This window comes from bacterium, from assembly GCA_013360195.1.
Lineage (GTDB): Bacteria > Electryoneota > RPQS01 > RPQS01 > RPQS01 > JABWCQ01.
In genome coordinates, this window is sequence record JABWCQ010000002.1 from 1 (window position 1) to 57,671 (window position 57,671).

At 50.8% G+C, this 57,671-nt stretch carries 55 protein-coding genes, 1 tRNA gene, 1 pseudogene and 1 riboswitch (1 of these 58 running past the window's edge); of the genes and pseudogenes, 56 read left to right on the forward strand and 1 reads right to left on the reverse strand.

Features of this window, described 5'->3' with window-relative positions; genetic code table 11:
• Nucleotides 1–78 precede the first annotated feature (78 nt).
• Together HUU59_01230 and rdgB are read left to right on the forward strand one after the other, a co-directional pair.
• Entirely contained in the window at nt 79–702 is a 624-nt protein-coding gene (locus HUU59_01230; protein NUO18059.1) for a hypothetical protein, read from the forward strand.
• A 564-nt stretch (nt 703–1,266) separates the two neighbouring features.
• Nucleotides 1,267–2,001 (forward strand): RdgB/HAM1 family non-canonical purine NTP pyrophosphatase, encoded by a 735-nt coding sequence (gene rdgB, locus HUU59_01235; protein ID NUO18060.1) that lies wholly within the window; start codon nt 1,267–1,269, stop codon nt 1,999–2,001.
• Nucleotides 2,002–2,082: 81 nt separating this feature from the next.
• Here the strand turns inward: rdgB and HUU59_01240 are convergent, their stop codons facing one another.
• On the reverse strand, nt 2,083–3,537 hold the full coding sequence (locus HUU59_01240; protein NUO18061.1) for a hypothetical protein: 1,455 nt from the start codon (nt 3,535–3,537) through the stop codon (nt 2,083–2,085).
• Between the two features lie 96 nt (nt 3,538–3,633).
• On the opposite strand from HUU59_01240, the gene HUU59_01245 reads away from it, so the two are divergent.
• The 54 genes and pseudogenes from HUU59_01245 to scpB form a co-directional block, all read left to right on the forward strand.
• Nucleotides 3,634–4,791, forward strand: a complete 1,158-nt coding sequence (locus tag HUU59_01245) for a cysteine desulfurase (GenBank protein NUO18062.1) — start codon at nt 3,634–3,636, stop codon at nt 4,789–4,791.
• The gene (locus HUU59_01250; GenBank protein ID NUO18063.1) at nt 4,788–5,714 is read left to right on the forward strand and encodes a hypothetical protein; all 927 of its coding nucleotides are present in this window, start codon (nt 4,788–4,790) and stop codon (nt 5,712–5,714) included. The genes HUU59_01245 and HUU59_01250 overlap by 4 nt, the downstream gene beginning before the upstream one ends.
• A 1-nt stretch (nt 5,715) precedes the next feature.
• Complete coding sequence (gene mnmA, locus HUU59_01255; protein ID NUO18064.1) at nt 5,716–6,867, forward strand: tRNA 2-thiouridine(34) synthase MnmA; 1,152 nt, start codon at nt 5,716–5,718, stop codon at nt 6,865–6,867.
• Nucleotides 6,864–7,733, forward strand: a complete 870-nt coding sequence (gene panB / locus HUU59_01260) for a 3-methyl-2-oxobutanoate hydroxymethyltransferase (GenBank protein ID NUO18065.1) — start codon at nt 6,864–6,866, stop codon at nt 7,731–7,733. The genes mnmA and panB overlap by 4 nt, the downstream gene beginning before the upstream one ends.
• On the forward strand, nt 7,730–8,578 hold the full coding sequence (locus HUU59_01265; protein NUO18066.1) for a pantoate--beta-alanine ligase: 849 nt from the start codon (nt 7,730–7,732) through the stop codon (nt 8,576–8,578). Before panB ends, HUU59_01265 begins: the two co-directional genes overlap by 4 nt.
• 88 nt (nt 8,579–8,666) lie before the next feature.
• Nucleotides 8,667–9,362, forward strand: coding sequence for an NTP transferase domain-containing protein (locus tag HUU59_01270; protein ID NUO18067.1), 696 nt, complete (start codon nt 8,667–8,669; stop codon nt 9,360–9,362).
• Nucleotides 9,363–9,426: 64 nt separating this feature from the next.
• Nucleotides 9,427–9,924 (forward strand): hypothetical protein, encoded by a 498-nt coding sequence (locus HUU59_01275; protein NUO18068.1) that lies wholly within the window; start codon nt 9,427–9,429, stop codon nt 9,922–9,924.
• A gap of 168 nt (nt 9,925–10,092) precedes the next feature.
• Nucleotides 10,093–10,722, forward strand: a complete 630-nt coding sequence (locus HUU59_01280; GenBank protein ID NUO18069.1) for a LytR C-terminal domain-containing protein — start codon at nt 10,093–10,095, stop codon at nt 10,720–10,722.
• Between the two features lie 21 nt (nt 10,723–10,743).
• Nucleotides 10,744–11,106: pseudogene (gene rsfS, locus HUU59_01285) on the forward strand (ribosome silencing factor).
• A gap of 242 nt (nt 11,107–11,348) precedes the next feature.
• Nucleotides 11,349–12,983 carry an arginine--tRNA ligase gene (locus tag HUU59_01290; protein ID NUO18070.1) on the forward strand — a complete coding sequence of 545 codons (1,635 nt, stop codon included), beginning with the start codon at nt 11,349–11,351 and terminating at the stop codon, nt 12,981–12,983.
• A gap of 2 nt (nt 12,984–12,985) precedes the next feature.
• The gene (locus HUU59_01295) at nt 12,986–13,939 is read left to right on the forward strand and encodes a sugar kinase (protein NUO18071.1); all 954 of its coding nucleotides are present in this window, start codon (nt 12,986–12,988) and stop codon (nt 13,937–13,939) included.
• The gene (mtnA, locus tag HUU59_01300; GenBank protein NUO18072.1) at nt 13,936–14,940 is read left to right on the forward strand and encodes an S-methyl-5-thioribose-1-phosphate isomerase; all 1,005 of its coding nucleotides are present in this window, start codon (nt 13,936–13,938) and stop codon (nt 14,938–14,940) included. The genes HUU59_01295 and mtnA overlap by 4 nt, the downstream gene beginning before the upstream one ends.
• Nucleotides 14,941–14,972: 32 nt before the next feature.
• Nucleotides 14,973–16,199: a tetratricopeptide repeat protein gene (locus tag HUU59_01305; protein ID NUO18073.1), complete on the forward strand. Its 1,227-nt coding sequence runs from the start codon at nt 14,973–14,975 to the stop codon at nt 16,197–16,199.
• 12 nt (nt 16,200–16,211) lie between these two features.
• Entirely contained in the window at nt 16,212–16,916 is a 705-nt protein-coding gene (uppS, locus tag HUU59_01310) for a di-trans,poly-cis-decaprenylcistransferase (protein NUO18074.1), read from the forward strand.
• A complete protein-coding gene (locus HUU59_01315; protein ID NUO18075.1) occupies nt 16,913–17,587 on the forward strand; it encodes an FAD-binding oxidoreductase in 675 nt (224 codons plus the stop codon). Before uppS ends, HUU59_01315 begins: the two co-directional genes overlap by 4 nt.
• Before the next feature lie 6 nt (nt 17,588–17,593).
• A complete protein-coding gene (locus HUU59_01320) occupies nt 17,594–21,748 on the forward strand; it encodes a hypothetical protein (protein NUO18076.1) in 4,155 nt (1,384 codons plus the stop codon).
• Nucleotides 21,749–24,055: an outer membrane protein assembly factor BamA gene (gene bamA, locus HUU59_01325; protein ID NUO18077.1), complete on the forward strand. Its 2,307-nt coding sequence runs from the start codon at nt 21,749–21,751 to the stop codon at nt 24,053–24,055. It abuts the gene before it with no gap.
• A 19-nt stretch (nt 24,056–24,074) separates the two neighbouring features.
• On the forward strand, nt 24,075–24,590 hold the full coding sequence (locus tag HUU59_01330) for an OmpH family outer membrane protein (protein NUO18078.1): 516 nt from the start codon (nt 24,075–24,077) through the stop codon (nt 24,588–24,590).
• 2 nt (nt 24,591–24,592) lie between these two features.
• A complete protein-coding gene (gene lpxD / locus HUU59_01335; protein ID NUO18079.1) occupies nt 24,593–25,639 on the forward strand; it encodes a UDP-3-O-(3-hydroxymyristoyl)glucosamine N-acyltransferase in 1,047 nt (348 codons plus the stop codon).
• Entirely contained in the window at nt 25,629–27,023 is a 1,395-nt protein-coding gene (locus HUU59_01340; GenBank protein NUO18080.1) for a bifunctional UDP-3-O-[3-hydroxymyristoyl] N-acetylglucosamine deacetylase/3-hydroxyacyl-ACP dehydratase, read from the forward strand. Before lpxD ends, HUU59_01340 begins: the two co-directional genes overlap by 11 nt.
• A 5-nt stretch (nt 27,024–27,028) precedes the next feature.
• Entirely contained in the window at nt 27,029–27,838 is an 810-nt protein-coding gene (lpxA, locus tag HUU59_01345) for an acyl-ACP--UDP-N-acetylglucosamine O-acyltransferase (protein NUO18081.1), read from the forward strand.
• The gene (locus tag HUU59_01350; protein ID NUO18082.1) at nt 27,835–28,590 is read left to right on the forward strand and encodes a hypothetical protein; all 756 of its coding nucleotides are present in this window, start codon (nt 27,835–27,837) and stop codon (nt 28,588–28,590) included. The genes lpxA and HUU59_01350 overlap by 4 nt, the downstream gene beginning before the upstream one ends.
• A complete protein-coding gene (locus tag HUU59_01355; protein NUO18083.1) occupies nt 28,587–29,765 on the forward strand; it encodes a 1-deoxy-D-xylulose-5-phosphate reductoisomerase in 1,179 nt (392 codons plus the stop codon). Before HUU59_01350 ends, HUU59_01355 begins: the two co-directional genes overlap by 4 nt.
• 1 nt (nt 29,766) lies before the next feature.
• Nucleotides 29,767–30,819, forward strand: a complete 1,053-nt coding sequence (locus HUU59_01360) for a site-2 protease family protein (GenBank protein NUO18084.1) — start codon at nt 29,767–29,769, stop codon at nt 30,817–30,819.
• A complete protein-coding gene (locus HUU59_01365) occupies nt 30,819–32,192 on the forward strand; it encodes a tetratricopeptide repeat protein (protein ID NUO18085.1) in 1,374 nt (457 codons plus the stop codon). The genes HUU59_01360 and HUU59_01365 overlap by 1 nt, the downstream gene beginning before the upstream one ends.
• Nucleotides 32,193–32,214: 22 nt before the next feature.
• The gene (locus tag HUU59_01370; protein ID NUO18086.1) at nt 32,215–32,796 is read left to right on the forward strand and encodes a hypothetical protein; all 582 of its coding nucleotides are present in this window, start codon (nt 32,215–32,217) and stop codon (nt 32,794–32,796) included.
• A 28-nt stretch (nt 32,797–32,824) separates the two neighbouring features.
• Nucleotides 32,825–33,772: a glycosyltransferase family 2 protein gene (locus HUU59_01375; protein NUO18087.1), complete on the forward strand. Its 948-nt coding sequence runs from the start codon at nt 32,825–32,827 to the stop codon at nt 33,770–33,772.
• 23 nt (nt 33,773–33,795) lie between these two features.
• Nucleotides 33,796–34,983: a HAMP domain-containing histidine kinase gene (locus HUU59_01380; GenBank protein ID NUO18088.1), complete on the forward strand. Its 1,188-nt coding sequence runs from the start codon at nt 33,796–33,798 to the stop codon at nt 34,981–34,983.
• A complete protein-coding gene (mltG, locus tag HUU59_01385; protein ID NUO18089.1) occupies nt 34,980–36,035 on the forward strand; it encodes an endolytic transglycosylase MltG in 1,056 nt (351 codons plus the stop codon). The genes HUU59_01380 and mltG overlap by 4 nt, the downstream gene beginning before the upstream one ends.
• Nucleotides 36,036–36,046: 11 nt before the next feature.
• A complete protein-coding gene (locus HUU59_01390; GenBank protein NUO18090.1) occupies nt 36,047–38,257 on the forward strand; it encodes a UvrD-helicase domain-containing protein in 2,211 nt (736 codons plus the stop codon).
• A complete protein-coding gene (gene nadC / locus HUU59_01395; GenBank protein ID NUO18091.1) occupies nt 38,254–39,105 on the forward strand; it encodes a carboxylating nicotinate-nucleotide diphosphorylase in 852 nt (283 codons plus the stop codon). Before HUU59_01390 ends, nadC begins: the two co-directional genes overlap by 4 nt.
• 4 nt (nt 39,106–39,109) lie before the next feature.
• Nucleotides 39,110–40,066: a DUF4921 family protein gene (locus tag HUU59_01400; GenBank protein NUO18092.1), complete on the forward strand. Its 957-nt coding sequence runs from the start codon at nt 39,110–39,112 to the stop codon at nt 40,064–40,066.
• 124 nt (nt 40,067–40,190) lie between these two features.
• On the forward strand, nt 40,191–40,619 hold the full coding sequence (gene rplM / locus HUU59_01405; protein NUO18093.1) for a 50S ribosomal protein L13: 429 nt from the start codon (nt 40,191–40,193) through the stop codon (nt 40,617–40,619).
• Between the two features lie 13 nt (nt 40,620–40,632).
• Nucleotides 40,633–41,025, forward strand: coding sequence for a 30S ribosomal protein S9 (gene rpsI / locus HUU59_01410; protein ID NUO18094.1), 393 nt, complete (start codon nt 40,633–40,635; stop codon nt 41,023–41,025).
• Between the two features lie 122 nt (nt 41,026–41,147).
• The gene (rpsB, locus tag HUU59_01415; protein ID NUO18095.1) at nt 41,148–42,011 is read left to right on the forward strand and encodes a 30S ribosomal protein S2; all 864 of its coding nucleotides are present in this window, start codon (nt 41,148–41,150) and stop codon (nt 42,009–42,011) included.
• Between the two features lie 29 nt (nt 42,012–42,040).
• Nucleotides 42,041–42,916 carry an elongation factor Ts gene (locus HUU59_01420; GenBank protein NUO18096.1) on the forward strand — a complete coding sequence of 292 codons (876 nt, stop codon included), beginning with the start codon at nt 42,041–42,043 and terminating at the stop codon, nt 42,914–42,916.
• Entirely contained in the window at nt 42,917–43,648 is a 732-nt protein-coding gene (locus HUU59_01425) for a UMP kinase (protein ID NUO18097.1), read from the forward strand. It abuts the gene before it with no gap.
• Nucleotides 43,645–44,202, forward strand: coding sequence for a ribosome recycling factor (gene frr, locus HUU59_01430; protein ID NUO18098.1), 558 nt, complete (start codon nt 43,645–43,647; stop codon nt 44,200–44,202). Before HUU59_01425 ends, frr begins: the two co-directional genes overlap by 4 nt.
• An 18-nt stretch (nt 44,203–44,220) precedes the next feature.
• Entirely contained in the window at nt 44,221–45,219 is a 999-nt protein-coding gene (locus HUU59_01435) for a D-glycero-beta-D-manno-heptose-7-phosphate kinase (GenBank protein ID NUO18099.1), read from the forward strand.
• Nucleotides 45,210–45,283: transfer RNA gene (locus tag HUU59_01440), tRNA-Val, on the forward strand. Before HUU59_01435 ends, HUU59_01440 begins: the two co-directional genes overlap by 10 nt.
• 24 nt (nt 45,284–45,307) lie before the next feature.
• Nucleotides 45,308–45,775, forward strand: a complete 468-nt coding sequence (gene rfaE2 / locus HUU59_01445; protein NUO18100.1) for a D-glycero-beta-D-manno-heptose 1-phosphate adenylyltransferase — start codon at nt 45,308–45,310, stop codon at nt 45,773–45,775.
• Between the two features lie 11 nt (nt 45,776–45,786).
• A complete protein-coding gene (gene ffh / locus HUU59_01450; GenBank protein NUO18101.1) occupies nt 45,787–47,106 on the forward strand; it encodes a signal recognition particle protein in 1,320 nt (439 codons plus the stop codon).
• 38 nt (nt 47,107–47,144) lie between these two features.
• Entirely contained in the window at nt 47,145–47,624 is a 480-nt protein-coding gene (gene rpsP, locus HUU59_01455; GenBank protein NUO18102.1) for a 30S ribosomal protein S16, read from the forward strand.
• Nucleotides 47,625–47,686: 62 nt separating this feature from the next.
• On the forward strand, nt 47,687–47,989 hold the full coding sequence (locus tag HUU59_01460) for a KH domain-containing protein (GenBank protein ID NUO18103.1): 303 nt from the start codon (nt 47,687–47,689) through the stop codon (nt 47,987–47,989).
• Entirely contained in the window at nt 47,982–48,545 is a 564-nt protein-coding gene (gene rimM, locus HUU59_01465) for a 16S rRNA processing protein RimM (GenBank protein NUO18104.1), read from the forward strand. Before HUU59_01460 ends, rimM begins: the two co-directional genes overlap by 8 nt.
• Nucleotides 48,535–49,242, forward strand: coding sequence for a tRNA (guanosine(37)-N1)-methyltransferase TrmD (gene trmD, locus HUU59_01470; protein ID NUO18105.1), 708 nt, complete (start codon nt 48,535–48,537; stop codon nt 49,240–49,242). Before rimM ends, trmD begins: the two co-directional genes overlap by 11 nt.
• A gap of 8 nt (nt 49,243–49,250) precedes the next feature.
• A complete protein-coding gene (gene rplS / locus HUU59_01475) occupies nt 49,251–49,625 on the forward strand; it encodes a 50S ribosomal protein L19 (GenBank protein ID NUO18106.1) in 375 nt (124 codons plus the stop codon).
• Between the two features lie 12 nt (nt 49,626–49,637).
• A riboswitch (cobalamin riboswitch) is annotated at nt 49,638–49,769 on the forward strand.
• 47 nt (nt 49,770–49,816) lie between these two features.
• On the forward strand, nt 49,817–50,374 hold the full coding sequence (locus HUU59_01480; protein ID NUO18107.1) for a hypothetical protein: 558 nt from the start codon (nt 49,817–49,819) through the stop codon (nt 50,372–50,374).
• Between the two features lie 23 nt (nt 50,375–50,397).
• Nucleotides 50,398–52,206, forward strand: coding sequence for a hypothetical protein (locus HUU59_01485; protein ID NUO18108.1), 1,809 nt, complete (start codon nt 50,398–50,400; stop codon nt 52,204–52,206).
• Entirely contained in the window at nt 52,203–54,128 is a 1,926-nt protein-coding gene (locus HUU59_01490) for a TonB-dependent receptor (GenBank protein NUO18109.1), read from the forward strand. Before HUU59_01485 ends, HUU59_01490 begins: the two co-directional genes overlap by 4 nt.
• Nucleotides 54,121–55,383, forward strand: coding sequence for a T9SS type A sorting domain-containing protein (locus tag HUU59_01495; GenBank protein ID NUO18110.1), 1,263 nt, complete (start codon nt 54,121–54,123; stop codon nt 55,381–55,383). Before HUU59_01490 ends, HUU59_01495 begins: the two co-directional genes overlap by 8 nt.
• Before the next feature lie 105 nt (nt 55,384–55,488).
• Nucleotides 55,489–56,490, forward strand: a complete 1,002-nt coding sequence (gene trpS, locus HUU59_01500) for a tryptophan--tRNA ligase (GenBank protein NUO18111.1) — start codon at nt 55,489–55,491, stop codon at nt 56,488–56,490.
• Complete coding sequence (locus HUU59_01505; GenBank protein NUO18112.1) at nt 56,487–57,227, forward strand: segregation/condensation protein A; 741 nt, start codon at nt 56,487–56,489, stop codon at nt 57,225–57,227. The genes trpS and HUU59_01505 overlap by 4 nt, the downstream gene beginning before the upstream one ends.
• Before the next feature lie 2 nt (nt 57,228–57,229).
• Nucleotides 57,230–57,671: the 5' portion of an SMC-Scp complex subunit ScpB gene (gene scpB, locus HUU59_01510; protein NUO18113.1), read on the forward strand. The gene runs 347 nt beyond the window's last position; only the first 442 of its 789 coding nucleotides appear in the window; its start codon is at nt 57,230–57,232; its stop codon lies beyond the right edge, outside the window.

The following is a 57,671-nucleotide window of genomic DNA, read 5'->3' on the forward strand; positions in this document are numbered from 1 at the left end:
AGCTATGAGGACTTTCCACCAAGCGGGGGTAATTATACCTACAGTGCACAAGCTATTGGTGATTGCGGAGCTTCGAATGTGCTTGATAACGTCTCAGGGCAACTTCTTGACTACCCAATGGGTCCTGCAGAAGCATCAGCAATATCGGACAGTTGCGAGACCATTACTGTCAGTTGGGTTCCCGCTTTAGGAGACTTTGGATACTATGAGGTCTTTCGCGACGGTGTTTTGCTGGCGACCCTTCCAAACACTTCTGTAAGCTACGAAGATGCGAACGCCGTTGGTGGGAATACCTACGCCTATACGGTCGTTGCCGTCAATGACACATGCGGAGCCAGCATGGATTCGACAACGGTTGAAATCGAGCTGGTGCCCGGTTCACCTCCGGCGGCACCGGAAGTGGTGATCACGACGGAGGGGCTTGATGCGCACTTGAGTTGGTCGGTTGTGGATACTTCCGTGAGCGGGTGCGCGGTGAGCGGCTTATGGTATGCGGTGTTCTATTCACCGACTTCGGGCGGGCCGTTCTATTATCATGGGTGGACGCCGGACACGACCTACACGCATGAGGGTGTAGTGAATTTCTCCGCGACGCAGTTTTATCAGGTGACGGCGGTGGATGCGCCGAGTGCACTCGCAAGTTCGTTTGTGAAGGGAATGGAGATGGGAGAGGTTTTGGGGAAAATAGGAAAGAGGAAATAGGAAATAGGAAAGAGGAAAGAGGAAAGAGGAAAGGCGGATTCCGGCGGGGAACCGCGACGCTAAATCCACGCTCGGCGAAGCTGGCCTCGCATGGCCCCCCGCTGAAGCGAGGGGAAACAGAGCAGAGGGGTCCTTCACTAAATCCCCGCTCGGCGAAGCTGACCTCGCTTGGCACCCCGCTGAAGCGAGGGAAACAGAGCAGAGGGGTCCTTCGCAAAATCCCAGCACGGCGAAGCTGGCCTCGCTTGGCCCTCCGCTGAAGCGAGGGGAAACAGAGCAGAGGGGTCCTTCACTTCGTTCAGGATGACATAGGGCTTTACAGTTCGGTTCGCAATTCGGGTGTTACGAGTGTCCCATTCAGGAACTAATCGACACGAGTGTAGGTTTAGCAATACGGAACGAAACATACTCCCTTAACTCGCACCTTGACAAGGCGGGGGGAAATGCTTATATTCCCTGTTGTTAGAAACCCAGAAAGGAAGCTATAAATGGCAAAGAAACAGACCTTTACCGACAAGTTGTCGAAGGTAAAGTCGTCCGGTGCGAAGCACTGCCCGGTGTGTAATGAGATCCAGACTTCGGTGCGCGTACGTGAATTTGTTACGGAAGGCGGCCGCCGGAATCAGACCTCGAGGATGGTCAAGGTGTGCAAGTGCAACTCTGCTGAGGTGTACGGTTAAGCCTTTGCAGCGGATCGTCATCGCAACGAACAACCCGAATAAGTTCCGCGAGATTCAGGAGAAGCTGACCGGCCAGCCGGTGGAGCTCTTGAGCCTCGCGGATTTTTCATTGCCAGCGACCGTGGAAGACCAGCCGGATTTACTGGGGAATGCCATCAAGAAGGCGCGGGAAGCTGCCCGCGGGACGGGACTTTGGGCACTGGCTGATGACACGGGACTTGAAGTGGAGGCACTCGGTGGTGCACCGGGAGTCTATTCTGCGAGGTATGCCGGAGAGGGGGCGACGTATGCGGACAACTGCGCAAAGCTCTTACGAGAAATGGCCGATGTGCCGGATGACAAACGGCAGGCGAAATTCCGGGCGGTGATTTGTCTGACGACGGAGGACGGAACCTATTGTACTGAGGGGAGGCTGGAGGGGCGTATTACCCGCGAGGCTCGTGGTGACAAGGGATTTGGATATGACCCGGTGTTTGAACTGGCTGACGGACGGACTTTGGCGGAGCTTGAGATGAGCGAAAAAAACCGCCTGTCACATCGTGGACTGGCGGTTGAGAAGATGATGAAGCTGCTGAAATTTCTGCTCTCAGATTCCGGCAGGGAGCCGCTGCGTGCTTGACAAGCACTTCGCTGAATCCCTGCCCGGCGAATGAAGACTCACCCCCGAACCCCCTCCGCTTAAGCGAGGGGGAATTTTGTATCAGAAGGTGACCATTGTTTCAATGCGGACGGTGCGATAGGTGTCGCCGTTGGCATAGGTGACGCGGTGGTCATAGACGATGTTGACGTTGTGCGCGATGCCAAAGAAGACCTTGCCGCCGTAAATGGTGCCGTCAGAGAGTTCGTTAAAGAACTCAGGTTGATTGGGCTGATAGAAGTAGCCCGCGACCTTGCGAATTTTGGAGGGATTTTCGGGCGGAGTCGCGGCGGCCTCACCGTAGAAAGTTTTGCCGGAGGGATAGTTTTCGCCGTGCATGTCCAAGGCCCAGCCGTAGAGATAGCCGATGTCGGTGAAGGAGAGTGTCAAATCTCCGTAGAAGCCCTCGGCTTTGCCGAGGCCTTTCAGGACGGATTCCTTGGTGGCGTAGGTGCTGTCACCGACGACTTGGGCCCGCTCGAGTTCGTAGGAAAAATCGAAATAATTTCCTATGAACTCTTTTTCGTAACGGCGATACTCAAGACCAATTTCGACGGGATGAAAGACTGCGCGCAAACCGGGAAAGGCCCAGCCCCAGCCGAAGTCGTGAACTTGCGCGGCTTGTGCGTAGCCCCAGAGGGAAAATTTCCTGGGCCGCAAGAGGGGAAGCCCAACATCAATGCCGGTCATCATCATTTCATCGGTGCGGTTTCGATAGTCCTCAGGGAGACGATAGATATCGGGCAGATAGCCCCATTCGATGAGCTGAGCGATCTCTTCAGGTGTGAGCAGGTTCATGATCTCCTGCACACGCACGCGGTCGTCGATGTCGCCGAATAAATCAAGGCGATTGGGAACGCCGTCGTCGTCGGAATCGGCGAGACCGGCGTATTGATTTCCGTCGAGAGCGAGAGTGCCGCCGATGGTGAGATTGGATTTGGGAACGGGTTTCAGAGCTACGCGCGCAGCGACCACACCGGGGCCGTCGAGTTCGCGGATGTTGTTGGTCATAGCTTGGAAGGAGAGAAACCCTTTCTTGCCGGCTTCACCTTCGACATATGTACCGACTCGCTTAATCTCGGGATATTGAACGGTGTTGGCATAGCGGTGCATGACGATGCCATAGCCGAGCGTGACGTTGTCGAGGGCTCCGACCCGCAGGTAAAGCGGATCGCCGGGCGCACCGTAGCGGATGTAGTAGATTTTTTCGACGGCATCAAGGGGCTCGTCCCACTCATCCTCTTTGAGATTTCCTTCCTCGTCCATGCGCACGGTCAGGTCGAGTCCGACTCCCCATTTTCCGAGAGGGACATCCGGTCTGAGGCCGAATTGCTGATAGAGTTTGCCGTTAATGATGACCATGCCGATGGTGCCGTTCCAGCGAATCTTATTGCCTGTGGCGGCGGCTCCGCGGTAGGGAGGATCGAAGGCCGGGTCGAGAGCCTCCTGCGCGGACGCGGAAAGCGCGGCTGCGAACAGGGCGGCAAGCAAGCAGAGGAATCGGAATTGTGGGGCCATAATGATGGTTAAGTTACATAAAATCGCATGGTTTGTCAAGCGTAAGCGTATAAGAAAACTTGCATTTTGGGGGTATAAAGGTTATATTTATTGGCTATGACAGGAATTGTATATCTGGATAATGCGGCCACGACTCAGCCTGATCCTGCGGTGGTCGCGGCAATGTCGGACGCCCTTGCGGAAACGTGGGGTAATCCATCAAGTGTTCATGAGCGAGGCAAGCAGGCAAAGATGGCGGTGGAGACGGCTCGCAATTGGATTGCGAAGCTGGCCGGATGTCACGCGGACGAAGTGTATTTTACTTCCGGTGGGACAGAAGCGGATAATTGGGCACTTGAAGGCGCAATGGATGCGAGCGATAATTCGCACAATCACTTTGTGGTTTCTTCGATCGAGCATCATGCCGTATTGGATTGCGCAAAGGCCTTGGACAAAGCGGGCGCGATGATGTCCATCGTACCCGTTTCGAAGGATGGGTATGTTGATCCCGCGGACGTTGAGAAAGCAATTCGCCCAGAGACTATCCTTGTTTCGGTGATGCATGTGAACAATGAGCTGGGGACGATACAGCCGATTGAGAAAATCGGGGAGATTTGCAGGCGGCGGGGCGTTCTGTTTCACAGCGATTGTGTACAGAGTTTTGGGAAGCTGCCGCTGAATTTCTCGTCCATGGAATTAGACATGATATCGATATCAGCGCACAAGATTCACGGCCCGAAGGGGAGTGGTGCGTTAATCGTGCGACGGGGAACGCAGCTTGGGAGAAGACAGCACGGGGGCAGTCAGGAACGCGGACGGCGGACGGGCACGGAGAATGTTGCGGGGATAGTCGGTTTTGGCAAGGCGGCAGAACTCTGTCTTGAGAACATGCGAAGCGAAGGTGAGGGAATCAGAAAACTGCGTGACGCGTGTGAGCGTGAGTTGAGGTCAAGGATTGCCGACCTTATTGTAAACGGAGGCAGCGAGAGAGCAGCCAACATTCTGAGCGTTCGAGTGCCGGGCTGTGACGGCGAAGAGCTGTTAATCGCGCTGGACATGCAGGGAATATGCGTTTCGACGGGGGCCGCGTGCAGTGCAGGTGCGACCGGAGCCTCGCATGTCATGATGTCGCTTGGCCTGAGCACCGAAGAGGCAAGGTCGAGTCTGCGAATCAGTTTTGGACGGTTCTCCAAAGAATCCGATGTCAGGGCACTGGTCGAAGCATTGCCGAAAATCGTTACACGACAGCGGGAACATCGTCGAGCAACGGCATGAGAAAGTCTTCGCCGCTGAAATGGTTTGTGATTTCCGCCGCACTGTTCACAGTTGTGGGATGGACAGTTTATTTGATTACTCAGAAGAACAACGAGCAGAAGTTTTCTGTAGAGCGATTGTGGCAGGAGCGGGCCACGCTGACCAAGAGTGACATGCGGTTTGTGTCACGCGGCAAGGATTTCGGTCACTATGTCATTCGTGCTGTGGGGGAGAAGGGGGACACGGTGGAGGCGGCATACAGGGTGCCAGCAAACAGCCGGAAGCTGAAGTCATTGTTGTGGGTGTATGACTCCCCAAGTGACGTGAATTTGAGCGCCATTCTTGACGGCAACACCCGTGCGCAGCATGCGGCGGTCGTTGCATACAACGTGCATCGCTGCTTTGAACGAGACGAGAATGGTGAAATCAATTCTTCGCGCGCCAATTTGTTCAACGGTCTCTGGAGAACCCGGCGGGACATAGATTTGATACTTCAATTGTTGAAGAAACATCAGGTGCTGGACAGTACGCTTAATTTCGTTGCGGGTCAAGGGAACGCAGTTACACCGCTGCTGGGTGCGCTGGCGAAACAGCCGCACAGTATCCGCGAAGTCGCGCTGATAGAGGCATCAAGCGGCTTGACGGAATGGGGCAAGATGGATGAATCCGGTTTTGCGACTTCTTACAAATTTGCACTTGAGGGACTTGGTCGAAAGCGAGTGTTGATAGAACCGGAAGGAGCCGAGCCTTTTCAGTGGGAAGAGGGAGGGAACAGGCTTAGCGGCGATATCCTAAGCATGGGGGCCCTGGCAGGAGTATCCAGTACGGACCGCTTGCGAGCCGGAATTGAAACGGCATTAATATGGGCAGTGGGAGGCGATACGACATCAGTACCGGTCCGGCCGGACACGACATTCACAAAAGTAGTCAAAGTGGCATCATAAGATGACGACAGCAGCTCCAGCGATTCATACAAACTCAAAGACCGCAGTGAAGACAACGGTGGCGGTTGCCATGTCCGGCGGCGTGGACAGCTCGGTGGCAGCTGCCCTGCTCGTGGACGAGGGCTATGACGTCATTGGTCTGACGATGCATCTTTGGACGGATGAAAAAGGTCAGGAGATGTCGCTAAACCGTGCGAGCGGATGCTGTAGTATCACAATGGCACAGGATGCGCGTGCGGTTTCAGACAGGCTGGGAATAAAGCACTATGTGCTGAATTTGTCCAAGGAATTTCACGGCTCCGTCGTTGAGAATTTTGCAGGAGAGTATTTGGCCGGAAGGACGCCAAATCCCTGTGTCCGCTGCAATACCTTTGTTAAGTGGCAGACATTGCTTGACAAGGCACAGAAGCTTGGATGTGAGTATCTTGCAACAGGGCACTACGCACGAGTGCAGAAGACCGGGGACAGGGCTATGCTATTGAGGGCTCGGTATCTTGAAAAGGACCAGTCTTATGCCTTGTGGGGTCTCTCGCAGCACAGCTTACATCAAACGTTGTTTCCGTTGGGGGATTTGCCGAAGTCGCGGGTCAGAGAGCTCGCTCGCGGACTTGAATTAGTAACGGCTGATAAGCCAGAGAGTCAGGATATTTGCTTCGTGCCGGACAACAACTACCGCCGCTTTCTGCAGGACAATTTCGCAATGGAATTGAAGGTACTGGGGGGTGGTGAGTTCATCGGTCCGGACGGGCGAGTGCTCGGGCACCATGAGGGTATAACAAACTTCACAGTTGGTCAGCGCAAGGGGCTGGGATTATCCGCAGGTCGGCCGCTTTATGTCAAGCGTATCGAGCCGGAGACTGACCGGGTATATTTGGACTACGATGAGAATTGTCTGGATTCAGTCGCGTTTGGTCATGACACGAATTGGGTGTCGATTCCGCGACCGTCCGATCCCGTCAAATGCGATGTGAAGGTCAGGTATCGGAGCGAAGCGGTGGCTGCAATCGTTACGTCATTGCCGGACGGCAAGGTGAGAATCGAGTTCGACACGCCCGTACGGGCGGTAACGCCGGGTCAGTCAGCGGTATTTTACGACGGGGACATCGTGCTTGGTGGAGCAATACTTACCAGTATTGAAGGAGTCTCTCAATGAGCAAGCAAGGTTCATTTCCTCGAGTGACGGCACCACAAATAGTGGCCTGCAAGTCAGAAGGGAGAAAGATTGTCGGCCTGACCGCGTATGACGCAATCTTTGCGGCCCTTGAAGAAGAGGCCGGAGTGGATTTTCTCCTTGTCGGGGACAGCGCGGGTAACGTGGTTGCCGGTCACGCGACCACGATTCCGATGACGATGGATTCGATGCTATTCCTAACGCGGTGTGTTTCTCGCGGCACATCGAGAGTAATGGTAGTGGCGGATATGCCGTTCGGTTCGTTTCAGGTATCAGCAGAAGAAACTGTGCGCAATGCGATACGATTCTTGAAAGAGGGTGGTGCGCAAGCGGTGAAGATAGAGGGCGGCGGATATCTTGTGCCAACGGTGAAACGGCTTGTGGAGGCAGGGATTCCAGTCATGGGACATTTGGGGCTGACGCCGCAAATGATAAATGTGTTCGGCGGATATGGAGTCAAGGCGACCACTGAGAAGGAAGGCAAACAGCTGCTTCTCGAAGCGCTGGCACTGGAGGAAGCCGGCTGCTTTGCCATTGTACTGGAGAAAATCCCGGCCAGTCTTGCCGAGAAGGTTTCCAAGCACCTTCGCATACCGACCATAGGTATCGGTTCTGGCGTAAATTGCGACGGGCAGATACTGGTGAATTATGACTTGCTTGGAATATTTGACAAGTTCAAGCCAAGATTCGTCCGGCATTACATGAATGGGGCAGACCTAGTCAGGAACGCGGTTTCAAACTGGGTAAATGACGTGCGGGAAGGGGCATTTCCCACAGCAAGTGAGTCTTATGAGGCTCCGGAAACTAATGAAGAGAGTAAGGCTGAGAAACGCAGCCGCAAAGCATAGTGAAATTGCTAAAGACTCGCGCCGAGCTCAACGATGAGCTTGAACCGTTCTGGAAGTGTGCAGCGCGAATAAGCTTGATTCCGACGATGGGCGCCCTGCATGAAGGACATATGAGTCTTGCGCGCTTGTGCGGTCCGTGTGACGTCCGGGTACTGAGCATTTTCGTGAACCCCACACAGTTCGGTCCGAATGAGGATTTGACAAGATACCCCCGGACATTGGAAAACGACATTGAACTTTGCGAGCATGAGGGCATTGACTTTGTGTTCGCACCGTCGGTTGATGACATGTACCATTCAGATTCGGGTATTACTGTTAATCCCGGGGCGATGGGCAAGGTATGGGAAGGTGCAATACGCCCGGGGCACTTCGAAGGAGTATTGACAATTGTTGCAAAACTCTTACATCTTGTCCGGCCGGATGCGGCGAATTTCGGTGAGAAGGACTTTCAGCAGCTTACGCTGATTCGCGCGATGTGCAGGTCACTGGACTGGCCGGTAAGCATAGTTGCAGGACAGACGTTGCGTGAATCGGACGGTCTTGCCATGTCTTCACGAAACCGCTTTTTGAAAGAATCTGAGCGTGCGCAGGCAAGCGTTCTTTACAAGGCCTTGCTCACAGGCCGCGACTTGATTCGGAGTGGCGAGAGGGACGTTGAGAAAGTCAAGCAAATCATGTTGGCGGATGTCAGCAAGTCAGCCGACGCGCAAGTCGAGTATCTAACAGGTGTAAATAGCGAAACACTTGTGGAAGAGGCGATTGTGCCTGAGAACGCAAGACTGATAGGTGCGATTCGGTTGGGCAGTGTTAGATTGATTGATAATATGGCAGTTTACGACGCTTGAGCGGAACATTCAACCAAGTAAAGAAGTTTTTCTAGTGATGGATTCAACGCTGTCCGTGGTTATCCTTGCGGCCGGGAAGGGCACCCGCATGAATAGTGACCTCCCAAAGGTACTGCATGAACTTGCCGGGAGGCCGTTGATCCTGCGGGTGCTTGATACTGCAGCCAAGCTTGGTGCGGGTCAAACGATTGTGGTCGTGGGGCACATGCGCGCACTGGTCGAGCAGACGGTGCGAGATATTGCCACGGGTACGGTTGTACAGGATCCACCTCTGGGCACTGGCCATGCGGTCTTGCAGGCGGAAGAGGCGATTTCACCAAATTGTCAGGAAATTCTGATTTTGTCAGGTGACGTCCCACTTCTCCGTTCCGAGACCTTGACGGAGTTGATCAGGTGTCATCGTGAGGGCGGAGCGGATCTGACCGTTCTTTCCACAACGGCACCCAATCCGTTCGGTTACGGCCGGATAGTCCGTGACCTTGATGGTGAATTTACGGGAATTGTCGAGGAAAAGGACGCCACGACCGAGCAGCGTAACATTAGTGAAATCAATAGCGGAGTTTATCTGGCGAAGCGAGAACCGCTTTTTCAGGCATTGCACAAAGTAACCCCTCACAATGCCAAGGGGGAGTATTATCTTACGGACATCGTGGGGATTCTTGGCAAAGCCGGCAGAGTGACTCAGGCGGTGAACTGTGCGGAGTTTGGGGAGTTACAGGGGATAAATACACCCGCGGAATTGGCCGAGGCGGAAGCCGTTTGGCTCGCCCGCCAATCGGCCTGAAGTGTTGATTATTATGAGGTTTGTGCTTATCTTTAGGAATACTCAAACGAGGTTGGAGAAGTCTATGCGGTCGATTACGGCAGCGTGCTTGTTGATTTGCGTTCTTTCGCTACATGCGTTGGGGCAATACCGAACGCAACCGACGAGTGGTTCGACGTCCGAGTACCTCCGGAGTCATGAACAGGGTCTTGGCTTGAACGGAGTCAAGGGTCTGCTTGATCCGTCTCGAATGCACATGTCGCATTCGGTAAGTTTTGGTTACGCAAACGGCGGTGGGACAAGCGTCTCCCGCGGGTTGTACATGAATAGGCTGGATTATCAGATATCGGCGCCGTTAAGCGTGACAACGCATCTCGGTTATCAATTTCAGCCGAGCGGACCAGCGGAGTGGAATCCAGCAAGAACCGGGAATGACTTTGTCGGAGCGGTTGACCTGAATTGGCAGCCGAGCAAGAATTCTCTTTTTCGATTGTCAGTTGCGAAAGGGATGACTCCATATCGTGGCTGGGAGTACAATAGCTATGACTACTACTCACCATGGCAGTTTCCCGGCCGTCCGTGAGCCGGCATGCTTTTGACTGATGCTCGACTGACCGTTTCGTTAATCACTCGCCCGCCAAATCGGTTGGCCACTATTAGCGACCGAGAGTCCTGAGATCTCGGTCATTTTTTTGAACCGGTGCCCAGGCGTTTTTATCCCCAATATGAAAATAACACCGGACGCCGTCGGGTGCAGACTGGCACTGGATGGCGGCTATTGCTTTTTGTCATTTTACCGTTTGTTCTAATTCTGCTTGGCGTTGGTTTGTTTCGCGGGAATTCCGAGACCAGCAAGAGCCTTGAAAGACGATCGATCGGATCGACCGATGACATAGCTGGAAACCGGTCGGGTGAATTGCTCGATCAAATTGCTCAGATGCCGCCAGCGGAAGTTGATTCACCTTTTGCCGATTTGCTATTGGAAGCAGATGAGGCACATGTTCCCAAGGATTCAGGGGTGGCGGAAGAGATTGGCGATGAAGAAAAGGCAGAGGAAGGCGAAACATCTTCGGAGGAAGCAATGCCGAGGATTACTCTTTTCAATGGCTGCGGTGTCAAAGGGATAGGGGCCAGGGCCAAGTCAGCTCTTGAAGCGATGGGTTTTGAGGTTGTGGAAGTGCGCAATGCGCGTAACTTTGACTACGGTCGAAGCGAAGTATTAGACAGGCGACAGGACTTGAAGAACGGCACAACGGTGGCGGAGCGGCTTGGGATTGTTCCGGCACTTACAGCTTGGGACACCACGAGAAGTGATCGAAATTCAGACGTGTCACTGATTGTGGGATCAGATTACAAGAAGCTAAATTGGAAGATTAGGTAATAAAGTGTACGGAGAACGCGACTGAGCACGGTTCGACCATTGGAGCTTGCCAAGCATGCCGCATTGGCGGCGCTTGAGAAAAAAGCTCTCGATGTCAGGATACTCGACCTGACCAAACTTGACACGGTTACGGATTACTTTGTGGTCTGCACGGGCGAAGTGAATCAGCAGGTGCGTGCTATAGCCACGCATATCGAGAAAAGCGCGCGCGAGCATGTCGGCGAGAAGGTCTTTCACAAGGAAGGAATGGACTCGCTGAATTGGGTACTCTTGGACTTTGTGGACGTGGTCGTTCACGTATTCCGGCCGAGTTTCCGGGATTATTACCGGCTTGAGGACCTATGGAGCGACGCGGATGTCATCGAAGTGAGCGATGAAGAAGGTTTTGTCGAAGTATCGCGCACAGGTCATGTTGCCAAATCGAAGAAAGCGCTGACAACCGGCAACGCGACAAAGAAGAGTGCGAAGAAAGCTGTCAAGAAGGCAGCAAAGAAAGCAGCAAAGAAAGCTGTAAAGAAGCGCGCGAAGAAGTCAGTGGGTACATCTGTAAGCAAGACACCAGCCAAGAAGAAGGCAGTCAAGAAGGCGGCCAAGAAACCTGCCGCCAAAAAGAAGTCCAATTTGGCGTGAAGCGGGTACACGAGCATATACAGTCGGCCATTTCAAATGTTTTGGCGAAGCAGGGTGTGTCTTCGCCGACGGTCACTTTGGAAAAACCGCGCGATCCGGCACACGGGGATATCGCCACCAACGCGGCACTTGTACATGCAAAGCTTCTTGGCAAACCGCCTCGTCAGATTGCGGAGATGATCGTTGCGGGTCTTGATCTGGATGAGGGATTGTGCAAATGCGAAGGCGTCGCCGGCCCGGGTTTCATAAATTTTCGTTTTGCTGACAAGTACTTGCAGTCGATAGCCGCTCTGGCTATCAATCGATCGGATGAGTTTGGAGATTCGCGAGATTTATCGGGCAAGCGAATCTTGATTGAGTTTGTGTCGGCGAATCCGACCGGCCCGCTGAATGTGGTAAGCGCACGCGCAGCGGCAGTCGGGGACAGTCTGAAGCGGATATTCACAGCACTGGGGGCGGAGTGCGATTCAGAGTTCTACGTGAACGACGCAGGGAATCAGGTCGAATTGCTCGGCAAGTCGGTTTATGCACGGTACGCCAATATTTTCGGCCGAGAGTCGGAGATTCCTGAAGGCGGATATCATGGCGAGTATATCACCGAGTTTGCAAGTAGTCTTGCAGAGCAGCAAGGCGACAGATTCCTGAACGATCCGGATGCAGCGGAGAAGCTCGGTGTTTTGGCCATTGAACGTCACGTATCAATGCACGAAAAGTCGCTTGCGATTTTTCGAGTTGAGATGGACAACTGGTTTCGAGAAAGCAGTCTGAGAAAGTCTGGGTCCGAGTGGAAGGCCTTGGAGGCATTGGAAAGGCGAGGAGCCATTTTTGACAAGGATGGGGCAAAGTTTGTCAGAACATCTGAGTTTGGCGACGGACAGGACTGGGTCGTCGTCACGTCGCAAGGCAAACCGACCTACTTTTTGCCTGATATCGCTTATCATTGGGACAAGTTTCGGCGCGGATATCATCATATCATAGATATACTTGGTCCGGATCATCATGCGTACCTGACCAAGATGGCCGCGGCGATGAAGGCACTTGGCGAGGATTCGTCCCGGCTCGAGATCATGCTGCTGCAGCACATAAACCTGCTTCGTGACGGTGAACCGGTAAAGATGTCAAAGCGAGCGGGCAAGCTTATTGAAATGGATGAGTTGCTTGAAGAGGTTGGGGTAGATGCGGCACGCTATTTCTTTCTCTTACGAAGGACATCGACACCGCTGGACTTTGATATCGAGCTTGCCAAGCGGCAGTCAGACGACAATCCTGTATTCTATGTGCAGTATGCACATGCGAGAATAGAGTCCATTTTCAGACGAAGCGAGGTCCCGGTACCGGAGATTCCTGAAAACTTGGAACTCTTGACCCATGAGGAGGAGCTTGTCTTGTTGCGGAGACTCCGTGAATTGAACGACGTCCTGTATGAATGCGCGTTCAGTCGCGATCCCCATGCCTTGACAAATTGGCTTAGAGAAGTATCGGCTCAGTTTCACAGATTTTATCATCATTGCAGGGTATTGACGACACCGCCGGAGCTGCAGGCTGCGCGGTTGTGTCTCTGCCGTGCGACACAAATCGCTTTGCAGCGCGGCTTGACGCTCTGCGGAGTATCAGCACCTACGGAGATGTAGCATTGGGACAGAGAAGTTCTAGCAAGACGCGAAGGTTGAATAGCGGCGGAAAACCGGATGTCGTTGTCGTAGGCAGCGTTGCCATTGACGTTTTACATACACCGATTGTCGAAGGAAAAGTCGTGCTTGGCGGTTCGGCGTTTCACTTTTCAAATGCGGCATCACGATTTGCAAAGGTGGGTATGGTCGGTGCGGTTGGCGAGGACTATCCCTTCGAGCAAGCGGAATTCCTGCGGCGTCGTGGCGTAGATTTTCACGGTGTGGAAGTGAAGCCAGGCCAGACCTTTCTTTGGGAAGGTCGATACCACGAAGGGTTTCGCACCAGGGAAACGATTCGAACAGAGCTAGGGGTGTTTGAGCACTTTTCGCCGAGTCTGCCGGCAGGCTACCGAACGCCTGACATCCTGTTTCTGGCGGCAATTGAGCCAAGGCTGCAGCTAGACGTACTCAGGCAGGTAAAGCGGCCCAAACTCGTCGCAATTGACACTTTCAAACTCTGGATTGACATTGCTCGGCAGGACTTTCTAAAGGTACTTGGAAAGGTTGACCTTTTGTTTGTTGACGAATTTGAAGCACTGTGGTTAACGGAGTCTTCAAACTTAATCGGAGCGGCGCGTGAGCTGTTGAGAATGGGGCCGAAGTGGGTGATTGTCAAAAAGGGCGAGCACGGCAGCTTCTTGATAGGTCCAAATGGTGTGTTCATGTCTCAAACATATCCCGTTGAACAGGTGATTGATCCGACGGGTGCGGGGGATTCGTATGCGGGAACGCTTCTGGGCTACCTTGCGGCATGCGGGACAGTAACTGACACAAACATTCGCCGCGGAATGCAATGGGCAAGTGTTATCGGGTCGTTTTATGTGGAAGGATTCGGCCCGGACGGTTTGAAAGACCGCACGCGCGCGGAGTTGATTGACCGCTACAATGCATTGCAGTCCATGACTCGAGTACCATGAGCAAAGTTACCCCGCTCAAATGGGCAGGCGAGGAGTTGTTAATCTTAGATCAGAGATTGCTGCCCAAGCAGGAGAAATGGATCCGGGCAAAAAGTGCAGAGACGGTCGCAAAGGCGATTGAGAGTCTTGCCGTGCGCGGGGCGCCTGCCATCGGGATTGCTGCGGCCTATGGAGTCGCTCTTGCGGCAGTTTCCTCAGGAGGGAACTGCAAGAAAGTCACGTCGGCGATTGACCGTTTGAGGATTACGAGACCGACCGGGTTCAATCTGTTTTGGGCGCTGCAAAGAATGCACGCTTGTGTATCACCGGATGAAAGAACTCCGGTCGCCCGCATTGTTCGCGAGGCAAAGGCGATTCATCGTGAAGATGCAGACGCATGCCAGCGGATGGGTGAATTAGGTGCGCGACAAATCAGACGCGGCGAGGGGATTCTGACTTACTGTAACACGGGTGCGTTGGCGACAGGTGGGATAGGTACCGCGCTTGGCGTCATAAGGACGGGTTACAGTCAAGGAAAAGTGCGTGAAGTTTATGCGTGCGAGACCCGTCCTGTCGGTCAGGGAGCGCGGCTAACAGTGTGGGAGTGCGCAAAAGACGGGATTCCGGTTACATTGATTTGCGACAACATGGTTGCTGCATTGATGTCGATGGGGAAGGTGCAGCGGGTTTTTGTTGGCGCAGACCGGATTGCTCGAAACGGAGACACGAGCAACAAGATCGGCACGAGGGGTGTTGCCATACTTGCGCACGAATTCGGAATTCCTTTTCACGTGGTAGCGCCGAGTTCGACGTTCGATCTGGACATTGCGAGTGGAAGAGAGATTCGCATTGAAGAACGTTCAGCGGCGGAGGTTCTGAAGGCTACTGCAGGACTTAACAATGTCAAAGGCATGCGCGTGTGGAACCCGGCCTTTGACGTCACACCTTCCAAGTACATTACTTCAATAATCTCAGAGCGGGGAGTCCACCGAGCACCTTTTCGCTTTGGGAAGTTGAGATAACGGTTCCAAACCAAATTTGAGTGAGATTGAGCATGAAGCGCATCATTACATTTATTATCCTGATGAGCGTCGGCGCTGCTGCTGCGTTCGCTGGAATGGAATTGCAGTCAGCGAAGATATACAAGAAACAGGGTGAGATTGCGAAGGCGATTGAGTTTTACGATCAGGCGGTTGGAAAGGAGCCTGACAATGCCGAGGCGTTGTTTGAGCGGGGCGAACTACTGGGTATGATCGCGATGGACAATGTACACACGGGATTGCGTAAGAAGCTTGCCGGTGAATCAACAGATGCGCAAAGAAGTGTTTTGGAGCGTGCTATTGCTGATTTCAAGGGAGTGCGCGAGCTGTCGGCGAGCGGTGACAAGAAGGCGAAAAAGTTTGAGTCAAAGATACAAGACATCATAGAGCGTTACTGGTGGGAATTTTACAGTAAGGCCGTTGCAGCGGATTCGAGTTACCGTGCCATGGAAGGGGCGAATAGCATGGAAAACGCGACGGTTGTCGTCGAGCAAGGGTTGAAGGCGGCCGAGACCGCCATCATGATTGACCCCGAGCATTGGAGCAGCAGATTCGTGTATGCACAGCTGAAGGGTTTTCAGGAGCGGGACGAGAGCTTTGTCAAGGCCTGGGAGGAAGCTGGAACGGCCCTTGAGAATTCTGATTTGAAGACCAAAGAGCCGGAGAATTACAAGAACAACAGGTATTACGTACAACTGCAGTTGATTCAGCATTACTATTCGTCGCAGGATTACTTGAAGACTATCGAGATGGCGGACAGGATGCTCACCGAGGATCCCGGTTCGGTAGAAGCTGTCCAGTACAAGGCGTTTTCGCTCGCGACAATGGCCAATGATGAGGACCGGTCGCAGGCAGAGCGGGATTCGTTGAAGCGAGTAGCTTTGAAGGCATTGAATGATGCGAAAGTGTCCAATCCCGACGACGAGAACATAATCTTTTACATTGGCCAGTTTAATTTGCAATTGGCAGATACATCCGCGGCACTGACGGCATTTGATGAGTTTTTGACGAAGTCACCAAGCGACAGAGACGTACTCTTTACACAAGGTCTGATTTACCTTGAGGGGGAAAAGTATGGGGACCTTGGCAAGGCTGCGGACAAGTTTAAGGCAATCACGGAATCGAGCCCCGAAGACGGCCCTGCGTGGATTAATTATGGTATCGCGCTGATTCGTCAGGGGAAGTCAGAAGAGGGAGCAAGAGCAATTGAGAAAGGCGATTCTCTGTCCAAGGGGCAGTAGGCTCGTCGCAGGATGCCGGAACAAGCGGGTTTGAAGGTTCCTCAACACGTTGCAATCATCATGGATGGCAACGGTCGCTGGGCGGCCGCAAAGGGTCTGACGAAGATCGCGGGGCACAAGGAGGGTGTGAAGTCGGCTCGTGAGATTGTCAGGGTGTCTGGTGAAATCGGTGTGAAGTATCTGACATTGTACACATTCTCGACTGAGAACTTTCGCAGGTCACGAGTCGAAGTGGACGCGCTCATGACACTTCTTGTCACAACGATTGGCAAGGAAGCGCGAAACTTGAACGAGAATAACGTGAAGCTAAGCGTTATTGGGCGACTGGAGGAAGTCTCCGGAGTAACCCGACGGGCACTGGAATCAGCGGTAGAAAAGCTTGCGAGCAATACCGGTCTGCATTTGATTCTTGCGATTGCATACGGCGCCCGGACAGAAATTGTTGATGCGGTCAATCGTATTCTCAGTTCCGGCAAGAGTAGTGTTTCTGATCGAGATATATCTCAGAATCTTTACACTTCGGAGATACCCGATCCGGACTTGATAATCCGAACGTCAGGCGAAATGCGATTGTCAAACTTTCTGTTATGGCAAGCAGCATATTCGGAACTTGTTGTGACTCCCGTACTATGGCCGGATTTTCGACGTGAACAATATCTCAGCGCGATTGAAGAGTATACGCTTCGGGAGCGCCGATTCGGAGCGAGACTGAAATGACTCAAATCGTAAATTGGGAAGAGCGGCTGTCAAGTTCTGACTATGGATTGATGCAGTTGGCGCCATATCCGGTAGCGTCGCCAGCCAGTGTTGACGCTCTTGTTGGTATCGTGCAGCAATGTGCAGAACTGAATTGGCGCGTCCTGCCGATTGGTCAAGGAAGTTCGTTCCCGCAAAACTTTTCACTAAGATCTGAACGAACATTCGCAATCTCAACCTCCAAGCTTCGTGAGATTTGCCGGTTAACAAACGGGAGAACTTACTGTCAGCCGGGAACTCCAGTCCAGCGAGTATTGATAAGCGATCATCCTTTGCACAGAAAGACGATAGGCGGCTTTCTATGCGGAGGCGGTGACTCTTCTGCCCGGAACGCGGTACGGTCATTCTGGCATACCATTCAATGTTTGGAAGTGATTGACGCCAAGGGGAGGACGATGGCGCTACCCGGTCCTGCTTCACCTCAATTTCAACTTGGCCCATCGTCTTCTATTTTGATAGAATCACGCGGCAAGGCCGGAATAATAGTCGGAATTGAGTTCTGCGCGGATGAATTGCCGATAGACACCACCACCAAAAAACTTGTTTCAACTGCAACTGATACGTTGACTTCCCCATTGAGCAGGCAGGCGAGTGTCCGAAGTGCAGACGCTCTCTCTTTATACGACTGGTAGAAGGCCATGACTGAACATAGGGGGTTCAGGAACTGGCGCGGCTGGCGCCGAGTGGTGTGGGTTGCCGGTTTTGCGCTCGTGCTCATGACGTCAGTTGTACTGTTCTTTCCCAACTCACTCGTGAACAAGCAGGTGGCCGCTGGAATAACAAGCTATCTCGTCGAGCAGTTAGGTCCAAGCGCAATTTGCGGCGAAATTGAGCTTGGTTGGCGTCACATTACTTTGCGGGATATACTGCTGCCTCTCGGAGGTTCGGGGTCCGAATTGACTATACCGTCACTTGAAGTTTCGATTGATCCGCTTGTCGCAATTTCCCAGCCAGGAGCATATGAGCGTATTGTCAGAACGATAAGTGTCCATGACCCGCGATTAACTCTAGTTCTTGAACAGGGTCAAAGCGCAAAGCAGGCAGAGTTACGAGTACCGGAAGAGGTTTTTATTGCGCTTGAACGTGTTGACAGCCTGCGCAACGTTGTCATCGACAGGGGCAAAATCACCATTCTGAAGGAAGATTCAACTTTGTTCACGGTTTCTGACGTTCGCGGCAGTTTGAAAAACGAATCAGGGTATATTGACCTTTCAATAGGCGCCAAGACAAGGGGAACCGTTCCTTCCGCAATAAGATTCACCGGCACAATCTTTCCTCGAGAGCGAACGTTTCAAGTTTCGGGTTCAGTCGAGTTAAATGAAGTATTAATCGGTCTTGGCGGTTCGCAACGAGACTCTTTAGCGATTACCTCAGGCGAGATCAATGCTGAAGTTTCACAGTCGCACGACTCATTAACCTTAAAATGCGGTGTGGTCGCTTATGGAACAGAGATAAGCCTATCAGGGAAATCACTATATGTTCCGGAGGCGAGGCTTGAACTTCGGAATGATGTTCTGAAGTGGTCGGATATCCGGATAAGGGGTGAAGGGATTAATGTCCACTCGAGCGGAACAGTGGACCTGTCTGATTCACTGAGACTGAGCGGCGCATTGAATTCCGAAGTGTCGTTGCCTGATGCACTCGGAGGATTTGTTCAATTTCCTCCAGGGACACGGGGCAAATTTCGAGTGAGCGGAGATTTGTCCGGGAGTTTGTTCTCGCCATTCCTCGACCTTGCGATTCGAGGCGACAGTATCACGTTCGCTTCAGAGCCAATTGATAGTCTGTTTGGCAATGCTCTGCTAAGTCGCACGGCAATAACTTTTGACTCAGTGCAGGTGATTTCCCAGTGGGGACCAATAGAGTTGGGCGGAGTTTACTCATTTTTTCAGAGTGATTCTCTGCACATATCCGGATGTTTTTGGCCGATCGATTTGCCGAGCTTGCTTGGTCAACAATGCGGAGTGCGGCAAGTTGAGTTTGCAGTTGACGGCACGGCAGCTAAACTTGAAACGGGCCTCGTTGTGCGCGATTCGACAGGCGAACTTCTTGGAAGTGCCTCGGTCTTCGAATTTGATAAGACATGGAACTTTGTATTCCACAATCCCGACGGAGATAATGGACTAATACGATTCGGTCAACGTGAAGGCGCATGGAAATTGTCGGCATCGAACGCACACTCTCTGGTCCCGATTGCATTTCCAGGAATGAAGAGTGCATTGGAAACTATTCGGCAGTTCGAGTTTAACTTTGAAGGGGATCGAAATTCCGGTAAGAGCGATCTGGTCATTCAGACAGATGCTGAGAAGAACGAGGGTCTGACCAGAATCCTTCGAAATTTGGAGTTTGACGGTAATTACGAACGTAATGTGGCAGACCAGTTGGGGTTTACCGGCAATTGGTACGGGATTTCCGGTGACGGCGAGGAGTTCTTTGGACAAGGTAAAGTGCAGGTTGCCGGTGAGAGGATTACGATAGAGAGCATCTATATAGACGAAGCCGGCGCGCTGTCAGGCACAATTGATGTAGATTCATCTCAAGTTGACTTGCGAATGTCCGTGGATGAATTGCCGTTGTCGAGAATGCCGTGGATAGCTCCTGCCGCTGAAAAGTGGCGACTTTCGGGAGACTTGTCAGGCGAAATTTCGGTGGCAGGCAATGTGGATTCGCTTGAGTGGTATGCGGACGTAAGTCTCGTTAACGGAATAGCCCAAGGTGTACCGGGGTACTGGGGACTTTTGACCGCCGATGGAAAGAAAGCGCGTGCCGATCAGCTCTACTTAAGCTTCGGAAGGGGAGTCCGAAGTATCTTTGAAGCGACGGGCAGCGTTGATGCAGGTTCAAACTCAGTCGACCTACGCGTCAATTTTCCAGCTTCGGATTGTGCCGATTTCATTCAGGCTCTTGCGGGAAAGACCGGAATATTGTCCGGTGACCTTGATGGAGAGGTACTGATATTCGGGGACTTGACTCGGCCAGACGTTGTCGCCAGTGTGCGAGTCGAAGCGGGCGAATTACTTGGCGAACTTGCTGTCGACAGGTTCGCAATTGATGCAACATTGGGGACAGAGATTGATGGGCGCAGGCTGCTCGCCATCCCACAGCTTTCGTTTTACAAGGAAGGTGAGTATTCGTTTTCCGGCGAATTGTCCGCAGAACCAGTTGAAGGCGGAAGATTCAAGGCATATCTTGGAGGCGAAGGGGACTTTCTAGACATGCTTGAACAGGTTGACGCGGATTTCACTTCCAACGGCAGCCAATCAAAGCTGCATGTCGAAGTAGGAGGAACATGGAACAATCCTCGATTTGAGGGTGGCGAGCTGACAATACAGAAGGGGGCGTTTACCTATCCTCCTGCTGCGCCCGGCGAGCTGGTCATGACAACGTATATTAGTTTGAACAGCTCTGGAGTTGTTGACTCAGGTCTAATTAGAATAGATGAGGGTTCCGATTATCTACAGATTGAGTTGCTTGATTCAAGTGACGATAGAGTCATCGAACGAGACCCTCTCATAATACCAAAACCTCGCATTGAGTTGGGTGTGCTTTTGATCAGCACATCTCCGGACGGTATTAATGTACGACTCCCGGGCTTCATGAAGCCAGAATGGCTTGGACGGTTAAGAACATTGTCTGCAGATGAATCGGGCATTAGTATTAGCCAATTGGGCGACTCTCGATTGAGTATAGCAGGTGACGTACAGATTGAAGACGCACGTTTCACGTTTCCGTTCATCTCATACGGTGGCAACCGAATGCGACCCGTTACGAAATGGCTGGTGGATAGATTGTATGAGGCAGAATGGGACCTCAGTATTACGATGGGGAACGGTTCGCATTATGACGTCGAGATTACAGGATTCAAAGACTCGGAGTTATTCACACAAATTGGCCGGAATGCCTTTCTTGGCACAGTGGCTGAATATCTTGATCATATTTCGGTAGACGCACTGGTTTCACCTACTGAATCACCATTGGTCATGGTCGGCTCACTTCAGGACTCAAGTTTAAGGATAAGCGGCAGATTGACGAGTACGAGTGGGAAAGCTGACTATCTTGACCAAACATTTTGGATCGAGGAGCTGCAAGCGGACTTCGACGAGACGGACATCTTCCCGGTTATAAGCGGACGAGCTGCGACATACGGCCTGGACTCCGTCGGCAGAACCTTGCCGGTATTTCTAACAATATACGAAATAGACGAGGAAACCGGCACGCGAATACCGTACGGGAGATTTGAAGACGTTACGTACGTCCTCGAGGCTGACGGTTATCCAGCACAGGAGCAAGTCCTCGGGCTATTGGGCTATGATGTGACGGAATTCTCGCAAGGGAAAGCCGAGCAATTGTTAACACGCACTGCGATGACAGCCGCAAAGAGATTATGGCTTGATCCAATTTCAAGAAAGCTCGAGCGCGCGACATTTCTCGACGAGATTTCTCTTGCGCCAGGCGGAGGGGCCAGCGCGAGTGTGTTTCGACAGCAGAGAAATGAGGTACTGGTGGACACTCTTGAAGCGACAGGTGTAATACGATTGCTTAAGGGCTCAAACGTTACTGTGGGGAAGTACGTGACAAAGGATGTATTTGTCACGTACACCGGTGAGCTAGCGGAAGCCGCAGGAGAGATAGAAGGCGGACGGCTCGGACTCATCCATTATTGGAACCTGCAGTATCGCGTAATTCCCGTGAGTCCGGATTTTGTGCTTGATTTTGCCGTTGAGTACGATGAAGCCAGCCGCCAACGCGATGAATCAGTTGCCCTAAAGTATTCTTTTGTATTGGAGCCTTGATTGAAGAGATTCGTCTTGACATTTCTATCCGTCATATTACTTGTTCTATGTTCAGTCCCAGCGCTCGCGCAGGATCGGCTCCGCGTCCTGGGGATTTCAATTGAAGGCAACGAGGCAACGGACGCAGGCTTGATACGCGCCCATTCGGGACTTTCCGTTGGAAAGGATATCACTGGAGACGATATTCAAAGTGCGATTCGGCAGCTTTGGAAGCTGGGGTTGTTCAGCGACGTGAAAATTGTTGAAGAGCGTAGCACTGCAGAAGGTGTGTACCTCAGAATTGACGTAAGGGAGTTTCGAAGATTAGACAAGATAGAAGTTAAGGGCAATCGAAAGCTCAAGGGTGATGACCTTAAAAATGTGCTGACATTGACAACCGGCCAGGTTGTGCGCCCAGCAGATGTTTCCAGACTAAAGCAATCCTTGACCAAGAAATATGAAGAGATGGGGTATCTGCTGTCAGAGATTCAAATTGAACAGGACACACTTGAAAGCAACGGCCGCGTCCGCGTAAACGTCGAGATTCAAGAGGGTGACCGGGTCAAAGTAAGGCAGGTTGAATTCGAGGGCAATGATGCATTCGCCGACAAGAAATTGCGCAAGCGCATACGAACCACGCGAAAAACGCTGTTTCGGTCGGGAGAATATAAACGGGAAAAGATAGAAGAGGACAAGGCAGCACTCGTTGCGTTCTATCAGAGTCAAGGTTATCGAGATGCGGAAGTTGTAGGTGACACGGCAGTCTATACAGAAGACAAGCGCGGCCTGATTCTAACTTTCAGCATCAATGAAGGTCCAGTCTACAAGTACGGCACATTCACTTGGGCGAACCAGAGATTGTTCTCTGAGGAGGAATTGAGCAGGAAACTTCGCGTGGAGTCCGGTGAAAAATATAATAGAACGGACTTCGACAGAAGCATGGCCGAGATCGGTTCGATGTACTACGACAAGGGGTACATTTATGCAACGGTGAATCCGGTAGAAACGGTGAAAGACAGTCACATTGTCGACGTGAAACTTGAAGTTTCAGAAGGCAGTGAGTTCAAAGTAAATCAGATTTACGTTACGGGAAACACCAAAACGAAGGAAAAAGTGATACGCAGAGAGTTCACTTTGTATCCGGGTGAGACATTTGATGTTTCAAAACTTCGCCGATCAATTCGCGAAGTGACAATATTGAATTATTTTGCCAGTGTAGTACCGGATGTATTGCCCATATCTGACAATCTGGTCGATCTATATATCAACGTAGAAGAGAAATCAACTGACCAGGCAAACGTTTCGGCGGGGTATAGTCAACGAGACGGTTTCATAGGCTCGGTTGGATTCCAGATGAACAATTTGCTCGGAAACGGGCAACAGTTCGGATTAGATTGGAGCTTTGGGAATCGCTATCATTCTGTCTCACTCAGCTTTACGGAACCTTGGTTCAGAAACACCCGGACTTTGCTGGGGGTAAGTTTCTTTGACACATACAGAAGCCAGAACAACTTATACGGATTCAATGAGAACATTATCGGCGGCACACTTAGAGTAGGACGTCGGCTACGATGGCCAGATGACTACTTCCGGATAGACTACATTTATCGTCTTGACAGATCAATATACACCGACTTTACGGACGACTTCATTGGCAACAATCCTCGCAATCTTGTGGAGGATGATCCTCGGATTTCCTCGAGTTTGACTCAGTTGATAACCCGTGACAGCAGGAATGAGGCAGAGTTTCCTTCACAAGGATCAGTCAACTCCTTGCGCCTTGAAATGACGGGCGGGCCAATGCTTGGAGATGATCAGTTCTTCAAAACGGAACTGGGCAATCAATGGTATTCGCCGCTTCTGGGTGATCTTGTCTTGATGTCAGAAACAAAGGCGGGAGTCCTTGAGCAGTTGAGCGAAGATTCGCGTGACGTGCCATATTTTGATTATTTCTTTATGGGAGGTTCGGGCCTCTCACTTGGCACCAGCCTCCGAGGCTATGACGACCGTGACGTCGGACCACAAAGCGGCAGCTATGCCTTGGGGGGCAAGACTATGTTCAAACAGTCGCTTGAGCTTCGATACCCGATTGTAAGGAATCCGACAATCTACGTGCTTGGATTTGCTGAGGGTGGTAACGTTTGGGCTCGGTACGAGGACACTAATCCTGGCGATCTCCGCAAATCGATTGGCTTCGGAGCCCGACTATTCATGCCTTTCATAGGCATGATCGGTCTGGACTACGGGTACGGTATAGACAACTATGACAGCCGTGGAATTCGGTATGGCCGATGGCTGCCACATTTCCAATTTGGTCGCACATTCTAGTTTAATCAGAGGATTTGTCATGACACGCTTCAGCGTAGTTATACTTGCATTTGCATTGGGCATCGCGCCGAGCATTGCAAAGGAAATTAAGATCGGCTATATAGATTCAGAAGCAATTCTTCAGCAGTATCCTGACTATCAGGAGGCCCAGCGCAAGCTGCAGGAGGAAGAGCAGAAGTATATTTCGGAGGCGCAGGCGAAAGAGCAAGTTGTCAATTCGATGCTGGAAGAAATACAGCAGCAAAGTCTCATGCTGTCGGCCGAGGCTCGTACCGAGAGAGAGCAGAAGCTCATGGAGAAGAGGCGCGAGCTTGAGCAGTTTCGTGTTGAAACTTGGGGAGAAGGGGGCAAGCTTTACACGAAAAATCTTGAACTCTCACGACCAATTCTCGAGAAAATCAACCAAGCAATTGAGAAGATAAGCCAGCAGGACGGCTATGACATGGTATTTGATGCGGCTGGTGGAAACATTGTGTTCGCACTTCCGCAGCACGACATAACTGAAATCGTACTGGCAGAACTCAAGAAGGAGTAGTCGTGACAAGCATCACGGCCGGTCAGCTGACCAAACTTGTGAACGGTAAACTTTTCGGCGATGGCGATAGGGAGCTTATCGGAGTTGCACCGCTTGAGACGGCGGATCGCTCAGAGGTTTCGTTTCTCGCCAATGCGAAGTATGCCCGGCTGCTTGAGGAAACACAGGCAGGTGTTGTTTTGGTGGCACAAGGAATTCGGAGATCTACTGGCGACTGCATAGAGACTCTTGATCCTTATGCCGCATTCGTAATGGCGCTGGAGTTTTTCAATCCTGCGCCGGTATTTGGTACCGGCATTCATCCCACTGCAATTATTTCCGAGGAGGCCGCAATTGATGAGGATGTGTATGTTGGCCCGGGATGCATTATCGAATCATCAGCACGGATTGGCAAAGGCAGCAGACTGATAGCAATGAACTACATCGGCCAGAATGCGCGCATTGGGGCAGGGAGTATCTTACACCCGGGTGTCCACGTAAGACATGATTGTGAAGTCGGCGAACGAGTTACAATACACTGTGGAACGATTGTTGGTTCAGATGGATTTGGATTCGCAATGGAAAGCGGCCGATTTCGCAAGATTCCGCAAGTTGGAATTGTCGTAATCGAGAGTGACGTTGAGATTGGTGCAAATTCGACAATTGACCGCGCGACAATGGGTGAGACTCGAATTGGAGAAGGCACCAAGATTGACAATTTGGTACAGATCGCGCATAACGTACGAATCGGGAAGCACTGCGTCATCGCAGCACAAGCGGGAATATCGGGATCTACCCAGATAGGAGACTATTGCCGGATCGGAGGACAGGCAGGGTTTGTCGGACACATACGAATCGGCGATGGTTCAGCCTTTGGTGCTCAAAGCGGCGTTGCGACGGACGTTGCAGCAGGTGAGATTCTCTCCGGCAGTCCCGCACGCCCGCACAATTTGTGGAAGAGAATGGAAGCAGCGCTTCCGAGACTTCCGGAATTGCTGCGTCGGGTGCGAAGGATAGAGGAGCGTTTAGGAATCGAGCATCGCACAAACGAGGAGAAGAGTGAGCGATAAGCAAAGGACAATCGGCACGGCGATTAGCGTGTCAGGAATTGGATTGCATACCGGAAAACCGGTAAGCATGACTTGCAAGCCTGCGCCGGCAAATCACGGTATCGTTTTCATCCGTACGGACCTTCCCGGGTCTCCACCAATTCCCGCCCTGGTCGACTATGTGATCGATATTGCCCGAGGTACCGTATTGGGAATTGGGGATGCTCGAATACATACGGTCGAGCATGTGCTTGCCGCGATTGCCGGGCTTCAGATTGATAACCTGGTCATAGAGCTTACGGACGAGGAACCGCCTGCTTTGGATGGCAGCGCGTTCCCGTTCATAGAGGCATTGCGCAAGGCTGAGATTGTCGAGCAAGACGCCGAGCGAGTGTACCTTGAACTGGAGAAAACTCTCACATACCACGATGACAAGGCCGCTATTGACATCGTGATGGTGCCCTCTTCGGAGTTTCGAATCACATACATGATCGACTATCCGAATACATTGCTCGGCACTCAGTACACGTCAATGTATTCGATCAGCGAGTTTGTTGACGAATTCTCCAAAGCCAGGACATTTTGCCTGTTGTCAGAAATGCAGGAGCTAAAAGAGAGGGGGCTGATTAAAGGGGGCAGTCTGGATAATGCCGTAGTGTTCGTTGACCAGACGCTAGATGAGGCACGATACAGCGAACTGAAGAAGTCGTTCAATTTCTCGGGGGAGTTGAAGCACGATGGGAAGGTACTAGGAGATTTTCCGCTTCGGTTTCCGAACGAGCCTGTCCGCCATAAGACGTTGGACTTGGTCGGTGATCTTTTGCTTGTCGGGGCGCCACTAAAATGTCACGTGCTTGCAGCCAGAGCCGGACATTCATCACACGTTGAAGTCGCTCGAATGCTTCGCCGTTACCTTGAAGCACAGAAGGTCGCCAGAAAGTTCGGCGGCAAGAGCGGCCAAGGGTACGTTTTTGACTCCGAGGCAATTGAGCGGCTGCTTCCGCACAAATACCCGATGCTCCTTGTTGACAGAGTATTGGAATTGGTTCCCATGGAGCGAGTGGTAGGCCTAAAGAATGTCACCCGAAATGAACCGTTCTTCAACGGGCATTTCCCTGGCCATCCCGTCATGCCGGGTGTCCTAATTATTGAGGCAATGGGACAAACCGGTGGAGTTCTGCTCTTGAACTCCGTCGAGAATCCCGAGAACAAAGTGGTTTACTTTACAGGTCTAGAGAACGTGAAATTCAGAAAGCCGGTCACCCCTGGCGACCAGATTAGATTCACTGTTGATATGCTTCTTTTCAGACGAGGAATCTGCAAGATGAAGGGAACGGCACATGTTGATCAAACACTTGTTGCGGAAGCAGAAATGACCGCAGCAGTCATCGATCGCCAAGGGTAAAAGCTATGTCAAGAATTCATCATACAGCTCAGGTTTCCCCGAACGCAGAGTTGGGCGACAATGTCGTGATCGACGCGTATGCAGTCATTGATGAAGACGTTAGTATCGGAGATCATACATGGATTGGGAGCTCATCCCGTATTTTTTCAGGTGTGCGGATCGGCAGCGGCGTCAAAGTCTCACCGATGGTGTCAATTGGGGGCGAACCTCAGGATAAGAAATTCACCGGTGAGCCATCGAATGTCTTCGTAGGTGACAATACGATACTTCGCGAGTTTGTAACGATTAACCGTGGAACAGCTGCGACGGGCAAAACAACGGTCGGATCAAATTGTCTGATAATGTCCTATGCACACATAGCACACGACTGTCGCGTCGGTGATCAGGTTATTCTATCCAATTGTGTCCAACTCGCAGGTCACGTGCATGTTGGAGATTATGCAATACTCGGCGGCATGGTGCCAGTGCATCAGTTTGTGCACATTGGGCGTCATTGCATGATTGGCGGAGCATTCAGGGTGCCAAAGGATGTACCTCCGTATGTACTTGCTGCCGGACATCCGTTATCCTATATGGGACTGAATGTAATTGGACTGCGCCGCCGAGGCTTCACGAATGACCAAATAAGAATGTTGAAAGAGATATATTTGCTTCTATTCAGGTCAGAGTATAATGTCAGTCAGGCTGTGAATGAGATATCGCGGCGCTTTGAAGGACACGAGTATGAGAAAGAAATCACTGAGTTTGTCAGAGCATCCAAGCGGGGTCTCATGCCAGGTCGTAGCAGAAACAAGGTAGAAGAGGAATCCATATGAGACTGGAAATCAGACAAGATGGCCCTTTGTCTGGAAAGTTCTTAATGGAGCGTGATTTTCACGACTTGGAGATGGCAGCCAAGGGTCAAAGATCCGCCCCGAGACTGTATCTCTATCAATGGGAAGTTCCAACGCTATCACTTGGTTATCACCAGGAGACAGGAAAAATAGACCTCGCGAAACTTGAAGCAAGCGATGTTCCTCTTGTCCGGCGTCCGACTGGAGGTGCAGCTGTGTTACATAGTGAAGAGTTAACATATTCGATTGTCATACCCGAAGCCGATGATCTGCGCATTGGTTCTTTACTTCTCGAGTTCGCTGGTCGGGCACTAAAGGCGGGACTTACGGCAATTGGTGTGGACGCACAGTTAGATGAACGCGGAGAAACGCTGGCTCCCCTGCAAAACCGGACTTCATGTTTTGCGCGAACGTCTCGCTGGGAGGTTACTGCGAATGGAAAGAAGATAGTTGGAAGCGCACAGCGACGGCTGGAATCGGCACTCCTGCAGCACGGATCAATATTGATCGGCCCTGACCACTTGCGGATCGTGGATTTCCTCGTTACAAAAGACGAAACAGAGAAGATGCATCTGCGAGCAAGACTGGCCGACAAATCCACATGTGTAGGGGAAGAAATTGGCAAGTCAGACATAGTGCCCGCGTTGCGCGAGTCAATGGCAGATGCGTTTTTGACAGAATATGAACGATTTCGCAGCCGAGTCGATGACACAAGAATGGTGACCATAGATTGAAACGTATATTGTTGCAGGGATCCACTGGATCAATAGGCAATTCAGCTCTCTCTGTAATAGAGGTAAATGAAGAGCACTTTTGCGTCGCTGGATTATCAGCGGGGCACAAGGAACGCGAGCTATTGGCGCAAGCCAGACGTTGGAAACCGGAGAGTCTGGCTCTGCTGAAACCATCTGACGAAGCGAAGTTTCGATCTGCGGCCTATGAGATCGGTGTAGCGAAGATCTTCACTGGACCTGATGCCTTCACCAGACAAGCAGAAGAGCTCGAATACGACTTGCTGCTTAATGCGGTCATGGGTTCGGCCGGTGTTCTGCCGACGTTTGCCGCACTTCGAAAATCAGTTAACGTTGCACTCTCAAACAAGGAAACTCTGGTAGCCGCCGGCGAATTGGTCATGGCGTGTGCGCGTGATCATGGCGCGACAATCCTACCAATTGATTCTGAGCACAGCGCGTTGTATCAGTGTTTGCAAGGTGAACGAATTTCAGATGTGCGAAAACTGTGGTTGACGACTTCAGGCGGTCCTTTCTGGAACAGAAAGCCGGATACCCTGCAATTCGTGTCACCCAATGAAGCATTGTCACATCCGACGTGGACAATGGGTCCGAAAATCACGATCGACTCAGCGACTCTTTTTAACAAAGGGCTCGAAGTGATTGAAGCTTGCAGGCTGTTTGACGTATCAATAGAAAAGGTGGAAGTTGTTCGGCAACGCGAATCAGTGATTCACTCCATGGTCGAGTTTATTGACGGAAGCTTCAAAGCTCAGCTTTCAACGCCGGATATGCGATTGCCGATCCTGTATTCGCTTAGCCATCCGGTCAGAATAGCTAGTAACATTGTTAGCACGGCACCGAATAGGATAGAGGCCTTGCATTTTGATGAAGTTGACATCGAGTGCTATCCTTGCCTCAAGGTTGCCTTTCATGCGGCGAGTGCCGGAGGCACGGCGCCGGCAATTCTCTCGGCGGCGGATGAAGTGGCAGTGGAGTCCTTCTTAGCCGGTCAAATCCGGTTTACCGCAATTGCGGAGTTAATAGAAGAGTCGCTGAACACGCTTGAAATTACGCCTGCTGACTCAATCGAAGTCGTCATGGAAGCGGACAGAAAGTCTCGAGTTCTTGTTGGAGAATTAGTCAAGGAGTACACGGGATCAACAATCCTGAACTAACATGCTGGTCACGATTCTTTCCTTTGTACTCGTTGCGGGTATAATTATCACTATCCACGAATTCGGACATTTCGTCGCGGCGCGATTGACAGGAATGCGCGTGAAGAAATTCTCCATAGGGTTTCCACCACGAATATTCACGAAAAAATACGGCGACACGGAGTTCTCCTTGTCGTGGATACCGCTGGGCGGATTTGTCCAGATCGCCGGAATGGTGGATGAATCATTGGACGAGGAAGGTATTACCGGTGCCCCGGATGAATTCATGTCCAAGAATGCAGCGCAAAAGATTTTCGTGCTTTCAGCGGGAGTCCTGATGAATTATCTAACCGCCGTTGTTATCCTCATTGGTTTGACGGTTGCGGTTGGACTGCCTGACGTTGGCAGATCGGAGATTGGACAAACAGTTGAGGGAAGGCCCGCCCATTCGGTCGGCTTAAGAGCAGGGGATCTCATTACGAGCATCGATGGCATCGCAGTTACTGAATGGGAAGAGGTCGTCGAGAGAATCACGGCGTCAAGTGATTCTGTGCGCATGACGGTGCTTCGGGGCAGCGAGAATCTTAGTTTTGTAGTTCCAACGGAGGAGATGCAATCCGGGGACAGCAGCCGGAAGGTCATTGGAATATCGCCCGCAGTCGTTTATCGTGACGCATCGTTCGGCGAGGCAATTTCGAGCGGTTTTGTGTTCTGTTATCGAACAACCGCAAATTTGGCCGTGTTTATTGGCGATCTTGTTTCCGGAGAGGGAAGCCTTTCACAGCTTTCCGGACCTGTTGGCGTCGCACAGTTGTCCGGGGAAAGTGCACGTCAGGGTATGAGCGAGTTCCTCTTTTTTATTGCTTTCGTCAGCGTATCGATCGGTTTCCTAAACATCTTGCCTTTTCCAGTACTTGATGGTGGCCACATTGTAGTGGTCTTGATTGAATCGATAATCAGAAGACCGATTCCGACCCGGGTGAAATTGGCAATCCAGCAGGCTGGCATGGCAGCGTTGCTTTTGCTGATTATTGTCGTGTCCTATCATGACATCGTGAAACTATTCAGCCGCTGATGAAAACGAAGACCATTAGTGTTCTTGGAGTTGTTGTGCTGCTCTTGGCCGTGGCAGCAGGCGGTCAGGAGAGTATGGATGGCGCTGACGTGAGAGCACTTGATCAGTTCATCAAGGGTAACGCGGCGGCTCAGCAGGGTAACCCGTACCAGGCAATATACTTCTTTGAGGAAGCCATAAGATATGATTCGGATTCACCGTTTCTCTATGTGGCGCTGGCGGAGCAATATCTGGTTTTGGCTGATGAGAACAAGTCGTCTGAAGCAATTGAGCGGGCTGAAAAGGCGCTTCAGCAGGCACTTTCCATAGACCCGATGTATGAACCAGCACTTGAACTTCAGAGCAGGCTTTTGGCCGCGCGCGGAAATGCAAGGGAGGCAGAGAGAATTGTACGCCTGCTCCTCGATAAGAATCCGAATAATAGGGGCTATCAGATTGATTTATTAGGTCTGAGCCTAAGTACGGGATCATTTGACACGGTAGATTCGCTGTATACGGAAATCTCAAAGAGTGATGGCGAAAACCTTGACCTTACCCGGCGAATACTCGCGATCTATCTCGTGTCAGGAGAGAGCAAGAGAGCAATCCCATATTTAACCGAGTTGTATAATGCGGATACGACAGACGCGGGAATTGTATACACGCTTTCGACGTTATACTTGCAATCAAATGACACATCGCGTGCACTTGAAGCCGTCGAAGAGGCGATACGCCTTGATTCTTCTGATGCGAGATTTTGGTACTTGCGACTCGTAATCGAATACGAGGCCGAAAGATACGATAGTGTCCTTAGAATTGCGGAGTCGGCCCGTAAGAGCGCCGGAGACGATGCGCGAACCTTCAATTTAGAAGGACTTGTTCATTTGCGTAATATGGATTCGACCAGAGCAAAGGAATGCTTTCTTCGAGCCTTGGAGCTTGATTCAACTTTGTACCCATCGGCAGGCAGTCTTGCACTTATTTATGATTCAGAGGACAGCGTTGAACAGTCCGAGCGATATTACAGTATTGCTATGTCACTTTCAGACAGTGCCGCAATTTACTTAAACAACTGCGCGTATATGTATGCGGTGAGGGGATTGAAACTGGAGACAGCCATGTCGCTGGTCGACGAGGCATTAAAGAAGGAACCGGAAAATCCATCTTATCTTGACACAAAAGCATGGATTTATTTCAAGCAGAGTAGATTCAAGGACGCCTTGAAATGGATAAAGAGGGCATTGAAACATGATCCGAGGAGTGCGCCAATCTTTGAACATCTCGGGGATATCTACGAAGCAATGGGCAAGCCCAGCTTAGCATCAGAGAACTGGAAGACTGCACTTGAACTCGACCCAAAGAATGCGAGTGTTCGTCAAAAACTCGGCGAATAGAATCGCCGTACTTTTCTGTTTATTGACATTGTGTCAAGGCTGTGCGTCTACTTTGCCGGAGTTGAAGTTTCAGAAGGCGGACCAGCGCTCGACGAGACCCGAGGAATTTGAGTGGCCGATTGGTAAGACAAGTCTTGCCAAAGTAAAAGTCAGTCTGGATTCTCCGAAAATGCGCGGAAGCGCGAAGGGCACGATTCGAGCGACAAGAAATGGACACGTGCTATTGGAAGTACTTGGACGTAACGACGTCTTCCTGAAGGTCTATTTTACGGACAAGCAAGTTATTGTCTGGCCAGAGGCAGGACAGCCCCAATCCAACATGATTACCGATATCCCCAGCATCAACGATGTGATGAATCAGAGCATGCCGAATTGGCGGATTGATGACATACTGCCGATCTCAATGGAATTGAACGATGAAGGTGAGCGTAGCTGGGCATTAGGAGGGGACTCGCGCTATCTTGAGAGAATTCGACGACAAGGGTTCGATGACATATATAAAGAGTACTCAAAGCCGGAACGCGATTCAATATGCCCGTTCAGGAAAGTTGTGCTTCGTGACAGCAGCGGGAAATTTAGGATGACCTGGACGATCAAAGATTAGTACCGAACTTCAGCAACTTCATTCGAACATGAGTTCACCAAGTATCAGTGTTGTAATCACGCTTTTTGACGAGGTTGAGTCACTGCGGGAATTACACAGACAGTTGAGCGATTCACTTCACGCCCTTGGCAGGCCATACGAGTTGCTTTTTATCGACGACGGAAGTAGGGATGGATCACTTGATCTGCTTATAGAGCTTGCTCGAATTGACGAGCACATCAGGGTGATATCGCTGAGGCGCAACCACGGCAAATCTGCAGCTCTTGCTGTAGGCTTTCAGGAAGCAAGCGGTGAATTCGTAATTACAATGGATGCGGACTTGCAGGATAATCCTGCAGAAGTCGGAGCTTTGCTCGCAAAGATCGAGGAAGGATATGATCTCGTATCCGGTTGGAAAAAGATCCGTCACGATCCACTGGAGAAAACTCTCCCGTCAAAGTTTTTCAACATGGTAACAAGCAAAGTCTCCGGAATAAAACTGCACGATTTCAATTGCGGACTTAAAGCCTATCGACGTAATGTTGTGAAGGATTTATTCGTATACGGCGAGCTGCACCGATTCTTGCCTGTGCTTGCGCACAAAATGGGATACAAGTGCACCGAAATTCCGGTTGTTCATCGAGCGCGGCAATTTGGTCACTCGAAATTCGGAATGAGAAGATACTTGAACGGTTTTCTTGACTTACTTACGGTTGTATTTCTGTCGGGCTTTAATCGAGCACCTCTGCATTTTTTCGGCACGATGGGTCTGCTAAGCGGACTTGTCGGCTTCTTCATCAACCTGTACTTGTCAATAATCTGGATGATGGGGACTCCGATTGGGAACAGACCGTTGCTTTTTCTTGGCGTTTTACTCATGGTAATTGGAGTCCAATTTTTCTCGTTCGGCTTAATTGGCGAGATGCTGACACATGCTAATGAACGGCAAAGAACATATCCTATCAAGTATGATAGCAATAGCTCTGGCATCGTTTGAGTATCAGAATCGTCGGAGAGTGATTGAGGCTAACTAGCAACAATGCGGGGACGTTCAAAGGCGTCCTCTTTCTTATCGCAATCATTCTGGTGATTTCGGTGCTTGCGTACTCGCAGTTCATTGTAACGCAGCTCAAGGAGAGTACTCGCAAGTCGCTTACACAGAAGATTGCAACTTACACAGCGCTTATTCGAAGTGACAATCCTGAGTTGATAGGATTCGCGCTGCAGCAGATCCAGGATGTTGATTTCCCAATCATTGTGACAGACGACGCGGGCATACCGAAGCTTTGGAAAAACGTGGACGTATCTCCTGGAGACAGTTCAAGTGAATCAAGACAGGAAATCGCCAGGCTTGTCCGGGAAATGGATGCGCAAGGAAATCCGCCGCTGCCAATCAGAATTGCAGAAGGGACGACAGACTGGTTTCATTACGGCGATTCTTTAGTGATTCGTCAGCTCCGCTGGCTTCCGTGGATAGAAATTCTAGCGACCGGACTTTTCATTCTTGTCGGCTATGTCGGATTCCAGAATATTCGGCGAAGCGAAGAGCGAATGGTCTGGGTTGGACTAGCAAAGGAGACGGCGCACCAATTGGGAACACCTCTGACTTCACTCCTCGGCTGGATTGAGTTGCTAAAGGCAAATGGCGCAGATGCGCATGCGGTTGCAGAAATGGAGCGGGATCTTGCCAGATTGAATCGAGTGACCGCGCGGTTTTCTCAGATCGGAAGTAAAACTTCTGTGCAGTCAGCAAACGTAAGGTCTGTGATCGAGGAGACAGCCGATTACTTCAGATTGAGACTTCCAAAGGGAGAAAACGCCGTAAGGATTGAATCCGTTTACGAGAGTGAACCACGATTGAGTGTGAATATCGAACTATTTGGTTGGGTGCTTGAGAATCTGATTCGCAACAGTATCGACTCGATGCGAGATGGCGGCGGAAGGATACGCATCCTATGCTCAGAGTCGTCCGGTGTCGCGCATATTGACATTGAAGACAATGGTGTTGGCATAGCACCAAGAAGCAGGAAATTGGTCTTTCGACCCGGGTACACTACAAAGAAACGGGGCTGGGGACTCGGACTTTCGTTATCTCGAAGAATCATTGAAGAGTATCACGGCGGCAAACTTTTCATAAAAGAAACGTCTTTAGGACGCGGGACCACCATGAGAATCGTACTTCCGACTGCGGAGAGTGCAAAGCCATGAAGAGTAGGGGATGGCGAATGGCAACAAGTCTTGGTTTGTTGCTGGTAATACTTGTGGTGCTTGCCGGATTGGAGCTCTGGTCACGCTTGTTTCTAGAGGGAGCTGTCGTGCATGGAGCAAGACGGGAAGTTACCGTACGTATTCCGCAAGGTGCCACACTTGATGATATTTCGACAATCCTGTATCGGGAAGGTCTAATTGAACACCCGCGCCTGTTTGGAATTGCAGCTCGATTTCTTGGAGTGGACACAAAGCTGCAGGCGGGTACAATACGATTGGCGCTTGGCCAATCTTTGGTAGAGCTTATCCAGGCCTTAAGCAGAGCCAAGGCCGTTGGAATCCCGGTCACATTTCGGGAAGGACTCACGATTTATCAATATGCGGGGATCTTGGCCAGGGAGATTGGAATCGATTCTGCACAGTTTGTCAAGGCGGCGTTTGACACACGACTCCTTCTGAAACTCGGTGTTGACAGCCCTTCGTTTGAGGGTTACTTGTTTCCCGACACATATTTCTTCACGGGCAATGAAAGTCCGGAGCAGATTATCGAAAGAATGCTCGCGAACTTTCGTGTGCAACTCCCGCCTGACACCGATGAACGGCTGCTGGCTCTGGGTCTTTCGCTGAATGAGTTAATAGCTTTGGCTAGTATCGTGGAATGGGAGTGTCAAGTACAAAGTGAAGCGCGCATAATTTCATCAGTCTATCATAATCGGCTCCGGAAAGGCATGCTTCTTCAAGCGGACCCCACGGTTGGCTATGCACTTGGTAAAGGTCCATCCCGTCTTTACTACAGTGACTTGAGAGTCGATAGCCCTTACAACACATACATGTACCCGGGGCTGCCGCCGGGTGCAATCAATAACCCGGGGAAGAAGTCTATTGAGGCTGCGCTTCATCCTGCTTCCACATCGTACTTGTTCTTCGTAGCCCAAGGCAATGGGTTGCACACGTTTAGCGGAACATTTGAAGAACATTTGCTCGCCAAGGAAAGACTGGATGATTTGCGACGCAACCAGGCATTGGAAGCAGATACTAGTTCTGGGGGCTAGAGAGTAGTTTTATGTTGACAATGCATCAGGATTTCTTGAGCACATTGAACAACGAGCAGCGTAATGCGGTGACGGTGGACACAGGACCGACACTCATTCTCGCGGGAGCAGGATCAGGAAAGACGAGGGTACTGGCGGGACGCGCTGTCCACTTAATTGAGCACTCACGAGTACCTGCAAGCTCAATTGCCGTGATGACGTTCACGAACAAAGCTGCACAGGAGTTAAGAGGCCGACTCGCCGAATATCTGTCGGGCAAACCGGATCTACCTTGGGCCGGTACGTTTCATAGTTTTTGCGTACGCTTGATGAGGAGTTATTCTAATGCATGCGGAGTACCGCCAGACTTTTCCATATACGATGAAGAGGATAGCGTACGAGTTATATCAGAATTGATGCACGAGCGACAGTTGTCGAATGAAGGAGTTACCGCCCGCCAGGTCAAGAGTCTCATTTCCCGCATTAAGAATGGCGGCAAATTCGATCATCGAAACCCGATAGCGCGTTTGGCTGAGCAACTTCTGGAGTACTATCAGGAAAGACTAAGATCAGCGGCGGCATTTGATTTTGACGACCTACTGTTGGTTCCACTGGAGTGCATGAAACAGAATGAAGCTTTTCGAACCCTTCTCCAGCATAAGTACGATCATCTCTTAATTGATGAATTTCAGGACACAAATCAAGTCCAGTTTGAACTTGCCTGCCTCATTGCAAGTCCGCAGAACAATCTCTTTGCCGTGGGCGACGACGATCAGTCAATTTACAGCTGGCGTGGTGCAAACTACCGCAATCTTCTGGACTTTGGCAAAAAGCTTCCCGGCGCGCGGATACTAAGGCTGGAGCGGAACTATCGGTCTACGCAGCAAATTCTCGATGCGGCAAATGACATTATCTCAGCAAGCAGCCATCGTCATGATAAAAAACTGTGGACGGAGCGGATCTCAGGCGAAAAGGTAACGTTGAGATCATACGGTAGGCCTGCCGACGAAGCGAATGAAATTATCGCGGAAATTGAGCACATTCGCCAAAAACAGGGACTAAGTCTAAGTAATTTTGCAATATTGTTCAGGACTAATGCTATCAGCCGTTACTTTGAAGAGGTCCTTGTACAGCACAGAGTGCCCTACACTGTAGTTGGTGGTTTGAAGTTCTATGAGCGTAAGGAGGTCAAGGATTTGATTGCTTACCTTCGAGTGATTTCAAATCCGTATGATGAACAGGCTTGGACGCGCGTTTTGCGCGAGCTTGCGCCGGGGGTTGGTCAAACTTCCATCGACAAGTTGATTGGTTCATGCAGAGGGAGTTCACTGGGCTGCTCAGCCTTGCTTGATGTGTCATGGGTGGTTTCGACGTTAAGTGGTTCGCCCCGTGCAAAGGCACAGGAATTCATTGCCAGGATTGTCGAACTTCGGGCAATAAGTGAATCGTTGAAGCTCTCTGAAGTAGTCGATAAGGCTTTGGTAGCAAGCGGTATGGAAACGCGCTATTCTGAACTTGAAGACCAAGATTCACGCGATCGACTTGAAAATCTTCGGCAGTTTCAGACCGGTGCATGGGAGCGTTCGCAACAGATGCCGGAACTTACTTTATCAGAGTTTCTCTCTGATTTAGCACTGGTTTCAGATATCGACGAGTTGGAGTCGAATTCAGACAGATTGCCTTTGATGACCATTCACTCAGCAAAGGGACTTGAATTTTCAGTTGTGTTTGTCGTTGGAGTGGAGGAGAATATTATTCCGCACAGCAGAAGCATGGAGTCCAGTGAAGCAATAGATGAAGAACGCCGGCTGCTGTATGTCGCCATGACCCGGGCAAAGGACAGATTATACCTTTCGTATTCAGAGGCTCGTCCGATAAACGGCAGGCTCGAGTACCAATTGCCGTCCAGATTTCTGTCAGATATTGATCCCACACGTTTGAGGGGTGCTGGGGTTCCATCCCGATCGTCTTTTCGATATGTTTCGACCGATGAAGAGCGCGCAATCAGCTATTCCGTTCCCCGTACTTCACGAACTCTTGAGAGACAATCGAGTCTTAGAGGTAGTGTGAAATCTTCCATCGAGTTTCGCATCGGGGATGTTGTTGAGCACGCAGAATTCGGAATCGGCACTGTTACCGCAAAGTCAGGAGACCTGGATTCACTGAAAGTGCGGGTAGCCTTTAGCGGCTACGGTTCAAAATTGTTAGCTGTCAAATTCGCAAACTTGAAGAAATTGTCGTGATTACAGAACAACTTGAAATCATTAGATTGGCATTGGAAGAGGATCTGGCTAGCGGAGTTGATGTTACGACGGACTGGCTGGTTGAGACTTCTCTCGTGGGAGAAGCATGGATTGAAGCGCGCGAAAACGCCTATATTTCTGGCTTGAATACCGTGAAGGAGGTCTTTGCAGCGATAGATCCTGAAGTCGTCGTCACGCCTCTTTGTGAAGACGGCGCGAAAGTAAGACCTTTGAATCGTGTTGTGTCGATTTTTGGCAAAGCGTCCTCAATACTAAAGGCGGAACGAACAGCCCTTAACTTTCTCACACACTTATCAGGTGTCGCAACCAGAACAGCTGAGCTTGTCGAAATTGCACGGCCGTATGGCACGAAAGTGTGGTGCACGCGCAAGACCACGCCGGGGCTAAGAAGGCTGGAAATTGAAGCAGTGAGGGCAGGCGGTGGTGACACCTATCGCGACAGTCTCTACTCTAAGATTTTGATTAAGGACAATCACTTAAGCATCATCGGCGGGATAGAGTCATTGGCTAAGAGATTGGAGGGAGATCTTGATGCGGAGATGAACTTGAGGGAGGGAAAGATCGAGGTTGCAAGTCTTTATGAACTCGATGTCGCTGTCCGAATGGGGTGGAAGAAGGTGTTGCTTGACAACTTTGCACCTGAGCAGGTGCGTGAAGCTGTGGAGAGGTACGCGAAAGACGTATCGCTCGAGGCTTCAGGCGGGATCCATTTGGGGAATATCAGAGAGTACGCGGCAACGGGTATCGAAGCGGTATCAGTAGGCGAGTTGACACACTCAGTTGACTCCATAGACTTTGCATTAGAAGTAGACTGGTCAGTGAACTAGGACAGTGGCTGAATTCAGAATAGACCCGTTACGAGGACATACTGTTCTAATAAACGGCCAGCGTGGCGCTCGACCTTCCGAGTTTACGGTATCAATCACGACACCGGACAACTCGAATTGCGCATTCTGCCGAGGAAACGAGCATATGACGCCTTCTGCTATCGAACAGGATAATGAAGGCAATTGGGACATGCGCCTATTCCCGAATCGCTTTCCTGCCGTCGAGAAGGACGCGAAGTGCAGCATTGAGTTCAACCTGGCCTTTGCTGCAGTTGGAAGTCACGAGGTTCTTGTGGAGACAGCTGATCACTTCGCACAGGCGTTCGATTACAGTGTCACAAAATGGTTATCCATTTTTCAGCTATGGCAAAGGCGACTTAGGGCACTGTATCAAGTCCAAGGCACAGCATATGTACATATCTTTCGGAATCAAGGTTATCGAGGCGGTGCTACTTTAGTTCACCCGCATCAACAGATCGTTTCTCTGCCGGTCGTCCCGGATTACATTGAAAGACGAATCAGCAAGTCTGCATTTGATCAAGATGAAGGCTGTCAGCATTGCAGATGGGTTGCCTTCGAACGCGACAACAAGGTTAGAATTCTGGAGGAACGGTGTGACAGCATATTGTTGGTCGCTTTCGCGCCACGATTTTCATTCGAGATGCAAATCCTGTCAAGTCAGCATATGAGGTTTGATGAGTTGAGCAACGAGCAGTTGCTTGCAGTTGCTGAAATGCTCAGTCGCTCACTCAAGGCGTTGGCAAGGTCAAATGACAATCCGGATTACAATCTAGTTCTATTCTCCACCCCTCCAAACCGGTACGATGCCAAGCTATGGGCTATTGATATCATTCCCAGAATAGGCACTCAGGCAGGTTTTGAATGGGGAACAGGCGTTCACATTGTGTCCATGCCTCCTGAAGAGGCTGCGAGAACTCTCCGAAGCCATTGGCCGGATTGAAGCAAAATAATACAAAACAATAAGTTACAATTAAGTACATAACATTTGCGGTACTCGGGAAGCCTTGACATTTTGGTCGTCATCCATTAAATTTCAAGACTTTGCACGTAAAGGATAAACATAAATGACAACTTTCTTAGCTCGAAACGAGACGACTGAGCGCGGTTGGGTGGTGGTGGATGCCACAGACCAGGTGCTTGGCCGTCTTAGCACACGTATCGCGTCAATTTTGCGCGGCAAGAACAAGCCAACTTTTACCCCACATGTTGACACAGGTGATTTTGTCGTAGTCATCAACGCAGACAAAATTCGTGTGACAGGCAAGAAATGGGAAGACAAGATATACTTCTCGCATTCGCGTTATCCCGGCAGCGGTACGTACACACCTCTGCGCAAGCTTGCGGAGAAGCATCCTGAACGCGTTATTTTCGAATCTGTTAAGGGAATGCTTCCTCGAACCCGCTTGGGCAGAAAACAATTGGGGAAGCTCAAAATCTACGCTGGAGCCTCGCATCCGCACGAAGCGCAGCAGCCCTCTGGGATCAAGTTTTAAATCACGATAGACCATGAAAGACTCACGAATATACGCGACCGGACGCCGCAAGACGGCAATTGCCCGTGTCTGGCTTGCCCCTGGAACGGGGAAAATTTCAGTTAACGGAAAAGACGTACTCGGCTATTTCAAGCGTGACGTTCTGCAAATGCTTATTGAACGTCCATTGACTGTTACCGAGACGATGGGCAAGGTGGACATTCATGCAACTGTCAAGGGCGGTGGCAAGTCCGGTCAGGCAGGAGCCTTCAGACTAGGGATTTCCCGCGCGCTGACCGTTCTTGATGAGGCTCATCGCGCGGTACTGCGGGCGAATGATCTGATGACACGCGATCCGCGTGAGAAGGAACGGAAGAAGTACGGAAAGCCTGGCGCTCGTAAGAGTTTCCAATTCTCAAAGCGTTAAGAAATCAGCAGGATCTCCTGCTATAAACTCTCACTTGGCCTGATCTGACTGTGGGTGTTCCGATCCGGAATTACAGAAAGAACTGACGGCTGGGTAGGACCAACCCCAACTAAGGAGCCTTCATGTCTCGTGTTACATTGCAGCAATTGCTGCTTGCAGGTGCCCATTTCGGGCACTTAACCCGCCGCTGGCATCCCAAGATGGCACCGTATATCCTGATGGATAAGAACGGTATACACTTGGTCGACCTCCGCCAAACACAATCCTTATTAGAGCGAGCCTGTGCCGCTGTATCAGAAGTCGCAGCCAATGGACAGCAAATACTCTTGGTGGGGACCAAGAGCCAGGCCAGAGAAGCGATATCGGTAGAAGGCAAGCGCGCCCAGACTCCGTTTGTGGTAGAGCGCTGGCTTGGCGGCATGCTCACCAATTTCGCCACGATTCGTCAGGGTATCAAGACCCTCGAGAGCATCGAGAAAATGATGACGGACGGTACGTTTGAGAAGATCTCGAAGAAAGAGAGACTGACCAAGCAGCGTCAGCATGCAAAGATGATTCATACTCTGGGCGGTATTCGTGACATGCGTCATTTGCCGGGGGCAATCTTTGTCGTCGATATTATTCGTGAGAAAATCGCGGTTGCGGAGGCCCGTCGATTGGGAATACCTGTTGTCGCGATTTGTGATACCAATGTTGATCCAAGCTTAGTCGACTTTCCCATTCCTGCCAACGACGATGCGTTCAAGTCAATTGCTCTGATAACTCGAGCGATTGCCGAATCTGTCATTGAAGGCACCGCTCGGTACCGGGCAAACGCGGACCTTCGTCAAGCACAAGCTGATATAGAAGCGCGTGAGGCAGAAGCTACGGGTGAAGCACGAATTCGTGAACGTGAGCGTGGCCGGGGCGGCGATCAGGGAGCTGAGTTGCGTCGTAGAAGAGTAAGACGTCCGCATGACGAGGCCAAGCCGACAGGCGGTCAGTAAATTCAATTTTTACCTAATGGAGATAGACAGTGTCTGAAGTAATGATTAATGCCGCCGACGTTGCGATGTTGCGTCGAGAAACCGGCGCCGGCATGATGGACTGTAAGAAGGCCTTGGCCGAAGCCAACGGTGACCGCGACAAGGCACTTGAAATCCTGCGAAAGAAGGGCCAGGCTGCTGCAGAGAAGCGAGCGGAACGATCTGCTGAGGAGGGGGTAGTTGCAGTTGTTACATCGTCAGATGGTAAGAGTGCTGCAATGGCCGAAGTACGCTCTGAAACCGACTTTGTCGCCCGTAATGATGAGTTCAAGCAGTTTGCGACCGACATCGCAACCCTGGTGCTGAACTGGAAGGACGCAGATGGCAAGTCGTTGGACGACCTGAAGAAGTTGCCATTTGGCGGATCTGATGTGGGATCGAGCCTTACTGCTCTCATTGGCAAGATTGGCGAAAAGCTCGAGATTGCACGCTTTGGACGAATTGAATTGACAGACGGCTACGTCGGGAACTACCTACATTCTGACAACAAACTTGGCGTCCTGGTAGCCTTGAGCGGCGTGGATGGATCCAGGAACGAAATACAGACTCTGGGACGAGATCTAGCTATGCAGGTGGCAGCATCCGCACCTGATTTCCTGACGCGTGAGCAGGTTCCTGCCGACAAGATAAGTGCGGAGATGGAACTCGAGAAGGATCGTGCAAGATCAGAAGGAAAGCCTGAGCCGGCCGTTGCCAAAATTGCTGAAGGCCGTGTTAACAAGTGGTTGGCAGGCATTGTCCTGCTTGAGCAGCCATTTATCAAAGAGCCGAAACAGACAGTCAAGGATGTTATCGCTGCAGCGGAAAAGGCAGTCGGCAAACCGATAGCAGTCAAGTCGTATTTGAGATTCCGGGTAGGCGCCTGATTGAGCGGCGAGCTTAGATACCATCGCGTGCTGTTAAAGCTTTCGGGCGAAGCACTTTCAGGCGAAGGAGCTTACGGCATTGACCCTGCGACCATGAATGCGATGGCAGAAGAGGTCGCTGAGGCTACAAGGCTCGGAGTTGAGATCGGTATCGTGATTGGGGGCGGAAACATATTCCGCGGTCTTAAAGGTGCTGCATCGGGAATGGACAGGGTGTCCGCAGACCAGATGGGAATGTTGGCGACTGTAATCAACAGCCTCGCCGTTCAGGATGCTCTTGAGAAGCTTGGGGTTACTACTCGTGTACAGTCTGCGATTCCCCTACAGACTGTCGCAGAGCCGTTCATACGACGCCGCGCGATGCGGCATTTGGAGAAAGGGCGCGTAGTGATTTTTGCAGCCGGCACGGGCAGTCCCTTTTTCACAACAGATACGGCCGCAGCCCTTCGCGCAAAAGAGATGCGCGCTGATGTACTCCTTAAGGGAACAAAAGTGGACGGCATATATACGGCTGATCCTGTGCTTGATAAGACGGCGACGAAATATGACAGAATTACCTACTTGGAATTCGTTGAACGTCAGCTGCGGGCTATTGACTCAACTGCCGTGACGTTTTGTATGGAGAACGGGATCCCTATTCAAGTCTTTAATTTCAAAATTCGCGGAAACCTATTGCGACTCCTAAAAGGAGAGCAAATCGGTACTTTAATCGCGAACCCAATTGCAGCATGATTAAGGAAATTATAGCAGATTGTGATCTGCGAATGAAACGATCGGTCGAGGTATTGCGTCAAGAATTGACGAGGATTCGTACCGGCAAGGCGTCTATTGGACTGATCGAACCAATTCGAGCAGAGGCTTATGGTGCGGAGATGCCACTTTCACAGATGGCCAATATTTCCACGCCGGATGCCAGGACAATTCTTATTCAGCCTTGGGACAAGAGCACACTACACTCGATCGAAAAGGCAATTCAGAAGTCAGATTTGGGAATAAACCCAAGTAATGACGGCCAGCAGATTCGATTGACGCTCCCACCGTTGTCGGAGGAGCGCCGTAAGGAGCTTGTCAAAGTCGTAAAGAAGTATGTTGAGGATGCGAAAACCGCGGTCAGAAACGTGCGCCGCGATGCCAATGAGCACATAAAGAGGATTGAGAAGTCGCACGAGATTTCTGAAGACCAATCGCGGGGTGCACAGGACGACATTCAGAAATTGACGGATAAGCATATCAAGGAGATGGAGCATCTCCTTGAACTCAAGGAAAAGGAAGTCATGGAAATCTGAGTAAGTCTCAGAGCCGTTATGTCCCCGTCCAAGAGTCTCTTTGAAATACTGTCGATTGCACGCGGCAAGCGAGTTGCGGTAATTGGCGACTACATGCTTGACAGGCACATCGTTGGAAGCGTCAGGCGTATCAGTCCTGAAGCTCCTGTACCGGTTGTTGACATAGAGGAAGAGCGCAGCAGCCTTGGCGGGGCCGGTAATGTGGTCGCAAATCTCGCTTCTCTGGGAATCACACCTGTCGCCTTCGGTGTGTGCGGGACGGACAGTGCTCGCGACATTTTGTGTGAGCACTTGGAGGCATTTGCGTGCGACCGATCCGGATTGCTTGCACTGAATGGCCGAAGGACAACTGAGAAGATTCGCGTTATAGCGCATGATCAGCACGTTGTACGAGTAGACAGAGAGACTCAGGATCCGCTTGGCGAAATTGACAGCGGCAAACTGCTCGAGATTCTTAAGTCACAGATCAGCTCTTTGGACGCGATAATTCTACAGGACTACAACAAAGGTGTGCTCACGACTGGTGTCATTATTTCCGTCATGGAGCTAGCCGGCAAGAACGACATTCCTGTCGCAGTTGATCCGAAATTTGACAACTTCATGCAATATCGCCGGGCACATCTTTTCAAGCCGAACTTGAGGGAAGCCGAACGTGCGTTAGGTATGAAGATTCACGATGACTCGTCCTTAGGTGAGGCAATTGGCAAACTCAAGAATGCCTTATCACCCGATGTCCTGATGGTCACTCGCGGCGATAAGGGAATGACAATCGTCTTTGAAGGTGAACTGACCACAATTCCGACACATGCAAGGGATGTCGCAGATGTTTCGGGAGCCGGAGACACAGTCATTTCAACCTATGTGGCCTGTGAGCTTGGGGGAGCCGGAGTCGTCGAATCAGCAAAGCTTGCAAATATCGCCGCCGGCATTGTATGTGAACAAGTCGGTGTAGTACCCATTGACCTTGCGCGTCTGGCTGCAGCGTACGACACTACTGAATTACTTTCGGGCGACTAGCTCAGCTGGTTAGAGCGCTGGTCTCACATACCAGAGGTCACAGGTTCAATTCCTGTGTCGCCCACAACGACGCAAGTAAGAAGGCGGAATGAAAGGACTACTGACTCGACGCGAAGCTGCAGCTAGATGTTACCTTGAGCGATTGCGGCAAGGCGAAGCCGTTTTTACGAACGGAGTTTTTGATATCCTTCATCGGGGACATGTTGAGTATTTGGCAGACGCGAGGGCTTTGGGTCACTTCTTGATTGTCGGTTTGAACTCCGATGAATCCGCAAAACGGCTGAAAGGACCTTCCCGACCTATCAACGGGGAGCTCGATCGCGCGGCTGTTCTTCTTGCATTGAAGTCCGTTGATGCTGTTGTCCTGTTTGAAGAGGACACTCCCGAGGAACTGATTCGGGACATAAAGCCTACCGTTCTCGTGAAGGGGGGCGATTATGAGATCGGTCAGATAGCCGGATCGGAGTTTGTCAAGTCAATAGGCGGCAGAGTCCTGACTATTCCCTTCAGAAGTGGGTATTCAACCACATCAATGCTTAAGCGCTCCGGTATTTGAGGACCTGATTCGTGTTTGATGACTTAACATCCAAGCTGGACAAGGTATTCCGAAATCTTCGGGGCGTCGGGAAGATAACGGAGTCCAACATCCGTGACGGGCTGTCGGATGTACGACGCGCACTTCTTGAAGCAGACGTTAGTCTGCAGGTTGCGCGGGACTTCCTAAGTCGAGTTGAGCAAAAGGCGCTCGGTCAGGATGTCCTGAAGTCTTTGCAGCCGGCGCAGCTTTTTGTGAAGATCGTTCATGACGAACTTGTGGTCCTGCTCGGCGAGAAGGAAGCGCGGCTGAACACTGCCAAGCGACCGCCGACAGTGATTATGGTTGTGGGTCTTCAAGGATCGGGCAAGACAACGTTTTGCGCGAAGCTTGCGCGTCACTTCAAAGCAAAAGGCCGCAGACCATTGCTGATCGCTGCCGACCTTCAACGTCCTGCTGCGCAGGACCAGCTCCAAGTGCTTGGTGAGTCAATCGGCGTCAGCGTTTATCGCGGTGAAAGTAAGAATCCGGTTGAGGTCTGTGAAGCTGGTTTAAGACATGCGCGCAAGGTTAGTCTTGATCCCGTGATCCTGGACACTGCTGGCCGGCTGCACGTCGACGATGACTTGATGAGCGAACTCGAACGTGTCCGGAGTTCAACTGAACCGGCCGAAATCCTGTTTGTCGCAGATGGAATGACGGGACAGGACGCGGTGAATTCTGCAAAAGCGTTTTATGACCGTCTGAGCTTTACCGGTGCCGTTTTGACGAAGATGGACGGCGATACGCGCGGTGGAGCGGCATTGTCAATCCGGGCGATTACAAATGCTCCGATTAAGTTCCTTTCAGTCGGCGAGAAACTTGATCAGCTGGAGCCTTTCTATCCTGATCGCATTGCCGGTAGAATACTCGGGCGCGGCGACATCGTTAGTCTGGTTGAGCGGGCGCAGGCAACATTTGACGAGGATAAGGCTGCCGAACTCGAGGCAAAGCTGCGCAGGGCGGAGTTCACATTATCAGATTTTCTTGAGCAGCTCAGGCAACTGAAGAAAATGGGATCGATGACAGAACTCCTGGGTATGATCCCGGGAATGAGCCAGAAGATGAAGAACGTGCAAGTCGACGAGCGCGCACTCAAACACACTGAAGCTCTCATTCTCTCGATGACTCCGTTTGAACGGGAGCGTCCGCAAGTGCTCAACGCCAGTCGACGAAAGCGGATTGCGTCAGGAGCCGGATTGAGTGTTCAGCATTTGAACAGAATGATCACGCAGTATGAGCAAATGGTTCAAATGATGAAGCAGCTGCGGAAAGCGGGTCCTGGCCAAATCAAGCGTGTTTTCGGAAGATAAGACAAGAATTACAAATTGAATTAAATAGGAATACTACCTTGGCAGTTCGCATCCGTTTAACTCGCGCAGGCCGCAAGAAAGTACCATGCTTTCGCATCGTAGTAATGGACGGCCGCAAACGTCGTGACGGCGCATATCTTGATCAATTAGGGGTCTACTATCCTTCGCAGCAGCCAGCCCTCATTGAATTGTCCGCACAAAAAGCTCTTGACTGGTTACGTAAGGGGGCTCAACCGTCCGACACAGTGCGCAGCCTTTTTTCTCGTGAAGGTGTTATGATACAGTACGACCTTCTTAAACGAGGTGCCACGGCCGAACAAGCCGCTTCGGAAGGTGCGCGCGTAAAGAATGCGGCGCTTCTTCGCACTCAAACAAAACTCGCAACAGTAGCGGACAAGAAGAAGGCCAAAGAGCTTGAACAGGCAAGAGCTGCGGAAGCGGCCAAGGCCGCAGCTGAAGCGTCAAAGACCTCAGAAGCAAGCAACGAAAACGCAGTTAGCGAGCCCCAAGGCGAGTAAACTCGCACGGGGCATTGTACGCCCTTTTGGTTACTCACTTATAACAGACGAGCGAGAGTGCGATGGAAGACTTCATCAGCTTTATCGTCAAACACCTTGTCGAGAAACCTGAATCCGTACGGATTGAGACGATCAAGGAAGAGAATGGGCGGGTACTCTACAAATTGTATGTAGGGCAGGGTGACTTGGGTCAAGTCATCGGGAAGGAAGGCCGAACGGCACGATCATTGAGAACACTCGTATTTGCCGCTGCGGCGAGAAGAGGGATACGAGCAGGGTTTGAGATCGTCGATCCCGCTCTTCCGCCCAAGGGTGCTTCGCCCCCTGCCTGGGATAGTATGGACAGTTCGGGCGAACATGCCTGACACCAGCGGGCCGTCAGAAAGAGTTGAAATCGGCATCATCGTGGGATCTCACGGGCTGCAAGGTACCGTGAAAGTGAATCCTCGTACCGATTTTCCGGAACGGTTTGCGGCCTTGAAATCTTGCTTTGTTTGTCGAGATAGTTCAGATATAATTGAGGTAACTATCCGTCGAAGCAAGTTTTCGAATCGTATGATTTTGCTGACATTTGACGGAGTGAGAACTCGAGAGGAAGCAGACAGACTCAGAGGCTCAACGATCGAAATACCCATTAGCGAACGATGGACTCTGCCAGAGAATACTTTTTACATAAGCGATTTAATTGAATGTGCCGCATCTGATGAGCATGGTCAGCCTCTTGGTACTGTCAAGGAAGTGATACGCGGACCGCAGGACGTTCTTGTGATTCAAGGTGAGTCGGGGGAGTTACTGGTTCCATTTGTATCTGAATGGGTTGGGCGGACCGACATCAATTCAAGAGTAATAGAAATTCGAAATGCGACTCGATTGAAGTACGCGGAAGAGATTCCGCCAGCTGTGGGCGAAAGTGACGATTGACATACTAACTGGTTTTACCGGAATATTCCGTGGACCGTTCAGCGAGTCCATTGTGTCACGGGCTCTTTCGGAGAGAAAAGTGGAGATATGGGTTCATGACATTCGTCATTATACTCATGACCACCACGGCAAGATCGATGATATACCTTACGGAGGTGGGGCGGGGATGGTCATGATGGCACAACCGATCATAACCTGTCTTGACAAGATTCGTTCGTACCGGCAAAGTTTCGACCCTCCAAGACTCATTTACATGACTCCGCAGGGAACGCAACTTAATCAGGAGATTATAGACAGTTTTGCGAACGAAGAGTGGCTAATAATTCTTTGTGGCCATTACAAAGACGTCGATCATCGAGTCTTTGAACGCGATAGGTGGGAAGAAGTTTCCGTTGGAGACTTTGTTGTCAGCGGTGGTGAATTGCCTGCGGCGTTGCTTGTGGACGCCATAGTCCGAAGAGTTCCGGGTACGCTGGGTAATGAGGAATCGGCAAACAGCGACAGCTTCACTCGCGGAGATCTCGATTCCAATTACTATACGAAGCCCGAGAATTATCAGGGCATGAAGGTTCCGGACGTATTGATATCCGGCCATCACTCGAGAATCGCCGAGTGGCGCGACGAACAGCGGCGGGTCAGAACAAGCGAACGACGCCCAGATCTACTGCAGGAAAATAACAAGAAGAAATCGAAATAGAGGCAATCATGAATCGCATTGCAAACTGGACAATGGACGACTTGCGTCAAGACATTCCGAGCTTTGTGCCGGGAGATACATTGAATGTCAGTGTCCGGGTTATTGAAGGCGACAAGGAGCGTATTCAGGCGTTTCAAGGAGTTTGCATCGCGCGCCATGGCGGCGGTCTGGATGAAACGTTTACAGTAAGAAAACTTTCAATGGGCGTCGGCGTGGAGCGTGTCTTTCCGCTCCATTCGCCGCGAATCGCAAAAATTGAAGTGACACGTCGTGGCCGCGTTCGACGTGCAAAATTGAATTACCTCCGCGGACTAACCGGTAAGAAGTCGCGTATCCGCGAGAAAGCTCGAGCACTCGTCACTGAAGACAAGGCGACCGCCTAGCCGGTAAGCAGTTTTAAGAATTAGGTCGCAGGTGTCCGCTACAGGCGGACGAAGAGGGAAGACGGTGCAAATCCGTCGCTGTCCCGCAACTGTATTGGGCTTGTTCCCTTAGCCAGGAGACCTGCCTGCGGCTTTCACCAGCCTTCGGAGACAAGGAAAGTGGTGGAGGCTCTTCGCATGTCGAAGAGAGATTGTTGGAAAAAGCCGGCGGAGCAGTAAATCCTCCTCTGCTGTTAACGCGATCGGCCGCATTTATTGCGGTCGGGATCGCGCTGGGCTATCTTTTCGCCCCTGTTCCTAACGTTGAGTTAGTAACCGCCACATGCTTTTGTGCCGGTTATTTGCTCGGGTTCGGTGCAGGGGTTTTGTGCTCAATCATGATCGAAGCGTTGTTTGCCGGCTTCCATCCCATGGGCAGCTCAATCGGCCTCATGCTGGTAGCACAGTGTCTTGGAATGGCAGGCGCCGGTGTGCTTGGCACTGTCTGCGCACTGCTGACTCGCAACAGAGCAAAGTGGCTAACCGCCCCCTTGGTGACGGGATTTGGTATCTTGTCAACGGTATGGTTTGATTTTCTAACCAACTTGGCCTTTCCCATTACCGCCGGTTTTTCTCTTTCACAGACAGCCGCATCTTTTGGCCTTGCTGCACCGTTTATTCTAATCCACCTGGTGTCAAACACAATCATTTTTTTGTTCGCCGTATCACCTGCGCTTCCGAAGCTCGTGAGAATGATTGAAAATCCATAGCAAAGAATGATTGAGAATTTGATATGAAGAGAAGTACCATCATAGTAATTGCGATCCTTGTTCCATATTTGCTAAGCGGACAGACCCTGACGCGGACAGAAATGTCCACAATGTCCTATGAGGACTTGGCAGATTGGCTTCGGAGGCTGAATGGAACCTACTTGATGGATTATGGCGTAGCCGGTGCACCAATTGTCAACCGGCCGTGGGGTATGAATCCCTGGATAGTAGGAACGCAACGCGATGGGATACCATGGTCGCGTGTCTCAGACGGGCTCTATGAATCCAACCTCGACACTCCTGAGGAGTTTGCAACAATTCGCTTGTCGACACTTGGCGAGGGCACAACGCCGACGATTGAATTGACTACGCGTCGACTAGCTACCGACTCAGCGACAACAGAATTCAGGCTACGAGAAGGATACTATGGATTTGGACGGCTTGACTTTGCACACGGTCAAGAATTGTCTCCAAGAATAATCGGTGAAGTCCGAGGGAGACTTTTTTGGTATGACGGAATGAGGTCTCAGGCAGAGAACAGATATAGTGAGGCACGGTTTTATAATTTAGCGGGACGATTGAGCTATCAAATTTCGAACAAGATGTCCGGCGAGCTTGAGTACGGGGGGCAGAACGTTGATTCCAGGTCACCAGTTGTACTCCTGGAAAACAGTTTTGCACGTTGGCCTGAGATCTACACGGAGCGCGAGTTTGGAACCGCTTCACTGAAATACAGGCTTGGATCCATCGGCATCAGGTTTGGGTTGCATGCTCGTCAGGATCGGGAGCAACGTACAGACCCTGCAAACGGTCATCGGATCTTTAGTCTGCGGGAACAATTTCATTACGGTTTTGCGGAAGGACGTGTTTCTTTTCGCAATGGTGAAGCTAGCACCAGAGTGGCCGCAGAGTCATCAGAATTCGGCTTTGACGATTCCGGTCATTTTGATCAGCATGCAGCCGGATTTGCTGCAGCAGCAAGACGGACATTCCGGTTCATTGAGTTATCCGCGCATGCGAATGTAAAGAGCCTTTCCGGGTCTTCTCAGGCTGGCAGCTCAAAAGTGGAATCTTTGCTTGGAATGTCGGCGCGTGCACCAGTAACATCAGGAGTGAGTTTATTCGGAGAAGGAGCCACTGCGAAGAGTACAGCACCTGCTTTCTGGCGGTATGCAAGCTTTAGCATAGTTAATCGTCCGCTCTTGGTTGATCCGGAGTTTGCCACTGGGCGATACTACTCCGGTGCGATTAGTAACGAGAACTCGGGAGAGTTTTCGATTGAAACAGACATTTGGACGGCTGGAGTGAATGTGAAAAGTGCGCATTCATCCTTAAGCCTTGGTTGGAAAGTTGTCGATAACTTGGGACCCCGATTTGTGTCAATCAATGACACAGTGTTTCTCCAGTCAGGGCATTCACAGAGTGGCAAATGGACAGGACCGGAATTGTACTGCGACTTACCCATAGTGCTAGGTATGAAAGTGCACTCTTTGTCAAGTGCACAGGTTGACAATAGCGACCTTACAAGGGCAATTCAGACACGTACCTTTACAAGACTGGTTTATCAAAACAAGTTCTTCAAATCAAGACTTGGTATTCTGGCATATGCGGCACATGAGCTGATCGGAAGGCACCGAACTGTTTCTGAAGTCGAATCGAAGGTTGTTGGTCCGGCGAACCTATTGCACTTTCGCATCGAGGGTACAATTGAGGGTGTAACTCTAATTTGGGGTGCGGAAAATCTTACCGCTCAGCACTATGAATATCTTCCCGGGTACATGATGATCCGAAAGGAAGAGTACTTCGGGCTAAAATGGACTCTTAAGTTGTGAGAATACGTCTGGCAGTACTAAGTGCATTGATACTGCTTTCAGATGCACACTCCAGCGAAGTTTCGTTCACTTTGCCTGAAGTTACGGTCGTCGGCCTTCACATGAGTTCAATTAGCAGGTATTCTCGAGAAGATGTCAAACGTAGTGGCGCAAATTCGGCGGCCGAGTTTCTGAGTCGCGTTTCAGGACTTTCGATACGAGATGACGGCGCATCCGGTGGAAAGAAGTTTGTTAGGTTGATGGGCGCGAATGTAAACCAAGTGCTTGTCCTGGTTGACGGAATTAGAATCGCAGAGGTGGGGAGCGGGGAATCTAATTTGAGCAGGATCGCTGCGGACGAGATTGAGTCAATTGAAATTGGTTTTGGCAGCCACTCAGAATACGGTGGCGAGGCGATTGGAGGTGTAGTCTCGATCCGCACGTCCATTCGAGCAAAGAGTGACATGCGAATTGGAGTACGGACCAACGACAAAAGTACATTGTTCGAATCTCATAGATCACTATCGCACGGGAGTCTGCGCGCGTGTGTTTCCATAAGCCACGAAAAAGGCAGCGGCGCCTATAGGTATCGAATCACGGAGCAAGACGGGAATGGTTCGCACACTTTGAATCTCGGAGAAACGCGTCGCCGTGAGAATAACGACATTAACAAGTTTACCGTTCGTACAACTGTCATCCGTGAGTTGCAGCATGGTGAACTGCGTGGCGTGGCTGGCTTCGAAAAGTCCGAGTATGGACTTCCAGGCTACTTGGTACCGAGGGCAACACTTCTCGCTCGGCAAGAGGAAGAGTGGCGCGAATGGCAGTTGTCATGGATGCACAGTCTTAAGCGCAAGTTTTTCAGCGCTGCCATTGCCGCACAAAGTCACAACCGTGTATTCAATGACCCTGACCCGCTAAGTTATATTCACTTTTCTCACGAGAAATCTGACAGGTTGACGGGATCCTCTAGTTTTCAAACAAAGATTCTGGGAGGACATCTCAGCAACTCTCTGAGAATCGAGCATGAGCGTTTGTCAAGTGAAGTACTCAGCAATTCTTCCGCTCGCAGAAATAAGTGGCAAGTGGGCGCAACATTGAGCCGTACATTTGTACTCTCAGCTCGAAGTGGTCAGCTCTTGCATGCTTCAAGTGGTACAAGTATCGAAAGATATGGTGACCAGGCAATTCAAGTACTCCCAAACGCGGAGCTATGGCACTCGATTGGCGACAAAAACTCGATTAGAGTGGGAGCAAGACTCTCACGAGCATATCTGTCACCCAGTTTTTACTCACTGTTCTGGAACGATGAGTTGCTTGCGCAGGGCAATCCGGACTTGAGTCCTGAAGAATCTGAAATGACGCAGCTATTCCTGCGTGCGAAAACCGGCAATCCCCTGGAGTCGAACGTGGAAGTAACAGCCAGTCACAATAACGTGACGAATCTCATCTACTGGAGCCAGAGTTTTGATGGACGCTGGAAGCCCCAGAATTTGCGAAGAGCAGTTGTTAGACAAATTGGAGTAAGCTACAATCAGGTGCTGGTACCTTCACTGCTTACTGGTTCAGCAAGAATGGAATGGTTAGACGCACGTGACAGAAGCGGCGAACGAGTCTCAGAGGGCAAATACCTGATCTACAGGCCGTTAAGAAGCGGTGGCGTTTCTCTGAATGCCACACTCTTTGGGTATAAGTGCTTTGTCCATTATCAATCAGTCGGCAGACAGGCAGTATTGGCAACAAACTCCAAGTGGCTACAGGGGTACGAACTAGTTGATGCAGGAGTTTTCAAGGAAATTGCTTTAAATGGCAAAGTCCTTGAAGTTGGAATCTCCTTTGACAATTTGACGAATACTGATTACAGGACAGTCCGGTTTGCGCCGATGCCCTTGCGGGAAATCTCAATTTCAATATCATACAGCGCGGGAGGGAAAGTTGACTAGTCTCTTAGTTGCATTGGTCTTTATCGCAAATGTTTCGCTGGCAGCAAGAATATACGTCGTGAATTCATTGGATGAAAGCCTTGGTTGGGCAGATACTGAGACAGGTGAATCTCATCCTCAAGCGGCAACGCTCGGTAACCTTGCCAACCATTTAGATGTTGATGGCAACCGCATATTCGTCGTAAACTCTGGCCTTGGCACGCTTCAGATTATTGATAGATTGACTCTGCAAACCATCGATGAGTTCGCGGTGAATGGTGCGGTAAATCCGTATGCTGCGGCAGTATTGGATGAGCAAAGAGTGGCAGTGACAGGGCTCCTCAGCGGTACGCTTTCTGTACTGTACATTGATTCCGGTATTGCCGATACGGTGTTCGTCACCGGCATCAGCCCACAAGCAGTCCACAGATTTGGTGACCAGATTTATGTACTGAACACCGGCGTGGATTTTCCCGAATACCATCAAGGAACTTTGAAGAGATACGATTTGGAAACTTACGAACTCGTGGATTCCATTTCTGTTGGAATTAACCCGCAGGACATGTTGGTCGTTGATGACGAAATCCACGTCTTATGCACCGGCAATTACCTCGACACTTTTGGGACAGTTGAAATCCGAGGAATGGAAACCCTTGAATTAGACACAGTACTGCATGTTGGGGGATCACCAGGCGCGTTCAGCAGTGACGGTTCGACAGTGTACATTGCCGCAGGCGGTTGGGCGGGTTCAGGACGCATATTTCGTTATGATGTGGGATCGAGAACTATTTTGAATGACGATAGCAATCCAATTTCTTGCGGAACAGGCGCTTCAGATATCATTTCTTTACCGGACGGCGGATTTGCAGTTTCCTGCTTTGTCAGCGCAACTGTTGAGCACCGTACTTCATCTGGGGAACTGCAACGTGAGTTTCTGATGTCCGCCGGTACTGGTGCAATTGACATGTTCGAATTACCGAGTTACTCTGAACCAGTAGAAGTCGTTCCAAACTCCCGGGCAATTGTCAAGGCGTACCCGAATCCGTTCAATTCTGTCTTAATTCTTGAAATTTCAGGTGTTAACACAGCCTCCGCCGTGGATATCGTTGACATTTCCGGGCGCTCAGTTGCTTCACTGCCAGTGGAATCTGGCCAAGACCGGGTATTCTGGAAACCTTCTAACGCTTCCAGTTACCATGTTGCTTCCGGCTGTTACTTTGCACGGCTGCGGTCACCAGAACAAGGTAGACCAGTTAAGCTCTTATATATAAAATAAACAATATGTTAAAAATCGACGAAGTTGTCCGTCCGTGTTGCATTTCTGCAGGAAAAGTCGTATCTTCAACGATTACCTATGTTAGACAGGGAAACCCTTACTTAGATGATATCGCGCAAGAAACGAATCCTGTCGGGAATGCGACCGACTGGCCGACTGCATCTCGGTAATTATGTTGGCGCACTTGAAAACTGGGTACGATTGCAGGAAGATTACGAGAATTATCACCTTGTTGCGGACTGGCATACACTGACGACCGACTACGAACACACTCGTCAGATTCCACAAAATGTTCACGAGATGGTGACGGATTGGTTAGCAGCTGGCATTGACCCCGAGAAGAGCCCGATTTTTGTACAGTCTCAGGTGAAAGCGCACGCTGAACTATACCTGCTGTTGAACATGATTATCGCAAAAGGGCGGCTCGAACGAAATCCGACCTTGAAGGATCAAGTACGAGACTTGGAACTCGAAGACTCGGTTACTGCCGGCCACTTGACTTATCCCGTGCTGCAGGCCGCGGATATCATGATGTACAAGGGCGAGGTTGTGCCGGTAGGCGAAGATCAGCTTCCTCACATCGAAGTGACACGCGAACTGGCAAGACGATTCAACAATCTTTACTCACCAAATCATCCCATTTTTCCTGAACCAGAGGGGCTCCTAACGAGTTTCCCGCGTTTGCAGGGGCTGGACGGAAGAAGAATGTCAAAGTCGCTTGGCAATACGATTCTTCTTGCAGACTCACCGGAAGAGATTTCGGCAAAGTTGCGGAAAGCGGTCACCGATCCACAGAAGGTGAGGAAAAACGATCCGGGCAGGCCGGACTTGTGTCTGGTGTTTGGATATCATCAGAAGTTTAATGAATCCGAAACCGCTGAGATTCGATCCGGTTGTGAATCCGGCGCGCTTGGCTGCGTAGAGTGCAAGAAACGATGTGCTGATAGGATTATCTCGCACCTTGCGCCAATTCACGATCGGCGAAAGAATCTTGAGAAATCCCCTGATTATGTCAATGAAGTGCTTCAGTTTGGGAAAGAGCGTGCATGCGAAATCGCTGACATGACAATGTCCGAAGTACACGCAGCAATGGGATTCGGAGCGTGAGTACGTGGCAGGTGAGATTGCCCCGATTTGAAGGTCCGCTCGACCTCTTGTTGTTCCTTGTTACCCGCAAAGAGTACGACATACTTGACCTGCCGATGGCTGAAATCACTGAGTCGTACTTAGAAGCGCTTGACTCTATTGGTGTGGACAATCTTGAGGACGCAGGCGACTACCTGCTTATGGCTGCGACATTGTTGTCGATAAAAGTTCGGATGCTTTTGCCGCAGTCCCCAATGCACGACGAACTTGACATGGAAGATCCTCGCAGGGAGTTGGTGAATAGACTGCAAGTATACGCTCGAATTAAGGAAGCGGCCGAGGATCTTGGAAGATTTGAATCTGAAATGTACGATCGGCGCGCATTGGCACGAGAAGCGGTACCTGATGAGGCAAGGCCTGAAGGCTTGGAGTTGCTAATGCCTGTATCGATCTACGATTTGGCTCGCACGATGGAGGAGATTCTGGCACGAGGCGATTCAAAGGTATTCCATGAAGTGAAGTTACTAAGAGTGTCGGTCGAAGAGCGTATTGCGTGGGTAGTGAACTCTCTCAAGCACATGGACAGATTCGGACTCTTGGAGAAACTAAGAAGCGTTCCGGATCGAATCGTCTGGGTCGCGACTTTTCTTGCTTTGCTTGAACTCACACGTCAAGGCAGGATTAACATTGAACAGAATGCACCATTTCAGGAAATTTACATTTCACGTCCGGACACTTCGGACGCTCAAGCTGCCTAAAAATGACCATTCAAGAAGAGTCACTTGCCCCAGATGACAAACAAAAAGCACCTGATGGCTCGGTGAATGAGTTTGAAATCGATGAGTCTGCCGACGATTTTGACGGCGCAGAAGCTCGATTTGAACGAAGGAAGTCACAGCTGGAAGCTTTGCTGCTGGCAAGCACTGAACCAATTACCGAGGCCTCGTTTTCCAACGCGGCCGGGAAGCGGGCTGGGGCGAGACTTAAGGAACTTGTTCAAGCCTTAAATCAGGACTACCTGTTACAACAGCGCGCATTTGAAATTCTGCCTGTGGCAGGCGGTTACATGCTTTTTACTCGTCCCGAGCACGGTGACTTGATAAGGCGTTATCTGGCGGAGAAGGCAAGAACTCGTCTTTCAAGAGCTGCACTCGAGTCCTTGGCTGTCATTGCCTTCAAGGGTCCGGTAACTCGAATTGAGA

Coding starts and splice junctions, on each gene's coding strand:
- rdgB (NUO18060.1), top strand. CDS start 1,267: ATGAGATCCAGACTTCGGTGCGCGTACGTGAATTTGTTACGGAAGGCG.
- HUU59_01240 (NUO18061.1), bottom strand. CDS start 3,537: ATGGCCCCACAATTCCGATTCCTCTGCTTGCTTGCCGCCCTGTTCGCA.
- HUU59_01245 (NUO18062.1), top strand. CDS start 3,634: ATGACAGGAATTGTATATCTGGATAATGCGGCCACGACTCAGCCTGAT.
- HUU59_01250 (NUO18063.1), top strand. CDS start 4,788: ATGAGAAAGTCTTCGCCGCTGAAATGGTTTGTGATTTCCGCCGCACTG.
- mnmA (NUO18064.1), top strand. CDS start 5,716: ATGACGACAGCAGCTCCAGCGATTCATACAAACTCAAAGACCGCAGTG.
- panB (NUO18065.1), top strand. CDS start 6,864: ATGAGCAAGCAAGGTTCATTTCCTCGAGTGACGGCACCACAAATAGTG.
- HUU59_01270 (NUO18067.1), top strand. CDS start 8,667: ATGAATAGTGACCTCCCAAAGGTACTGCATGAACTTGCCGGGAGGCCG.
- HUU59_01275 (NUO18068.1), top strand. CDS start 9,427: ATGCGGTCGATTACGGCAGCGTGCTTGTTGATTTGCGTTCTTTCGCTA.
- mtnA (NUO18072.1), top strand. CDS start 13,936: ATGAGCAAAGTTACCCCGCTCAAATGGGCAGGCGAGGAGTTGTTAATC.
- HUU59_01305 (NUO18073.1), top strand. CDS start 14,973: ATGAAGCGCATCATTACATTTATTATCCTGATGAGCGTCGGCGCTGCT.
- uppS (NUO18074.1), top strand. CDS start 16,212: ATGCCGGAACAAGCGGGTTTGAAGGTTCCTCAACACGTTGCAATCATC.
- HUU59_01315 (NUO18075.1), top strand. CDS start 16,913: ATGACTCAAATCGTAAATTGGGAAGAGCGGCTGTCAAGTTCTGACTAT.
- HUU59_01320 (NUO18076.1), top strand. CDS start 17,594: ATGACTGAACATAGGGGGTTCAGGAACTGGCGCGGCTGGCGCCGAGTG.
- HUU59_01330 (NUO18078.1), top strand. CDS start 24,075: ATGACACGCTTCAGCGTAGTTATACTTGCATTTGCATTGGGCATCGCG.
- lpxA (NUO18081.1), top strand. CDS start 27,029: ATGTCAAGAATTCATCATACAGCTCAGGTTTCCCCGAACGCAGAGTTG.
- HUU59_01350 (NUO18082.1), top strand. CDS start 27,835: ATGAGACTGGAAATCAGACAAGATGGCCCTTTGTCTGGAAAGTTCTTA.
- HUU59_01360 (NUO18084.1), top strand. CDS start 29,767: ATGCTGGTCACGATTCTTTCCTTTGTACTCGTTGCGGGTATAATTATC.
- HUU59_01365 (NUO18085.1), top strand. CDS start 30,819: ATGAAAACGAAGACCATTAGTGTTCTTGGAGTTGTTGTGCTGCTCTTG.
- HUU59_01375 (NUO18087.1), top strand. CDS start 32,825: ATGAGTTCACCAAGTATCAGTGTTGTAATCACGCTTTTTGACGAGGTT.
- mltG (NUO18089.1), top strand. CDS start 34,980: ATGAAGAGTAGGGGATGGCGAATGGCAACAAGTCTTGGTTTGTTGCTG.
- HUU59_01390 (NUO18090.1), top strand. CDS start 36,047: ATGTTGACAATGCATCAGGATTTCTTGAGCACATTGAACAACGAGCAG.
- rplM (NUO18093.1), top strand. CDS start 40,191: ATGACAACTTTCTTAGCTCGAAACGAGACGACTGAGCGCGGTTGGGTG.
- rpsI (NUO18094.1), top strand. CDS start 40,633: ATGAAAGACTCACGAATATACGCGACCGGACGCCGCAAGACGGCAATT.
- rpsB (NUO18095.1), top strand. CDS start 41,148: ATGTCTCGTGTTACATTGCAGCAATTGCTGCTTGCAGGTGCCCATTTC.
- frr (NUO18098.1), top strand. CDS start 43,645: ATGATTAAGGAAATTATAGCAGATTGTGATCTGCGAATGAAACGATCG.
- HUU59_01435 (NUO18099.1), top strand. CDS start 44,221: ATGTCCCCGTCCAAGAGTCTCTTTGAAATACTGTCGATTGCACGCGGC.
- rfaE2 (NUO18100.1), top strand. CDS start 45,308: ATGAAAGGACTACTGACTCGACGCGAAGCTGCAGCTAGATGTTACCTT.
- HUU59_01460 (NUO18103.1), top strand. CDS start 47,687: ATGGAAGACTTCATCAGCTTTATCGTCAAACACCTTGTCGAGAAACCT.
- rimM (NUO18104.1), top strand. CDS start 47,982: ATGCCTGACACCAGCGGGCCGTCAGAAAGAGTTGAAATCGGCATCATC.
- rplS (NUO18106.1), top strand. CDS start 49,251: ATGAATCGCATTGCAAACTGGACAATGGACGACTTGCGTCAAGACATT.
- HUU59_01485 (NUO18108.1), top strand. CDS start 50,398: ATGAAGAGAAGTACCATCATAGTAATTGCGATCCTTGTTCCATATTTG.
- trpS (NUO18111.1), top strand. CDS start 55,489: ATGATATCGCGCAAGAAACGAATCCTGTCGGGAATGCGACCGACTGGC.